General features: G+C 65.0%; 53 protein-coding genes (1 of these 53 running past the window's edge). 32 read left to right on the top strand and 21 right to left on the bottom strand.

Going from position 1 to position 56,279, the window contains the following annotated elements:
• Nucleotides 1-372, top strand: partial view of a PIG-L deacetylase family protein gene (locus M3I53_RS21075; protein WP_254317787.1) — the 3' portion only. 351 nt of this gene lie to the left of the window's left edge; only the last 372 of its 723 coding nucleotides appear in the window; its start codon lies off the left edge, out of view; its stop codon occupies nt 370-372.
• Between the two features lie 14 nt (nt 373-386).
• Here the strand turns inward: M3I53_RS21075 and M3I53_RS21070 are convergent, their stop codons facing one another.
• Genes M3I53_RS21070 through M3I53_RS21030 form a run of 9 tightly spaced genes read right to left on the bottom strand, consistent with a single transcriptional unit; the run spans nt 387 to nt 10,483 of the window.
• Nucleotides 387-1,331 (bottom strand): glycosyltransferase family 2 protein, encoded by a 945-nt coding sequence (locus M3I53_RS21070; protein WP_254317786.1) that lies wholly within the window; start codon nt 1,329-1,331, stop codon nt 387-389.
• Entirely contained in the window at nt 1,310-2,353 is a 1,044-nt protein-coding gene (locus M3I53_RS21065; protein ID WP_254317785.1) for a UDP-glucuronic acid decarboxylase family protein, read from the bottom strand. The genes M3I53_RS21070 and M3I53_RS21065 overlap by 22 nt, the downstream gene beginning before the upstream one ends.
• 37 nt (nt 2,354-2,390) lie before the next feature.
• Nucleotides 2,391-3,347 carry a glycosyltransferase family 4 protein gene (locus M3I53_RS21060; protein ID WP_254317860.1) on the bottom strand — a complete coding sequence of 319 codons (957 nt, stop codon included), beginning with the start codon at nt 3,345-3,347 and terminating at the stop codon, nt 2,391-2,393.
• Nucleotides 3,344-4,480 carry a glycosyltransferase family 9 protein gene (locus M3I53_RS21055; protein ID WP_254317784.1) on the bottom strand — a complete coding sequence of 379 codons (1,137 nt, stop codon included), beginning with the start codon at nt 4,478-4,480 and terminating at the stop codon, nt 3,344-3,346. The genes M3I53_RS21060 and M3I53_RS21055 overlap by 4 nt, the downstream gene beginning before the upstream one ends.
• Before the next feature lie 5 nt (nt 4,481-4,485).
• Nucleotides 4,486-5,544, bottom strand: coding sequence for a glycosyltransferase family 2 protein (locus M3I53_RS21050; protein WP_254317783.1), 1,059 nt, complete (start codon nt 5,542-5,544; stop codon nt 4,486-4,488).
• Nucleotides 5,541-7,298 carry a carbamoyltransferase C-terminal domain-containing protein gene (locus tag M3I53_RS21045; RefSeq protein ID WP_254317782.1) on the bottom strand — a complete coding sequence of 586 codons (1,758 nt, stop codon included), beginning with the start codon at nt 7,296-7,298 and terminating at the stop codon, nt 5,541-5,543. The genes M3I53_RS21050 and M3I53_RS21045 overlap by 4 nt, the downstream gene beginning before the upstream one ends.
• Nucleotides 7,299-7,334: 36 nt before the next feature.
• Complete coding sequence (locus M3I53_RS21040) at nt 7,335-8,528, bottom strand: glycosyltransferase family 9 protein (protein WP_254317781.1); 1,194 nt, start codon at nt 8,526-8,528, stop codon at nt 7,335-7,337.
• The gene (locus M3I53_RS21035; RefSeq protein ID WP_254317780.1) at nt 8,525-9,181 is read right to left on the bottom strand and encodes an HAD-IIIA family hydrolase; all 657 of its coding nucleotides are present in this window, start codon (nt 9,179-9,181) and stop codon (nt 8,525-8,527) included. Before M3I53_RS21035 ends, M3I53_RS21040 begins: the two co-directional genes overlap by 4 nt.
• Nucleotides 9,182-9,193: 12 nt before the next feature.
• Nucleotides 9,194-10,483, bottom strand: a complete 1,290-nt coding sequence (locus tag M3I53_RS21030; protein ID WP_254317779.1) for a glycosyltransferase — start codon at nt 10,481-10,483, stop codon at nt 9,194-9,196.
• A gap of 376 nt (nt 10,484-10,859) precedes the next feature.
• Between M3I53_RS21030 and M3I53_RS21025 the strand changes: the two genes are divergently transcribed.
• On the top strand, nt 10,860-13,550 hold the full coding sequence (locus M3I53_RS21025) for an ATP-binding cassette domain-containing protein (protein ID WP_254317778.1): 2,691 nt from the start codon (nt 10,860-10,862) through the stop codon (nt 13,548-13,550).
• A gap of 14 nt (nt 13,551-13,564) precedes the next feature.
• Here the strand turns inward: M3I53_RS21025 and M3I53_RS21020 are convergent, their stop codons facing one another.
• Both M3I53_RS21020 and M3I53_RS21015 read right to left on the bottom strand, forming a co-directional pair.
• Nucleotides 13,565-14,428: an SDR family oxidoreductase gene (locus M3I53_RS21020; RefSeq protein WP_254317777.1), complete on the bottom strand. Its 864-nt coding sequence runs from the start codon at nt 14,426-14,428 to the stop codon at nt 13,565-13,567.
• Nucleotides 14,429-14,515: 87 nt separating this feature from the next.
• Nucleotides 14,516-15,652 carry a glutathione-independent formaldehyde dehydrogenase gene (locus M3I53_RS21015; protein WP_254317776.1) on the bottom strand — a complete coding sequence of 379 codons (1,137 nt, stop codon included), beginning with the start codon at nt 15,650-15,652 and terminating at the stop codon, nt 14,516-14,518.
• Between the two features lie 426 nt (nt 15,653-16,078).
• Here M3I53_RS21015 and M3I53_RS21010 point away from each other — a divergent pair, with 426 nt between their 5' ends.
• The 3 genes from M3I53_RS21010 to M3I53_RS38670 all read left to right on the top strand — a co-directional run bounded on the left by M3I53_RS21010 (nt 16,079) and on the right by M3I53_RS38670 (nt 17,813).
• Entirely contained in the window at nt 16,079-16,273 is a 195-nt protein-coding gene (locus M3I53_RS21010; RefSeq protein WP_254317775.1) for a hypothetical protein, read from the top strand.
• A gap of 157 nt (nt 16,274-16,430) precedes the next feature.
• Complete coding sequence (locus M3I53_RS21005) at nt 16,431-17,432, top strand: SDR family oxidoreductase (RefSeq protein WP_254317774.1); 1,002 nt, start codon at nt 16,431-16,433, stop codon at nt 17,430-17,432.
• A 174-nt stretch (nt 17,433-17,606) separates the two neighbouring features.
• Nucleotides 17,607-17,813, top strand: coding sequence for a DUF4148 domain-containing protein (locus tag M3I53_RS38670; protein ID WP_254317773.1), 207 nt, complete (start codon nt 17,607-17,609; stop codon nt 17,811-17,813).
• Nucleotides 17,814-17,851: 38 nt separating this feature from the next.
• Here the strand turns inward: M3I53_RS38670 and M3I53_RS20995 are convergent, their stop codons facing one another.
• The 3 genes from M3I53_RS20995 to M3I53_RS20985 form a co-directional block, all read right to left on the bottom strand.
• The gene (locus M3I53_RS20995) at nt 17,852-19,264 is read right to left on the bottom strand and encodes a hypothetical protein (protein ID WP_254317772.1); all 1,413 of its coding nucleotides are present in this window, start codon (nt 19,262-19,264) and stop codon (nt 17,852-17,854) included.
• 15 nt (nt 19,265-19,279) lie between these two features.
• Nucleotides 19,280-20,170, bottom strand: a complete 891-nt coding sequence (locus M3I53_RS20990; RefSeq protein ID WP_254317771.1) for an alpha/beta fold hydrolase — start codon at nt 20,168-20,170, stop codon at nt 19,280-19,282.
• A 79-nt stretch (nt 20,171-20,249) separates the two neighbouring features.
• Nucleotides 20,250-21,080 carry an alpha/beta hydrolase gene (locus tag M3I53_RS20985; protein WP_254317770.1) on the bottom strand — a complete coding sequence of 277 codons (831 nt, stop codon included), beginning with the start codon at nt 21,078-21,080 and terminating at the stop codon, nt 20,250-20,252.
• Nucleotides 21,081-21,345: 265 nt separating this feature from the next.
• Here M3I53_RS20985 and M3I53_RS20980 point away from each other — a divergent pair, with 265 nt between their 5' ends.
• Together M3I53_RS20980 and M3I53_RS20975 are read left to right on the top strand one after the other, a co-directional pair.
• Nucleotides 21,346-21,747 carry a hypothetical protein gene (locus tag M3I53_RS20980; RefSeq protein ID WP_254317769.1) on the top strand — a complete coding sequence of 134 codons (402 nt, stop codon included), beginning with the start codon at nt 21,346-21,348 and terminating at the stop codon, nt 21,745-21,747.
• Nucleotides 21,710-22,042 (top strand): hypothetical protein, encoded by a 333-nt coding sequence (locus M3I53_RS20975; RefSeq protein WP_254317768.1) that lies wholly within the window; start codon nt 21,710-21,712, stop codon nt 22,040-22,042. Before M3I53_RS20980 ends, M3I53_RS20975 begins: the two co-directional genes overlap by 38 nt.
• A gap of 51 nt (nt 22,043-22,093) precedes the next feature.
• Here M3I53_RS20975 and M3I53_RS20970 read toward each other — a convergent pair whose 3' ends face one another.
• Complete coding sequence (locus tag M3I53_RS20970; RefSeq protein ID WP_254317767.1) at nt 22,094-22,360, bottom strand: hypothetical protein; 267 nt, start codon at nt 22,358-22,360, stop codon at nt 22,094-22,096.
• Nucleotides 22,361-22,582: 222 nt separating this feature from the next.
• Between M3I53_RS20970 and M3I53_RS20965 the strand changes: the two genes are divergently transcribed.
• A complete protein-coding gene (locus M3I53_RS20965; RefSeq protein WP_254317766.1) occupies nt 22,583-23,209 on the top strand; it encodes a hypothetical protein in 627 nt (208 codons plus the stop codon).
• Nucleotides 23,210-23,280: 71 nt separating this feature from the next.
• On the opposite strand, the gene M3I53_RS20960 is transcribed toward M3I53_RS20965, so the two are convergent.
• Nucleotides 23,281-23,502, bottom strand: a complete 222-nt coding sequence (locus M3I53_RS20960; RefSeq protein WP_254317765.1) for a dodecin family protein — start codon at nt 23,500-23,502, stop codon at nt 23,281-23,283.
• 273 nt (nt 23,503-23,775) lie between these two features.
• Between M3I53_RS20960 and M3I53_RS20955 the strand changes: the two genes are divergently transcribed.
• The 5 genes from M3I53_RS20955 to M3I53_RS20935 all read left to right on the top strand — a co-directional run bounded on the left by M3I53_RS20955 (nt 23,776) and on the right by M3I53_RS20935 (nt 30,243).
• A complete protein-coding gene (locus tag M3I53_RS20955) occupies nt 23,776-25,290 on the top strand; it encodes an ATPase domain-containing protein (protein WP_254317764.1) in 1,515 nt (504 codons plus the stop codon).
• A complete protein-coding gene (locus tag M3I53_RS20950; protein ID WP_254317763.1) occupies nt 25,277-27,346 on the top strand; it encodes a hybrid sensor histidine kinase/response regulator in 2,070 nt (689 codons plus the stop codon). Before M3I53_RS20955 ends, M3I53_RS20950 begins: the two co-directional genes overlap by 14 nt.
• 161 nt (nt 27,347-27,507) lie before the next feature.
• Nucleotides 27,508-28,803 (top strand): FAD-binding oxidoreductase, encoded by a 1,296-nt coding sequence (locus M3I53_RS20945; protein ID WP_254317762.1) that lies wholly within the window; start codon nt 27,508-27,510, stop codon nt 28,801-28,803.
• A 13-nt stretch (nt 28,804-28,816) separates the two neighbouring features.
• The gene (locus M3I53_RS20940; protein ID WP_254317761.1) at nt 28,817-29,374 is read left to right on the top strand and encodes a helix-turn-helix domain-containing protein; all 558 of its coding nucleotides are present in this window, start codon (nt 28,817-28,819) and stop codon (nt 29,372-29,374) included.
• 590 nt (nt 29,375-29,964) lie between these two features.
• Nucleotides 29,965-30,243, top strand: a complete 279-nt coding sequence (locus M3I53_RS20935; RefSeq protein WP_028207645.1) for an HU family DNA-binding protein — start codon at nt 29,965-29,967, stop codon at nt 30,241-30,243.
• 231 nt (nt 30,244-30,474) lie between these two features.
• On the opposite strand, the gene M3I53_RS20930 is transcribed toward M3I53_RS20935, so the two are convergent.
• Both M3I53_RS20930 and M3I53_RS20925 read right to left on the bottom strand, forming a co-directional pair.
• Nucleotides 30,475-31,977 carry a GGDEF domain-containing protein gene (locus tag M3I53_RS20930; protein WP_254317760.1) on the bottom strand — a complete coding sequence of 501 codons (1,503 nt, stop codon included), beginning with the start codon at nt 31,975-31,977 and terminating at the stop codon, nt 30,475-30,477.
• Between the two features lie 148 nt (nt 31,978-32,125).
• A complete protein-coding gene (locus M3I53_RS20925) occupies nt 32,126-32,503 on the bottom strand; it encodes a DUF427 domain-containing protein (RefSeq protein WP_254317759.1) in 378 nt (125 codons plus the stop codon).
• Between the two features lie 218 nt (nt 32,504-32,721).
• On the opposite strand from M3I53_RS20925, the gene ssuD reads away from it, so the two are divergent.
• The 3 genes from ssuD to M3I53_RS20910 all read left to right on the top strand — a co-directional run bounded on the left by ssuD (nt 32,722) and on the right by M3I53_RS20910 (nt 35,592).
• Entirely contained in the window at nt 32,722-33,867 is a 1,146-nt protein-coding gene (ssuD, locus tag M3I53_RS20920; RefSeq protein ID WP_254317758.1) for an FMNH2-dependent alkanesulfonate monooxygenase, read from the top strand.
• A 151-nt stretch (nt 33,868-34,018) separates the two neighbouring features.
• Nucleotides 34,019-34,264 carry a helix-turn-helix transcriptional regulator gene (locus M3I53_RS20915; RefSeq protein WP_254317757.1) on the top strand — a complete coding sequence of 82 codons (246 nt, stop codon included), beginning with the start codon at nt 34,019-34,021 and terminating at the stop codon, nt 34,262-34,264.
• Nucleotides 34,265-34,266: 2 nt separating this feature from the next.
• On the top strand, nt 34,267-35,592 hold the full coding sequence (locus tag M3I53_RS20910) for a type II toxin-antitoxin system HipA family toxin (RefSeq protein WP_254317756.1): 1,326 nt from the start codon (nt 34,267-34,269) through the stop codon (nt 35,590-35,592).
• Nucleotides 35,593-35,713: 121 nt separating this feature from the next.
• On the opposite strand, the gene M3I53_RS20905 is transcribed toward M3I53_RS20910, so the two are convergent.
• Nucleotides 35,714-36,634, bottom strand: a complete 921-nt coding sequence (locus M3I53_RS20905; protein WP_254317755.1) for a LysR family transcriptional regulator — start codon at nt 36,632-36,634, stop codon at nt 35,714-35,716.
• A gap of 194 nt (nt 36,635-36,828) precedes the next feature.
• Between M3I53_RS20905 and M3I53_RS20900 the strand changes: the two genes are divergently transcribed.
• From M3I53_RS20900 to M3I53_RS20845, 12 genes are all read left to right on the top strand, one after another.
• Entirely contained in the window at nt 36,829-37,965 is a 1,137-nt protein-coding gene (locus M3I53_RS20900; protein WP_254317754.1) for a muconate/chloromuconate family cycloisomerase, read from the top strand.
• 28 nt (nt 37,966-37,993) lie between these two features.
• On the top strand, nt 37,994-38,284 hold the full coding sequence (gene catC / locus M3I53_RS20895) for a muconolactone Delta-isomerase (protein ID WP_254317753.1): 291 nt from the start codon (nt 37,994-37,996) through the stop codon (nt 38,282-38,284).
• A 44-nt stretch (nt 38,285-38,328) separates the two neighbouring features.
• Entirely contained in the window at nt 38,329-39,264 is a 936-nt protein-coding gene (gene catA, locus M3I53_RS20890) for a catechol 1,2-dioxygenase (protein WP_254317752.1), read from the top strand.
• Between the two features lie 114 nt (nt 39,265-39,378).
• Entirely contained in the window at nt 39,379-40,749 is a 1,371-nt protein-coding gene (locus M3I53_RS20885) for a Rieske 2Fe-2S domain-containing protein (RefSeq protein WP_254317751.1), read from the top strand.
• The gene (gene benB, locus M3I53_RS20880; RefSeq protein WP_254317750.1) at nt 40,746-41,234 is read left to right on the top strand and encodes a benzoate 1,2-dioxygenase small subunit; all 489 of its coding nucleotides are present in this window, start codon (nt 40,746-40,748) and stop codon (nt 41,232-41,234) included. The genes M3I53_RS20885 and benB overlap by 4 nt, the downstream gene beginning before the upstream one ends.
• Before the next feature lie 52 nt (nt 41,235-41,286).
• Complete coding sequence (gene benC / locus M3I53_RS20875; RefSeq protein ID WP_254317749.1) at nt 41,287-42,309, top strand: benzoate 1,2-dioxygenase electron transfer component BenC; 1,023 nt, start codon at nt 41,287-41,289, stop codon at nt 42,307-42,309.
• Complete coding sequence (benD, locus tag M3I53_RS20870) at nt 42,306-43,082, top strand: benzoate diol dehydrogenase BenD (RefSeq protein WP_254317748.1); 777 nt, start codon at nt 42,306-42,308, stop codon at nt 43,080-43,082. Before benC ends, benD begins: the two co-directional genes overlap by 4 nt.
• Nucleotides 43,083-43,166: 84 nt before the next feature.
• Entirely contained in the window at nt 43,167-43,901 is a 735-nt protein-coding gene (locus M3I53_RS20865) for an ABC transporter substrate-binding protein (RefSeq protein WP_254317747.1), read from the top strand.
• 493 nt (nt 43,902-44,394) lie between these two features.
• On the top strand, nt 44,395-45,555 hold the full coding sequence (locus tag M3I53_RS20860) for a porin (protein WP_254317746.1): 1,161 nt from the start codon (nt 44,395-44,397) through the stop codon (nt 45,553-45,555).
• 257 nt (nt 45,556-45,812) lie between these two features.
• A complete protein-coding gene (locus tag M3I53_RS20855; protein ID WP_254317745.1) occupies nt 45,813-46,190 on the top strand; it encodes a MarR family winged helix-turn-helix transcriptional regulator in 378 nt (125 codons plus the stop codon).
• Nucleotides 46,191-46,244: 54 nt separating this feature from the next.
• Entirely contained in the window at nt 46,245-47,513 is a 1,269-nt protein-coding gene (locus M3I53_RS20850; protein ID WP_254317744.1) for a M20 family metallopeptidase, read from the top strand.
• The gene (locus M3I53_RS20845) at nt 47,510-48,232 is read left to right on the top strand and encodes a trimeric intracellular cation channel family protein (protein WP_254317743.1); all 723 of its coding nucleotides are present in this window, start codon (nt 47,510-47,512) and stop codon (nt 48,230-48,232) included. Before M3I53_RS20850 ends, M3I53_RS20845 begins: the two co-directional genes overlap by 4 nt.
• A gap of 11 nt (nt 48,233-48,243) precedes the next feature.
• Here the strand turns inward: M3I53_RS20845 and M3I53_RS20840 are convergent, their stop codons facing one another.
• On the bottom strand, nt 48,244-48,417 hold the full coding sequence (locus M3I53_RS20840) for a hypothetical protein (RefSeq protein ID WP_254317742.1): 174 nt from the start codon (nt 48,415-48,417) through the stop codon (nt 48,244-48,246).
• 216 nt (nt 48,418-48,633) lie between these two features.
• Between M3I53_RS20840 and M3I53_RS20835 the strand changes: the two genes are divergently transcribed.
• From M3I53_RS20835 to M3I53_RS20820, 4 genes are all read left to right on the top strand, one after another.
• On the top strand, nt 48,634-49,737 hold the full coding sequence (locus M3I53_RS20835) for a porin (RefSeq protein ID WP_309249539.1): 1,104 nt from the start codon (nt 48,634-48,636) through the stop codon (nt 49,735-49,737).
• A gap of 53 nt (nt 49,738-49,790) precedes the next feature.
• Nucleotides 49,791-52,322, top strand: a complete 2,532-nt coding sequence (locus M3I53_RS20830; protein WP_254317741.1) for a glucose/quinate/shikimate family membrane-bound PQQ-dependent dehydrogenase — start codon at nt 49,791-49,793, stop codon at nt 52,320-52,322.
• A gap of 139 nt (nt 52,323-52,461) precedes the next feature.
• Complete coding sequence (locus M3I53_RS20825; RefSeq protein WP_254317740.1) at nt 52,462-53,499, top strand: porin; 1,038 nt, start codon at nt 52,462-52,464, stop codon at nt 53,497-53,499.
• A 161-nt stretch (nt 53,500-53,660) separates the two neighbouring features.
• Nucleotides 53,661-55,304, top strand: a complete 1,644-nt coding sequence (locus M3I53_RS20820; protein ID WP_254317739.1) for an ATP-binding cassette domain-containing protein — start codon at nt 53,661-53,663, stop codon at nt 55,302-55,304.
• A gap of 189 nt (nt 55,305-55,493) precedes the next feature.
• Here the strand turns inward: M3I53_RS20820 and M3I53_RS20815 are convergent, their stop codons facing one another.
• Complete coding sequence (locus tag M3I53_RS20815; protein WP_254317738.1) at nt 55,494-55,934, bottom strand: OB-fold-containig protein; 441 nt, start codon at nt 55,932-55,934, stop codon at nt 55,494-55,496.
• Nucleotides 55,935-56,279 lie beyond the last annotated feature (345 nt).

The raw sequence follows: 56,279 nt of genomic DNA, 5'->3' as shown, positions 1-56,279 counted from the left end.
CGTTTCGGCGCCTGGCTGCCCGTGTGCCCGTTCGGCCTGTGGCATTCCGATCATCAACTCGTGGGCGCCGCGTGCCGCTTGCTGCTGCAAACGGAGCGTCTTACACGATATATCGCCTACGAGGACGCTATTTACCGCGCAATGCCCGGTGTGCTCGATGAAGGCTTCCAGCGCCTCGAAGCAGAGCGCTTGCGGGTGAGCCCGCTGCGCGCGCAGGCGTTCGGCCGGTATCCGGCTCGGCGGCTCGCGGCGATCAAGCGGCGCGCAGTGGGGGCGTACCCGAGCCAGATGCGTGCATTCGGTCCGTTTCCGCCGGATGTGGAGCGGCCCGAGCGTTACTGGCAGGTGGAGCGGCCTGCATTGCTCACATAGGCATAGCGCCTCCCCTAAAAGTCTGCAGCCGACGTGTCCGCTCGCTGTACGGCCCCACGCGGCGCGCTATCGCCAGGTTTTTTTTCTGCCTCCCGCACGGCCGCGCGCATGCGCAGCACGCGCGCAGAAACGGGCCGTCGGCGGCGCAGGGCCCAGGCGATCCCGCGCCAAAGCTCACGAAGATCCTCGCCTGGCCGCCCGGCACCGCACGCGCCGCCGAGCGCCCGCCACGTCGCCGTCAGCGCTTCGCCACGCGGCAGACGCAGCCACGCCACGAGCGCCGCATTGCGCGCCAGCATTCGGCGGCGCAGCGCGCTGTCACGCGCGAGCGAAGGCCGATGGTGCACTTCGAGCTCGCTCGCATAAGCGATATCGTGGCCGCCCTGCAAGACATCGAGCGAAAGCAATGCTTCCTCGCCGCCGATGAAAAGGCGCGGTTCATATCCGCCCAACGCGTTGAAGAGCGCGGTGCGGAACACGCATGCACCTGCCATGAAGCCGACCAGATTGGGCAGAGGATGAGCCGCATGCGCCAATGGGCTCGCGGCCATCAGCGCGCAGGTGGGATCGAGTGTTTCTTCCTCACCCACGTGCACGGACGCCGTGAGCACACCAATGCGTGCATGACGGTCCAGCAATTCGACAGCGCGCGCAAGCGACCCCGGCTGCCAGTCGGTGTCGTCGTCACTGAAGGCCACGTAGTCCGTCGTCACGCGCGCGGCACCCGCATTGCGCGCGGCTGCGCCGAGGTTGGCTTCGCAGCGCAGCACGCGCAAGCCGGGATACGTCTGGGCGAGCAGGTTGGGCGTGCCGTCGGTCGAACCGTTATCCACCACGATGACTTCGGGCCGCTCCGGCAGGCGCAACAGCGAGGCGACCGTGCGCATGACTTCGGCGCGCCGGTTGTACGTGAGCACGACCACGCTGATGCGGCGGTTCAGGAAGAAGAGACCTTGCATACCTGTGTCTCTGCACGGATCGTCTTCGCCGCTGCTGCGGCGGTGCTCGCAAGCAAGGCTCCTGGATCAGCGCTCGTCATCTCGCGCCGGAAGTACGCAATGGTCGCGCTCAAGCCGGCATCGAGCGACGTGTGCGGCGACCAGCCGAGCAACGCGCGCGCGCGTTCAATGGAAGGGCAACGGCGGCACGGATCGTCCACGGGCAGCGGCGCGAAAGCGATTTCCGAGGTCGACTGCGCGGCGGCGATCACACGGTGGGCCGTGTCGAGCATCGAGATTTCCTGAGGATTGCCGATATTCACGGGGCCGTCCGGGGGTGTTGCGCGACTCATGAGCAGCACGAGAGCGTCGATCAGATCGTCCACGTAGCAGAAACAGCGTGTTTGCGATCCGTCGCCATAGACGGTGAGCGGCTCGCCGGCCAGCGCCTGCATGACGAAGTTCGAGATGACGCGGCCGTCGCGGGGATGCATGCGCGGTCCGTACGTGTTGAAGATCCGCGCAATGCGAATGTCGAGGCCATGCTGGCGCATGTAGTCCATGCACAGCGTTTCGGCGCAGCGCTTGCCTTCGTCGTAGCACGAGCGCGGGCCGATGGGATTCACGTGGCCCCAGTAGTCCTCGGTTTGCGGATGGCGGCGCGCGTCGCCGTAGACTTCGCTGGTGGAGGCCTGCAGCAACTTCGCCCGCACGCGCTTGGCGAGCCCGAGCATGTTGATCGCGCCGTGCACGCTCGTCTTGGTCGTTTGCACCGGGTCGTGCTGGTAGTGCACCGGCGAGGCGGGGCAGGCGAGGTTGTAGATCTCGTCCACTTCCACGTACAGCGGGAAGGTGACGTCGTGGCGCATCAGTTCAAAGTTGGCGTTGTCGAGCAGATGCGCCACGTTGCGCTTGGAGCCGGTATAGAAGTTATCGACGCACAGCACGTCGTGGCCCAGCGCCACTAGCCGCTCGCACAAATGCGAGCCGAGAAAGCCCGCGCCGCCGGTGACGAGAATGCGTTTGCGGGTCAGTTCTTTCACGTTTGCTCTCCTTGGAAAAGCGCTGCAAGCCACACGTTCATGCCGTCACTTCTCGCAACGCGAGATCCCAGTCGTGCGCGAAGCGATCGATGGAAAACCGTTCGAGCGCGTCGCGCCGCGCGCGTTCGCCGAGGCGCCGCGCGAGTGCGGGATCCCGGATGAGCGTGCGCATGCAGTCGACCAGGCGATCGATGCGTGTATCGACGAAGCCGTTCTCGCCGTCGCGAATCACGCTTGCGAGTTCCGTCGTGGCGAGCCCGACAATGGGCAGTCCGACCATCATTGCCTCGACAATGGCCAGACCGAGGCTCGTCCAGCGGATCGGATTGAAGAAGAAGCGGTAGCGCGACACGAACTGGGCGAGCTCGACATTCGAAATCTCGCCGATGCCGCCGAGGCTTTGCGCCTCCATGCCCACGAGATCGAGCGGCACCTTGTGACGAACCTGCTCGAAGACATCCGCACCGAGCCGCCGTCCGCGCTCGCGCAGATGATTGACGACGACGATGCCGCGCGGCGTTGCGCCCGTGTAGCGCACGCCTTCAGGTACGAGTACGCCATGCTCGATCACGCGCGTGGGCGTGGCGCCGCTGTCCCACATCAGCGCGTTGAACGGCGTGACGTGCACGAGCAACGCGCCGCCGTCGTCTACCCAGTGCCGCTGTGAAAACGGCGCCTCCTGCGGCGGGTCGTGCTCGATATACACCCGCGGCAAGCGGCGCTGCGCGTCGCTCAGCAGCTCGAACCGGTCATGCTCCCAATGGCTGCGCTGCTGGTACACGACTACGTCGAACTCATTCGAGGCGACGTCTTCGGCAGCGACCTCACGTACGTTCGCCCCCCATGGAAGCACACCCGCGCGGCCCGCGTAGCCCGCCGGGCGCCCCGGTTTGGTCACGACATGGAAGTCGTGCGGCGCCTGCGTAAGGTAGTAAAGATAGTTACCGTGTACGTGCCAGGTGAGCACACGCAAGGGCCGCGTGTTTCGCATCAGCATGGCGGGGTCCTCCTCATCGGCATGGGGGCAGCGTATCCCCGGGCTGCGAAACCGGGCATGCGGTGGGTGTCGAGCAGGTGCGCTTGCGCAACGGCCGCGACCTGCTCCGCGCTCACGTTGAGCGCGCAAGGGTGGCCGTACGGGCAGGCGTGGAACGAGCAGGGGCGGCAAGCGGGCCAGTCGGCGAGCACGCGGTGCCGGGCGCGGTCCAGCGGCGCCCAGCGCCGCGTGTCGCTGCCCGAGGCGACGACCACGCTCGGCGTGCCCATGGCGGCCGCCACATGCGAGATGCCCGTGTCGTTGCAGAGCACGAGCCGGGCCTGGCGCACGAGCGCCGCCAGCGCACCGAGCGTGGTTTCCCCCGCGAGATGATGAGCCGTCTGCGTCATGCCGCCCAGTACGCTCGCGGTCAACTCGCGTTCGCCTGCGGTGCCGGTCACCGCGATCTGCCAGCCGTCGAAGGCGAGCGCGTCGGCAACGGCGGCAAAGCGCTGGGCCGGCCAGCGCCGCGAGGGCAGCTGCGCACCCGGATGCACGAGCACGAGCCGCCCGGGATCGAGTCCGAAGCGCTCGACGAGGTCGTCGCACGCAGCGTAGTCCGCGTCGTAGAGCGGAAACCAGAGGGTGTCGTCGCGCAGCGCATGGCCTCGCGCGCCCAGCGCGTGCATGAGCGCGAGGTAGCGCTGCGGCTCGGGCAGCGCGTCGGGCCACGGCACGTAACAGCCGGGCGGCGGCGCTTCGCCGGGCTGGCTAAAGCCTCCGAGCGCGCGCGCGCCGAACTCGTCGACCAGCACGTTTGCCACGCCTCCGCTGCCATGAAGCTGGATCGCGAGGTCGAAGCGGCGCATGCGCATCGCGTCGAGAAACGCAGGCAGGCCGCGCTCGTCCTCGGGCTGTTCGGGAAAGCCGCGCGCGCCGGGAAAGACGATGTGCTCATCGACCAGCATGGGGTAGCGCGCCACGAAATCGGCCGACCACGGCAGACCGACGAGGGCGATGCGCGCGTGGGGGCAGGCTGCGCGCAACGCGCGCAACGCGGGCACGCTGCAGAGCATGTCGCCGAGCTGCAGCGCGCGGAAGATCACGATGCGGCGGGGGGCGAGGGCTTCGAGCAGAGTCGGCATGGACACATCCGTTAGAGAAACCACACGCGGTAACTGGCGGCTCCCTGGAGCCGCCAGAAGATCGAAAGAAACGGAATCCACAGCGACGTCCAGATCATTTCGGCTACATGGCGCGCGTCGCGACGCGTGCCGCGCAAGCGGCGTGCGCAGAACACAGCGGTGCAGGCGATCCATGCAGCGAACGCAGCCAGGGCGACCCTGGGGTAGCCCCAAGCGAGAGCGGCTAGCAGCACGAGTACGCTGATCAGCACCGCGTAGTAAAGGAGCGGCGGCCCCGCCCCGATGCGCTCGCGATACAGCACCGGATGCTTGCGAAACAACAGCGCCTCGAAGCGGCTCTTGCGCTGCTGCGCGAGACTCACACCCCAGCGCGCGGGACGCACGGGGTGCACGACCACGGCATCGTCGGCGCGTACTACACTGGCGCCCGCCTGCAGCAGCGCGAACTGCAGGTCAGAATCCTCGCGCCACGCCGCTGTGAAGCGCTCGTCGAAGCCGCCGATCTGCGAGAGCGTCGCGCGCTGCACGAATGCATTGGCCGTAGCGAATTCGGCGTGCGCAAGGCCGCTTGCGTCGCGCTCATAGTCGCTCGGTGCCACGCCCAGCGGTACGACGATGCGGCCCGCGGCCGCTTCGGCGTGCGCGAGCGCGGCGAGCCCCGCGCGCAGCCAGCCGGGGTCGGCAATCGTGTCGTCGTCGGTGAACGCGATGAGCGGCGCGCGCGCCGCGCGCCAGCCCGCGTTGCGCGCCGCGGCCGGGCCTTGCGTGGCGCGTACCGGCACGTAACGGATCGCGAGCCCGCGCGGGGCCTGCATCGCCGCCATGCGTTCCACCGTCGCGCGCGTCGCGTCGTCCGGTCCGTCGTCGCACACGACGATCTCATAGTCGTCGGGCGCGAGGTCTTGCGCGCACAGCGCGGTGAGGCACTGTCCCAGCAGCGTCGCGCGATGGTACGTCGGGACGACCACCGCAATGCGCAGATGTTCGAGCAGCGCGCCCCCATCGCCGTCGAACTGGGGCTGCGCCGCGCCAATGGGCCGCTCGCGCAACTCGACGTCGGCGGGCCTCATGCGCGCGCCTCGCTCTTGCGCACGAGGAAGGGGCCGATCACGAGCGCATCGAGCGGCGAGGTCCAGAACGATTCGAGCGCGTCGCGCGGCGAGTTGACCATCGGCTCGCCGCGGGTGTTGAACGACGTGTTGACGAGGACCGGCACGCCGGTGCGCCGTTCGAACGCCGCGATCAGGTCGTAGTAGAGCGGATGCTGGTCGCGGTTCACGGTCTGGACGCGCGCGGTGCCGTCCACGTGGCGCACGGCGGGAATGCGTTCGGCCTTCTCGGGCTGCACGTCGAAGATGAACAGCATGAACGGCGCGCGCCTCGCGCCCACGAACCATTGCGCGGCGCGCTCTTCCAGCACGACCGGGGCGACCGGCCGAAAGTCCTCCCGGTCCTTGATCTCGTTGAGCTTCGCCTGCATGCCGGGATCGACGGGCGAAGCGAGAATCGAGCGGGCGCCGAGCGCGCGCGGGCCGAACTCCGTGCGGCCCTGATACCAGCCGATCACCTGGCCGTCGGCGAGCAGTTGCGCGGCTTCCTCGGCGATGTTGTCGAGCCGCCGGTAGGGCGTTTTCGACCAGCGCAGGAATTGCTCGATGGTCTCGTCGTCGAACGCCGGCCCGAGGTAGGCGTGGTCCATCTGCCAGCGGCGTTCTGCGCGTTCGCCTGCCGCTTGCGCCGCTTCGCTGCGCAAGCGGTAGTCGGTCCAGAGCGCCGCGCCGAGCGCGGTGCCTGCGTCGCCCGCGGCGGGCTGCACCCAGATATCGTCGAACGGGCCGTTATCTCGCACGTACGAGTTCATCACGCAGTTCAGCGCTACGCCGCCCGCCATGCACAGCTTCGGCAGTCCCGTGCGCGTATGGAGCCAGCGCGCCATCTCCAGCACCGTCTCTTCAAGCACGAGTTGCAGCGAGGCGGCGATATCGAAATGCCGCTGCTCCAGCGGGCCGCCGCGTTCGCGCGGCACGCCGAAGCGGTCCACGAGGTGCGGGTCGGCGACGGTGTAATGGCCATTGCCGTTGTACTGCACGATTTCGCGGAACTGGTCGGCATAGGCCGGTTCGCCGAACGAGGCGAGGGCCATGACCTTGTACTCGTCGGAAGAATGCAGGAAGCCGAGCCAGCCTGTCACGGCTTCGTAGAGGAGCCCGAGCGAATGCGGCAGCTCCACCTGAGTGATGCGCTTGTACTTGCCGTCGCGAAATTCGCCAAGGCTCGTGGTGACGCCTTCGCCGCGGCCGTCCATGGTGAGAACGGCGCATGCGTCGAAGGGGCTCGCGAGAAACGCGCTCGCTTCGTGAGCGAGGTGGTGCTCGACGTTATGCCAGACGAAGCCTTTTTCGCGGTCCACGCCCGCAAAGCGCTTGCGCAGATGATGCGGCGCGCCGTCCAGCAACTGCGCCTTCGCGTTCACGATATAGCTGAGAAAGAGCGGGTCCCATGGCGACGCGTTGGCTTCCGTGCGCGCGCGCGAGGGGTCGAGTGGCAACGCGATGGTCGCGCCGGGCCGGGCCGGCATATCCGGAAAGAGAGCCGGATCGTAGGAGTACGCAACATGATCGACATCGGCTAGCGTGATGCCGGCTTCCTTAAGGCAGGCGTCGATGGCGTCGAACGGCAGTTGCCATGTCGAGAACGGCACGGGCCGCTTGGCGTGCTTGACGTGCGTGAAGCGCTCGTCTTCGGCGGCGGCGATCACCACGCCGTCATGGACCAGCGCCGCGGCGCTGTCGTGATAAACGGCATTGATTCCGAGTGTGTACATGAACGGTCTCCCGTTGCGGGCGTTGGGTTGCAGGGCTCAGGCGGGCTGCGGCACGAGTGCGCCGGCTTCCTCGAGCAGTTCGCGCGCCGCGCGCGCGACGTCGCCGGGCGGCACGCCGCGCAGGCAGGCGTGGTGGCCTTCCGGGCACTCGCCGCGATAGCACCAGCGGCACGCCACGTCGCGATAGAGCAGGCGGTGCGGCGTCATCCACGGTGAGTGCTGCGGATTCGTGAGCGCATACAGATCGACGACGGGTTTGCCGAGCGCGGCGGCCAGATGCGCTGGTCCGCTGTTGTTGGCGATGAGCAGTGAAGTCTGGTCGAGCAATGCGATCAGTTCGCCGAGCGTGAGCGCGCCCGCGAGATCGACCAGGCGCGTGCTGCCCGCGGAGCGCGAGAAACGCATCACCTCGCGCGTCAACGCGCTTTCCCCCAGGCTTCCTGTGAGCAGGAACGGGCAACGCACCGTGGGCGCGAGCAGATCGAGCGCTTCGGCGAAGAGCGCCGGGGGATACCGCCGCGAAGGCGCGCTCGCGCCCGCATGCACGACGATGCAAGGCTCGGCCGGATCGACGCCGAACATGCGCAGCTTCTCGGCGAGCGTGGTGCGCGCGGCGGGGTCCACGCTCATGCGCATGCGTGAATCGGCCATGTCGGCGAAATCGGCGCCCACGCTGCGCACGAGCGAAAGTTGCCGCTCGACTTCGTGGCGCACGTCCGTCTGGGGCTCGCGCTCCGGCAGCCAGTTAGTCAGCAATGCGTAAGGATTCTCGCGGCAATGCGCGAGGCGCCGCTCGATCCCCGCGAAAAAGCACAGCGTTGCGGCCGGCAGCGGATTCTGGCTGTAGACCGTGAAGATCGCCGCGGCGTCGAAGCGTCCGGCGCGCAGGCGCGCGAGCACGGGGTCTTCCTTCCCCGCGCCGCCACCGTGTCCTTTGGCGTGAGTGCCGTTGGCCCATGGCGCGTCGTATTCGATCACGTCGTCCACGTCGGGCAGATAGCGCGCCACGGCCGCGCCCGCGCCGGAAGTGAGCAGCGTGATATGGCGGCGCGGCGCGCTTTCGCGTAACGCGTGCATCGCAGGCGTGGTCATCAGCACGTCGCCTAGTTGATCGAGGCGTACGCAGAGAATGCGCTTGACGTCCGGCCCCCAGGGCTCGCTAGCAGGCTGGCGGCGGGGCGAGCGCGCGTGCGCATCGCGCGGCGCGATGGGGAAGGCGGTTCCGTTCATCGCAGCGCCTCCTCCTGTGCACCGTCGTGCGTTGCCGCCCGCACGCGCCGTTCGTGCTCGTAACGCTCGACGATCACCTGCGCCGCCTCGTGCAGGTCCGCAACGATCGCGTAGGGCAGGCGCTCAGGCGCGCTTTGCCACTCGGTCTCATTGCCGCAATCGGCGAGGATCGCGCGGCAACCCGCGCGATTGCCCGCTTCCACGTCGTCGAGGATGTCGCCGACCATCCAGCTGCGCGCGAGATCGATGCCATGCTCGCGGCTCGCGTGCAGCAGCATGCCGGGCGCAGGCTTGCGACAGGTGCAGTTGCACGCATAGGGCGCCACATGACCGAGCGGGTCGTGCGGGCACCAGTACGCAGCCTGCAGCGTGGCGCCGCAGCCGGCGAACATGCGGCGCAACTGCGCCTCCACGCCGCCGAGCGCCGCGTGCGCGAAGCGCCCCAGCGCAACGCCGCGCTGGTTGCTCACGACGAATAGCGGGAGTGGCGTTCGCGCGAGCAGCGCGAGCGCCTGAGCGGCGCCCGGGGCGAAACGCATACGCGAGGGCTCGACGTTGTACGGCACGTCGTCGAGCAGCGTGCCGTCCTTGTCCAGGAACACCGCTGGGCGCGTCGCGAGCAACCCGCGCGGCCCGGTGGTTCGGTTCAGCATACGGTTCGCTCCTCAACCGACGGCGCGCAGCACGCGGCCCTGGGTGGTTTCCCTCGCGTGCTCGCGCGTGTCGAGGCGCGCTCCGGCAAGTTGCGCATAGACGTCTTCGAGTTCGAGACCGATCTGCCGCCACGTGAAGTACGCCTGGGCGCGCCTGCGTCCCGCTTCGCCCATCGCGCGGGCCTGCGCTGGGTCGCCATGAATGGCGAGCAGGCGCTCGGCGAGCGCCTGGGGGTCGCGCGGCGGTACGTGCCAGCCCGTTTCGCCGTGACGCACCGAATGGCGAATACCACCCACGTCCGCCCCGATCACCGGCGTGGCGCACGCCATTGCTTCCACGGGCGTGATGCCGAACGGCTCGTACCACGGCGTGGTCACGAACACGTCGGCGGCGCTATAGAAGTCTCGCAACTGCGAGCGATCTCGGCGGCCCACGAAGGTCACGCGCGGCTCGATTCCGCAGCGGTGCGCAATGCCGCGCAACCGGGCGATCTCGGGTGTGGCGATCTCATTGGGCGTTTGCGCGTCGCCTCCCACGACGTAGAGCCGGGCTTTCACGCCGTGGCGCGCCTCGAGCGCGGCCACACCGCGCACGACGTTGTCGATGCCCTTGCGCTCCACGAGGCGGCCGAGTTGCAGCACGCAGAATTCGCTGGCGGACCAGCCCAGACGGCGGCGCGCCTGGCGGCGGTCCACGGGCGAGAACTCGTCGGGATCGAAGCCGCAGGCAATGACGGCAATCCGCGCGGGGTCGGCGCGATAGTGCTCGACGAGATCGGCATGGTCGGCCGGACACTCGGCGACGATACAGTCCGCGCGCCGCACCAGCTCGTCTTCGATCGCGAAGCGCTCGTCGGGAAAACCGTCGCTCGCACCCTGATGGAGGCGCCGGACGCGTCCGAGCGCATGGAACGTCATGACGAGCGGCACATGAAGCGCGTCCTTGACCGCGAGCGCCGCCAGGCCCGACATGAAGAAGTTGGCGTGGATGACGTCGTAGGGGCGCCTCTCGGCGCGGCAAAAGTTCACGAGGAACTCGGCGAACCGGGGCATGTGGGGCAGGAGCAGCTCTTTGGGCATCTGCATGGGCGGTCCGGCGGGGACGTGAATCACGCGTACGCCGTCCATGTCCAGAACAGGCGGCAGCAAAGCGCGGTCGCGCCGCGTGAAGACGTCGACCTGATGTCCGGCGCGCTGGAGTTGACGCGCGACATGCGCGACGTAGATGTTTTGTCCGCCGGTATCGACGCCGCCCGCGACGGCGAGCGGCGACGCGTGTTCACTGACGAGTGCGATTTTCATGACGTGTCCTCGCGAGAAGTGGGTGGCGAGCTGTGTCGCGTTCAAATAGGGGCGCGGAAGAACTGCTGGAATGTTGCACCCGGTGCAACGGCGTAAGCGCATTTGCTGTGCCGTTGGTTGGTAGTGCGCAGGGATCGGGGCGGCGCGGCGCGCGAATCCGCCGTGGACTGCTCAAAGCGGGCATCTGCGGACCGTCTGCATCGGCGCCGCCCACCGCGACGAATGCCGAAACGCATCTGCCAAAAAGGCGATGCGCTTTTACACCTGGCGGCAAGACGTTTCGATAACCCCCGGGTAGTGTCCACCGGCTGCGCGCCGCGGGAGCGTCGATTGCGCACCGGTCCGCTCCACTAGCACTTTTGGGGACAGCTACGCGATGAATGGAGCAACGCCCAGCCGGCGCGCCGTGCGCTCGCGCATCCTGCGCACGCTCGGCGAGGCGCTGTGGCGGCATCGCAGCGCGAGCGCAGCGGCGGCGTCGTTGATGATCCTGGCGCGCCTCGGCGCCGTTTCGGTGCCGATCGCACTCAAGCATCTGATCGACGATCTCGGCCACATTCACTCGCTGGCGACGCTGCCGGCGCTGCTCGCCATCGTCTATGCGCTGCTGCGCTTCCTGTCGGACGCGCTCGGCGAGGCGCGCGATGTGGCGTTCAGCATCGTCGTGCAGCGCGCGGTGGCCACGCTGCGCGAACGCACGTTCGCTCAGCTGCACCGGCTTGGCGCGCGCTTTCATGCGCAACGCGAAACGGGTGCGATCGTGCGCGACGTCCAGAAGGGCGCGGACGGTCTCGGCTTTCTGCTTGGCACCGCACTCGTTTCAGTGCTCCCTACGGTGTTCGAAATCGGTGTGGTCGTGGCGATCGTCGCGTCGCGCTACGACAACGCCTTTGTGCTCGCCATCGCCGGGACATTTGCATGCTATGGGACATGGACCGCGATTTACACGCGCCGCCGGCTCGCGTTCCAGCGCGCGGTGAACACGCTGGAGGCGCAGGCGGACGGCCGGCTCGTCGACAGCCTGCTCAATCACGACACGGTCAAGTACTTTTCGACGGAGCAGCACGAAGTCGCTCGGCTGCGCAGCGTGCTCGACGACTGGGTAGTCGCGCGCACGGCGAACCAGCGCGCGCTGACCGTGCTGCACGTGGGCCAGAGCGGCGTGGTGGCGGCAGGTATTGCGGCGGTGATGGTGATCGCCGTGCAGAACGTGCTGACTCGCGCGATGACGGTGGGCGACCTCATCCTCATCAACGCGTACATCATTCAGGTGTGCGCACCGCTCAATACACTCGGCTTCGTGTTTCGCGAGGCCAACGATGCGTTCGTCGATGTCGAGCGGCTCTTCGCTATCCTCTGTGCGCGCGGCACGCCGGGCGAGGATGAGGACATGCCCGGAGCGCGCGAGCTAGTCGTGCGCGAAGGCGAGGTGGCGTTCCGGCACGTCGATTTCGGCTACGAGGCGGGGCGGCCCGTGCTGCACGATGTGGGGTTCCTGGCCGAGCCAGGCCGCACCGTTGCCGTGGTGGGCGGCAGCGGCTCAGGTAAATCCACGCTGATCCGGCTGCTGTTCCGCTTCTATCAGCCTCAGCGCGGGACCATCTCAATCGACGGCCACGATATTGCGCACGCCACGCAGTCGAGCCTGCGCGAAGCGATCGGCATCGTGCCGCAAGATACGGTGCTGTTCAACGAGACCATCGCGTACAACATCGCCTACGGCCAGCCCGACGCCACGCGGGCAGATGTGGTGCGCGCCGCGCGCGCGGCCCAGCTCGACGAGTTGATCGAGCGTCTGCCCGACCACTACGAGACGCGTGTGGGAGAGCGCGGCGTGCGCCTGTCGGGCGGAGAGCGGCAGCGCATCGCAATCGCACGCGCGATTCTCAAGAACCCGCGCATCATGGTGTTCGACGAAGCGACCTCGGCGCTCGACACGCGCTCGGAGCGAGCGATCCAGATCGAGCTGCAGCGCCTCGCGCACGGGCGCACGACGATCGTGATCGCGCATCGTCTTTCGACGATCGTCGACGCGGATCTGATACTCGTGATGGAGCAGGGCCGAATCGTCGAGCAGGGACGGCACGACGCGCTGCTCGCCCGCCAGGGCGTCTACGCGAAGATGTGGGCGATGCAATGGCAGCAGGACGATCTCGAGCACGCTGAGCGGCGGCTCGTGACGACGTCCGTGAACGTGGCGAACCTGCTTGCACGGGTGGCCGAGCGTGTTCGTGAATCGTTGGGCGAAGCGGCGGCGCGGCTCGTCACGCAACCCGACGACGGGCTCTATGCCACTGTCGCGAACGGCGACGCGTTACTGGTGGCCCTCACGCTGCTGGTGGCGAATGAAGTGCAAAACGCGGCGTCGATCGCGGCTTCCGTTACCTCGGCAGGGGCCACGCGAGAAACGCGCGGCGTGCAACTGGCCGCCCGGCGCAGCGCCAATACGGTTTTGCTCGGCGTGGCGGGCGGCGCGCGGCCCGCACCGCTCGACGACAGCGCCCTCGCGCGTATCGAAGCGCTGCTGCGCAAGGCAGGCGCGAGTCTCACGCTAGATCCGCAGGACCGCCGCGTGCGCTACGCCGTGGCGCTGCCGCTGCATGCGCTGCTGCCCGAGCGCACCGCGGAGCGCGGCGGCGAACTCGCCGAACTGCGCATAGTCGTGCTCGACGACGAAGAGCAAACGCGCGATGCGCTGGAAGCTGCGCTCACGTTGCATGGGGCGACCGTGCAGCTCGAAAGCAGCGGTGCGCGATGGCTCGCTGGGTTGCGCGAGACGCCGCGCGCCAGTTGGGCAGATGTGCTGCTGTGCGACTTGCAGCTGGACGGCGAGGACGGAACGCAGATCGTCGCGGCGCTACGTGACATGGAAGCGCGCGGCGACTATGCGGGCAAAGCGCTTCCTGCCATCGCCATGACGGGGCAGGTTGCGCGCGCCGATTCCAGCGGCGAAGAACGCAGACTGTTCGCCGCGCGGCTCACCAAGCCAGTTGCGGTGCCGGCGCTGCTCGCCGCGATCGTCGCGGCAACGCAAGGCGGTAACGAAAGCGCCGGCGCCAGCGATTGATTCTGGTCCGCCGTCTAGATGAGCGGCGTGCCGCCCGTCACGGCAACGGTGGCGCCCGAGATGTAACTGCCCTCGTGCGACGCGAGCAGCACATACGCACCGGCTAGCTCCGCAGGTTGCCCTGGCCGCCCCATTGGCGTCGCCTTGCCGAAATCGCGCACGTCTTCGGCCGGCATGGTCGACGGAATGAGCGGTGTCCAGATCGGCCCCGGCGCGACGCAATTCACACGTATGCCGCGCTCGGCCACGAGTTGGGCGAGACCGCCGGTGAAGTTCTGGATCGCGCCCTTCGTGGCGGCATAGGCGAGCAGTGTGGGCTTGGGCTTGTCCGCGTTGATCGACGCGGTATTGATGATGGCGGCGCCCGGCTGCATGAGAGCGACCGCCTCGCGTGAAATGCGGAACATGGCGCCGATATTGGTATCGAAGGTGCGATCCCATTCCTCGTCGCTGATCGATTCGATCGACTCGTGCGTCATCTGGTACGCGGCGTTGTTCACGAGTATGTCGAGCTTGCCCAGCTCGCGCGCGGTCTTGCTCACGAGCTCGCGGCACCACGCACGGTCGCGGATGTCGCCGGGGAGAAGGAGCGCGCGGCGTCCGGCGTCTTCCACCCAGCGCGCCGTTTCCTTCGCATCGTCGTGCTCGTCGTAGTACGCGATGGCCACGTCGGCGCCCTCGCGCGCAAAAGCAATGCATACCGCGCGGCCAATGCCGCTGTCGCCGCCCGTGACGAGGGCGACCTTGCCGGCAAGCCGTCCCGACCCGCGATAACTCTTTTCGCCGTGATCGGGTTGCGGGTCCATAGGTGCGGTGCGCCCAGGCGTGCGGTCCTGCTGCTGTTCGGGCATGGGCGGGGCGGGGCGATGTTCGTTCATGGTCCTTACCTCTTCGAATGACGTTGCGTGTTTTCTGCGTACCGCGCGAAGCGCAAGACATATGCCGCACGCCCCGCGAGGCTGTGGTTAGCCGGCGGGCTTGAGCACGACCTTGGTCCAGCCCTCATTGCGCGCGTCGAACTGCTGGTAAGCGTCTGGCGCTTGATCGAGCGGTAAGGTATGCGAAATGATTTGCGAGGGCCGCGCCTTGCCTGCCGCGATGAGATCGCGCAGCTTGCGGTTATATGCCTTCACGTTGGCCTGACCCGTGGCGATGTGCTGTCCCTTCATCCACAACTGGCCGAAGTCGAAGGCCAACTGGCCCTTCTTCGCCAGCTCGTCCTGCGCGCCGGGATCCTTCGGCACGAATACGCCCACCACGCCGATGCCGCCCGTTGGCCGCACGGCTTTCACGAGATTGTTCATCGTCAGGTTCGGCACTTCGCGGCCGTGACAGGTGCATTGATACCCCACGCACTCGCAGCCGCGGTCGGCGCCTTCACCGCCGGTCAATTCGACGATGCGCTGTGCGGAATTGCCGTCGCTGTCGTCGATGGGAATCGCGCCGAGCTTTTCCGCCAGTTGCAAACGGTCCGGGTGGGTATCGACGACCATGATTTTGCTTGCTCCCTGGACCTGGGCCGAGAGCGCCGCCATGAGACCCACGGGTCCCGCACCATAAATGGCGACACTGTCGCCGGGCTGCACGCCCGCGAGCACGGTCGCGTGCCAGCCGGTCGGGAAGATGTCGGACAGGAGCACGTAGTCGTTCTCCTTTTCCTCGGCATCGGGCGGCAGGCGCAGGCAGTTGAAGTCGCCGAACGGCACGCGCAGCAGTTCGGCCTGACCGCCGCTGTACGGACCCATGTCGGCGAAGCCGTACGCCGCGCCCGCCATGCCCGGATTCGCCGTCAGGCAAAAGCCGGTGAGCCCGCGCTCGCAGTTCTTGCAGAATCCGCAGCCGATATTGAATGGCAGGCATACGCGGTCGCCCACCTTCACGCGCACGACCGCGGAACCCACCTCGATCACCACGCCCAGATTCTCGTGGCCGAGAATGCGGCCGGTTTCCATGCTGGTGCGTCCCTCGTACATATGGAGATCGGAACCGCAGATGTTGGTGCTGGTGATCTTGACGAGCACGTCGGTAGGGCGCTCGATTTTCGCGTCCGGCATTGCTTTGACGGTGACTTTACGCGGACCTTCGTAGACGACAGCTTTCACTTGACTCTCCCTCGGAAGCGCGCGAGACATGCTGCGCGCGGTTGGCCTGGCGCACGCAGTGGCTCGCCTCATGGCGAATGCGTGTGCGCCCGTTGCAAGCGCATTGACCGTTCCCATGAGCCGGCGGCAAGGGATGTCAAGCGGCAGCGCGACTGCTCCGAACGCCGCCGCCCCCGCGCCCCGTGCGAAGCGGGGGCCAGGCACAGCCGGTGCGCACAAGCGGTAGCTCTTTGCGACGAAAAGAATGACGTCGCCACGGCGAGCCTGATCGAAAGCTTGATCGATGAGAACGAAGCGCGCGTCTGTTTCCTGTTAGAGACAACGCGCCATACGCACATACGCTGAAGACATCCAATTGACAGCATCCCCGCCGAGCCGGTGCTTCGCAAAGGCGCTGGCGCACGCCTGCAGACCAGGAGGTCGACAATGGAAGACGAATCCGGTACGCGCCCCGCGCAATCGCCTGAAGGCGATCGGCGCAACACTGCACCGCCTGAACACACGAGACAGGAGAAGCGCGACGAGAGCGAGAAGAGCAAGCACGAAGCGTCTGAAAACGAGTTGCCGTCCACACAGGAAAAGAATCCCATCCCACCTGGAACGACGCAGAAGACGTCCTGAAATTGCGTGCCCCGGGCAGCCGCGCGCAGCCGGGGGGGCATTTGACGTCCGGCGGGGCCGACTGAGGTGTACCAGCGGGCCTTGGGTATGGTGAATGCGGAGAAGGCGAGGCGGAAATCCTTTCCCCTCTCGTTCCCAGTCCGTATTGGAGTTCATCATGCCTTCCCGCGAAATATCCGCGTCCCGTCGCAACTGGATGCAAGCCGCCTCGGCAGGTGTCCTCGCCGCAGTTGCGCCCGCCTCGATGGCCCAGGAGCCTGCCTCAGCGAGCGTCACGACGTCGCCGCGGGATCCGCGCGCCGTTTATCCACATCCGCCATTTCCCGCCCAGCAGCAACCCTGGCCGGGGCTCGCTGGTCGCATGACGCCACGGCCCGACCACGGGGAAACGAGCTATCGCGGTACGGGACGTCTGAACGGCCGCAAGGCGCTGGTGACTGGCGGCGACTCGGGCATTGGGCGCGCAGCCGCCATCGCGTTTGCGAGAGAAGGTGCCGACGTCGCGATCGTCTATCTGCCACCGGAGGAACCGGACGCGCGCGAGGTCGTGCAGTGGATCCAGTCAGCGGGACGCAAGGCGGTTCCCCTGGCGGTGGACATCCGCAGCGAAGCAGCGTGTCAGTCGCTGGTCGAGCGCGCCGTAACCGAACTGGGCGGCCTTGACATCCTGGTGAACAACGCGGGCCGCCAGCAAAGCCACGACTCGATCCTCGACATCAGCACCGAAGAGTTCGACTGGACCCTCAAGACCAACCTCTACGCGCTGTTCTGGATCACGAAAGCGGCCATTCCGCGCATGCCGGCCGGCGGGGCGATCATCAACACTACATCGGTGAACGCATACGACCCGTCAGCCAATTTGCTCGACTACGCCATGACGAAAGCGGCGATCGCTAACTTCACAAAGGGGCTTGCGAAACAACTCATTAAACGGGGAATCCGCGTGAATGGCGTTGCGCCCGGACCTTTCTGGACGGCACTTCAGGTGAGCGGTGGCCAGACCATGGAGAACGTGCAGAAGTTCGGTGAACAGGTACCCATGGGGCGACCCGGCCAGCCTGCAGAGATCGCCCCCCTGTATGTCGAGCTCGCTTCCGCGCAGGCGACCTACGTGACAGGACAAATTTACGGCGCCTCGGGTGGCGCCGGAAATCCGTAAGCGTGGGGGTAATTGGGTCGGCTGGGTGCGATGCTTGCGCCTCGCAGACGTCCGCCTGACGGATGCATCCTTTTCAGGGAGATTGAGATGGCAAAGCCGTATTCCATATTGGTCACCGCAGTGGCGGTGCTTTGTGTCGCGTTAGCGCCCGGCGTAGCGGCCGCGCAGACGAGCGTGCCCGACGACGCGTCAGCGAATGCGAGCACATCGAAGGCGCAACGCAAGGAAGCCCGCAAGGAGGCGCGAGCGCAAAGAAACGCGGAACTGAACAAGCTCGAAAAAAACGGATATAACCCGTCTGCGGGAGACGATCCAAACTATCCGAACGATATTCAGAATGCCGAAAGAAAGGCGGCGACGCCGGGTAGCGCGAGCCAGTAGAGGGCGCTCGTAGCCTGATACGTAGTCCTCCACCTGAGTCATATTTCCGCGCTCACGGGACGCGTGGGCGCTTCGCACTGCACACCAAAAGGTGCGCCATATTCGGCGAGCAACGCCTCGAAGTGCGCGGGTTCGAGCGGCGAGGGCGGCCCGAGCCGGGGCTTTAGCTGCGCGAGTGCCCGCCCGTATCGCTCGAATGTGGCGAAGTCGCGTGGGTAACGCTCGCTATCCACGCCCGCGAAGCGCCCCTCGCGCGCAGCGTGAGCCAGCAGCGCTCGCCAGCGCGAGATCGGCGCCAGCCCGATGCTTTGCGTGCCGTGTGAGAACAGCATCATGTCGATGTCCTCGAATGCGGGCGTGCTGTCAAGGAAGCGCTGCAGGGCGTCGGCCGAGGGCTCGACGCCGAACAGCAGCCAGAACGGTATGGCGTGAATCTCGAGCGTCGTGAGGGGATCCATCAGCATGAAAGAGTCGACGAGGAGGCGGCGCGTCTCGATCACGCTTTCCTGATACCAGCGCCGATAAACAGCCGCGGTCGCGAAGCTCAGCGCTTCGGGTTCCTCGAAACGGATCTCGACGATACGCCACTGCATTGGCCCGGCCAGCTCGACGAGATCGTCGCGCAAGGCGGCGTCGAAGCCCCACTCGGCTTCAGGGGCGCGCGCGTCGGGAGCCGGGGGATCCCAGCGCGTGCGCACACTGCCGTAGTGCGCGAGAAACGCCCGCACGCGCTCGCCGCCGTGCAGATATTCGTCTTCGCTCGCGCCGCCTGTGGCGCCGAACTGAAACACCGAACGCTCGCTCGTACGCGTGACTGCCCAATCGCGCGTGCAGTTCACCACGTAGAGGGTCCCGCCGCGCTCGAGATTGCCGAGCAGGAACTCGCGAAAGGCGAGCGGCAGGCGTTGAAACTTGAGCCGGAAATAGCGCATGCCATGCAACATCAGGCGATCCTGGTTGGGATCGTGCATATGATGAACGGCAATGCGATCGTCGGCGGCGAGCAGGGCTTCCACGATGCGCCGGCTCGTGTCGAAGCCACGCTGGGCATCGTCGGGATCGCTGAACGGCGCGCGTACCGGGCATAGAAACGTCTGCGGCAGCCAGGGCGCGCGCAGCGCGGCCGCGAGATGGATCATCGCGCCGTTCGACGACCCGATAAACGCGCAGCGGCGGGGGACTTGCGGATAAAGGTCCGTCATCCACTGCGCAATGCGTTCGACGTCGAGGCTCTTCGCCCGGCGAGGATCGATGCCCTCGCTCATGCCGCCCACAATATAGGCCCATTCGCGCTGACGTTTCGGCAGCGCATTGATCGCGGGCATCAAGCGGTCGAGCAGGGGCGACTGACTCGGGCTCGAAAAACGTCTCCCGTGCAACATGCTCGCCAGCGCCTGGGCCATGGCGGCGGCGGAATCGAAACGGGCGATGCCCGGCGGCGGCTTGTTCATCGAAGTGCTCCCTTGCTATACGCCGACGGCACCGGCCTTGAGAAACGGTGTGATCGCGAACGCGAACGCGTTGGGCGCGGCGTAGTTGAGTGTGTGCGTGCCGCCTTCGATCGTCATCAGGCTGCCGTGCTGCAGTTTGCGTGCGGCCTCGGCGCCCCAGCCGAGCGGCGCAACGGGGTCGCGCGTGCCCACGACGACGAGGGCGGGCGCAGCGATGCGCGGAAGCCGCTCGTCGACGGGGTCGCGCACCAGCATGCGCATGGTGGCAAACGCGCGCCTCAATCCCGCCTTCGCGTAGTCGATACGGCCGGCCCTGGCTGGGGTGTGGGGACGCTCACGCAGTCCGTTGATCCAGTCGCGCCACGCCTGGCGCGGCAGCGAGCGCGCACAAGGGTCCGGTGTCGGCGCTTGCAGAACGAGACGATCCACCGCCTGCGGGTAGCGCACCGCGAAATCCGCGAGGACCTGGCAGCCAAACGAGTTGCCCACGAACATCGCTCGTTTCATGCCGCATGCCTTCAGCCAAAGATGCAGCGCATCGGCGAGTTGCGCGAGGCTCAGGGCGTCGCGGCTTCGCGCGAGCGGGCTTTCGCCGAAGCCGGGCAGGTCGGGCGCAAATACGTCAAAGTCGCGCTTGAGCGCGTACGCGAGCGGTTCCATGTAACGGCTCGAGACGACGAGGCCGTGGACCAGCACGACGGGCAATCGGCCCGGCGCGCGCGCGCGACAGCGGGCGACTCGATAGAACATGCGGTATGGGCCGGCCTGCACGAAAGCGCCTTCGATGCCGAGACGGCGGCTGCCTTTGTCGATGGCTGCGGTTTGCTTGAGCCGGCGCCAGGCCAACGTCAACCACACGAGGGCGACGGCGCAAACGCACGACAGGCAGATGAGAAAAATGAGCACGGCAGAACGCTCCTGCGCTCGCGGCATGCGGCCGCCGGGCGCTATCGCAGTGACAACAGCAAATCGTGTTCCACCAGGATCAGGACTGGGCGCCCAGCACGTCGTCGAGAAAACGCAACACGCAGGCATGACCTCCGCGCTCCCATGCATCGACGTGCGTGGCGCCTGCGATGATCGCGAAGCGCCGGGGGGCCCGGATCGCCGTGAAGAGCCGCGAGAATTGCGCCGGGGGAACGACGCGGTCGGCGTCGCCGCCATAAATGAGGATAGGGGCGCGCACGCCGCCGATTTTGGCGAGATTGTCATAGCGGTCGCGCACGAGCCACCGCAAGGGAACGATGCACGGCAGCCAGCGCATGCGCACGGCGGCGACATCGGCGACGCTGGTGAACGGCGCTTCGAGCAACACGGCGGCGAGCGAGCGTTCGGTCGCGATCTGCACTGCGACGCCCGAGCCGAGCGAATAACCATGCAGGACCACGTCGCGCGAGTGCTGCGCGGCGAATGCGATGGCAGCGCGGCCGTCGGCGTAGAGCCCTGCTTCGCAGGGACGCCCGGGCGCGCCGCCGTAACCGCGATAGCCCGCAAGCAGGACGCCGTAGCCTGCGTCGAGCAGCGCATGCGCGATATGAGTTCGCTGGCTGAGGTCCTCTCCGTTGCCATGGAAGAGTACGATCGTGGCGCGGGCGGGACCCGCGGGCGCCGCGTGGCCGCAAATCAGTTCGTTGCCCTCGGCAGTATGCACACGCACGTAGCGGATGCGCCCTTGCGCATCCGGGCGTAGCGGCCCGCGCTGCAGCCGCTCCCACGGGTAGATCAGCCGGCCTTGCAGCCAGTACAGCAATGCAATGGCGCAGCCATAGATCAGCAAAGCGGTGACAGCGAGCGCGATGAATAACGGTGCCGTCATGATCTCGTTCTTCGCGCACCGAACATTCCCGTCTCCTCAGCCCGACGCCGTGCAATCAGATCGCGAAAGCAAACCCTGACGTCGCGGGAGACATCATCGGTCGGCGACCCTGGAGGCAGCAAGAACCTGGCATTCCCTCGGCCGGCACCGGTTGCCCATAAAGATTGATTTCCGGACACGTGGCCATTGTGTACTTGCCAGCCACCGCTGGCATATGCTCATGCAAGCCATACGCGAGCTTTTCTCCGCCAGGATGAGTGACACCATGAGTACTGAAATGGTCATACAAAGGCTCACAATTCGGGCTGCCACGGGCAAGCTCAGAATCATCCCGGTGTGGCGATGCCTGGCGCAGAGCGGTGCCAAGGTCGTTCGCTGGAATGTCCATGCCGATCGCAACGATGGCATGGACTCTATGACTGTCGACATTATCGAAGCCGATCCATTGCGTACGGAAGAGATCGCGATTGCGCTCGGAAAAGGACCTCTGGAAATGACGGTTACTGCTCTCAATTTGACAGTGCTGTCCACTCCCAACTCCGCCCCTGACGTAGGGGCCGAGAGCGAACGAACCGCGGCGGACGCGCGCCGAATCGATCGTCCGCCTGCGAGGCCGACCATACTGAGGAATGTCACCAGCCAGATCCCACCTGTCGCGAAAGATTGATCGCACGCGACGCGCAGAGCCAGATATGTATCGAAGTTACGAATACAACGGATTCACGCTCGATGTCGCAGTCGATGTCGACGTTGTCAGGATAGAGCCGAGCCAAAAAGCGCAAGCCGCCGCGAGGTATGTCGCGGTCGTCGAGATCTTCAAGGAAGGCAAGGCAATGGCGGTTTTCTCGCCGTTGAGGTTCGGCGACATCCACGGCTACCCGTTCACAACCGAAATCGATGCGCTGATGGGCGGCTTCAGCGCAGGCCGAAAAATTGTCGATGATCTTTTCTCGACAACTTGACCCTGTGTTGCGCAACCCTGCAAAACAACCTCGGTAAAGGGCGAGGGCGTCTCATAGACACTCGCAGGTACTTGCTCCGCTCGCGAGCGCAGAACCGGAATCGATACTTCCAGGCGATGCGGATCTGGGCGGCCGGTCGGGCTGCACGCCGTTCAGCCGGAGAAAATACTCTTCGCGGCGTGCCTTCATCAGAGCCAGGTCGGTTCGCAGGGCGGTGCGAGTCTCGGTCAACCACGCTGCCGCGCGGTGGTCCGTGCTGCGTTCGACCTCGGCGATGCGCTCCATGCACGCCTTGATCTCCGCATCGATGTTCAGCATGGCTACCAGCAGGTCTTCGGCCGTGCAAACCATCCTCTGTGTCCTCTCATCATGAGCAACTCGATGTTACGTTGCGCCAATGTTAAATCGAGGAGGTCAAAATGATGCCTGGGGAATACACCAAATCGCGCGCCGCTGTGGCTGTGCGAGCGTGAATGGCGAATCGCAATATTTACTAGAATTACGTCCACCACTCACGAAGGAAGGATCGCGGGAGATGACATGGCCAGTTCCCAGCCTGAAGGCAGTTCTCTCGAGCGAGAATATGATCTTGCCCTGGAATTGCTCGAAGCGAGGTCTGCTGCACTCGAACGCGCCATACGCCGCCATTCGGCCGAGTCGGCTCAGGCCCACGAAGCCCGCAAAGCCTACGATCTCGCCAGGGTAGTTTTGCTCTCGTGCGAACTTCGCCTACGAAGCCGAGGGATAGTCAGGCAAATGACGCGTCGTCGTCCGATCACGGTCATCGTTTTCAGCGAGTCGGAGCTGTTCAGGAAATCGTTGACGGTATTGCTTCGCGCGGAGGGCTACCAGGCGATTTCGGCGACCACGCTCCGCGAGCTGAGAAGCGTGATGGCGGCCCGGCAAGCCCGCGCGATTGTCATGTACCCGGAGCGCGGGGCGTCGCACGCTGCGCCCACCATTGACGGCATGGTCGCCGCCGCGCCATTGGTGCCCACCTTCATGCTGCTGTGTGGCAAGCGAATGTCGATCGCAGGGACATTCGCCGACTCACGCGTCCATCAAGTTGGCTCGATTCGCGAATTGGTCTCCGGCCTCGACGCAACCCTTGCGAGCGGTGGCGGCACTGAGAGGCCGTGCGTCAGTGCAGCCGGCGGCTCGAGATAGCGGCGCTCCGCAATGTCGATCGACGCATCGGCCAGCGCCCGGTGTTTCGCGAATGTGCTGCCGGCAACTTCTCAGGTCTCGTACTTGAACGACACGGACACCCGGGTTCGATATTCAACGACCTTGCCGTTTTCGATCTTGATGTCGAGCTTGCAGACCTCGGCGATTCGCAAGTCACGCAGCGACTCGGCTGCGGTTTCCACTGCATTTTTTGCGGCGTCCTCCCAGGAAGTCGTACTCGTGCCGATGATTTCCGTCACCTTATAGACGCTGGAATCCGTGCTTTGGGTCATGGTCTTTCTCCGTGTTGAGATGTGCGATGCACCGCGCGCGCATTCCGCGTGCCGCGCAGACAGGCTGGCGCACACGCTCCACGGCCGCCGCGCGGAAATCTGGCGCGCGCTTCGAGATACCTACCGCCAGCTCCCACCGGGCGGCACAGGGAGGGTGGGCATGCGTTTTGCGCACCGCACGCTCCGCCGTCAGTGCATCGACACGGATACAATGAGCCAGGCCCCCGCGATCTGGGAATTTCGCATCAAATACCGAGCAGTCAGGAGCGCCTGATGGACGATGAGACCAAAGCCATGCCGATCGTGCGCACTGGCGTTCCCGGGCTGGACGATGTCCTGGCGGGAGGGCTGACTCCGGGAAACCTGTTCCTTCTCGAAGGCAGCCCAGGCACCGGGAAAACGACCATCGCGCTGCGGTTTCTGCTTGAAGGCGCCGAGGCGGGCGATCAAGGTCTTTACATCACGCTGTCCGAAACGGAGCGGGAATTGCGCGAGGGCGCCGCGTCCCACGGTTGGCAACTGGGTGATCGCATCGCCGTATTTGAAGTGGTGCCTCCGGAGAGCCTGCTCGACGCGAATCAGCAACAGAGCCTGCTGTATTCGTCCGATCTCGAACTCGGCGAGACGACCCGCTTGATCTTTGACGCCTTCGAACGAGTCCGGCCCAAGCGGGTCGTCCTCGACAGCCTCTCGGAAATCCGTCTGCTCGCGCAAAGCTCGCTGCGTTACCGCCGCCAGGTGCTCGCCATCAAGCATTATTTCTCGCGACAAGGAGCGACCGTCCTGCTGCTCGACGACCTGACTGCAGATGCCGCGGACAAAACCGTACACAGCGTCGCCCACGGCGTTATCAAGCTCGAGGAACTTGCCCCTGACTACGGAGCCGAGCGGCGCAGGTTGAGGATTTCCAAGTACCGGGGACAGGCGTTCCGTGGCGGGTATCACGACTTCACCATCAAACGCGGAGGTGTTTCCGTGTTTCCCCGGCTCGTTGCTGCGGAACATCGCACCAGGTTTGCACGCGAGCCAATGACGAGCGGCGTGGCGGAACTCGATGCGCTTCTCGGCGGCGGCATCGAACAGGGATCGAGCACGCTGGTGCTAGGACCAGCAGGGACCGGCAAAAGCATTTTTGTGCTTCAGTTCATTTCGGCAACGGTCGCTCGGGGCGAGAAGGCAGCGCTGTTCGCCTTCGACGAAGAGCTTGGACTGCTCTTTGACCGGACCCGCGCGTTGGGATTCGACCTTGAAGCGATGCGCGACACCGGCCGTCTGCATATAGAGCAGGTCGATGCCGCGGAACTCTCGCCTGGCGAGTTCGCCCAGCGCGTACGCGCTTGCGTTGTCCACTCCAACGCCAAAACGGTGGCCATTGACAGTCTCAACGGTTACCAGGCCGCCATGCCGCAGGAAAACGCGCTCGTCCTTCATATCCACGAATTGCTGCAATACCTCAACAGGCAAGGCGCGACGACCTTCCTGACGGTAGCGCAGCATGGGCTGTTTGGCGACATGAAGGCGCCCGTCGACGTCACGTACCTTGCCGACACGGTCATCCTGCTGCGGTATTTCGAGGCGCTGGGAAGCGTGAGGCGGGCGGTGTCGATCATCAAGAAACGCACCGGTCGTCACGAAGAGACAATCCGGGAATTTCGCATTGGGCGATTCGGTCTTCATGTCGGGGCACCGCTCGACAGTTTCCAGGGCATCCTGCGCGGTGTACCCACGTTTGTGGGTAACACAGGGCCGCTCATGCCGACGGGCTCCGCTGGTAATGAAAGCACCTGATTTCAATCGCTGTCCCACGCTGGTTTTTACACCTATTGGGCGAGACGCTGTCGTTGCCACGGCCCTCCTGCAAGAGGCCGGCGCTCTTGCGTACGTATGTCGCGATTTCGAGCAATTCGTCGCAAAGCTGAGTGAGGGAATATGTTGCGCGATCGTGACCGACGAGGGGCTGCGAGACGCCGACCTCAAGCCACTCGAAAACTGGGTGTCAGCGCAGCCCACATGGTCCGACTTTCCATTCATCATCCTTACGCAGCGTGGGGGCGCGCGGGATCGGGACCCCGAACTGGCCCGACTCGCGGCGACGTTGGGAAACGCGACGTTCATCGAGCGCCCGTTTCATCCGCGCACGTTCATCAGTGCGGTTGGCACCGCACTGCGCGGCCGGGCGCGGCAATTTGAAGCCCGCCTGCGTATCGACGAACTGCGCGAAAGCGAGGCGCGCCTGCATACTGCACTGACGGCAGGGAAACTGGGCTCATGGGAGCTGGACCTGTCGACATTCGCACTCATGGCCTCGCCCGCGTGTCACGCGATTTTCGGGCATGCGTCAGGCGAGCCTTTCACGTACACGGATCTCATCGCCGGCATCAGCCAGGGCGACAGGCCCCGGATAACCGACGCAATCAACCGCAGCCTGGCAACCGGCTGCGATTTCGCACTCGAACTCTGTACGATCTGGCCTGACGGGACGGTGCATTGGGCGGACATGCGCGCGCGGGTGGTTCGAGACGGCACTCGAAAGAACGCACGGCTCGTCGGGGTGACATCCGATATCACCATGCGCAAGGCGGCGGAAGACAGCCTGCAGCGGGCCAACGACATGCTCGAGGCAAGGGTTGCCCAGCGCACTGCGGAGCTTGAGCGTACCCACCAGCTCGTGCTGGACGAGATCCGGCAGCGCGAGCGCGCAGAAGAGTTGCTGCGCCAGGTTCAGAAGATGGAAATGATCGGGCAATTGACGGGCGGCGTCGCCCACGATTTCAACAACCTGCTGATGGCCATCATGGCCAATCTCGAACTGCTGCGCAAGCAGCCGCAGGACGCCGTTCGAGCAACGCGACTGATCGACGGCGCGCTTCGGGGAGCGCAGCGTGGCGCCGCTCTTACGCAGCGCCTTCTGGCTTTCGCGCGGCAGCAGGATCTCAAGGTCGAGCCGATCCACCTCCCCACCGTGGTTCGGGGAATGACCGATCTCCTCGAGCGATCGATAGGGCCGCGAGTGGCGCTGGAGCTGAATTTGCCGGAGGGCATTCCGCTTACCCTTGCCGATGGGAATCAACTCGAACTCGCGCTGCTGAACCTGGTGGTCAACGCCCGCGACGCGATGCCTGAGGGAGGGGCGTTGTCGATAGCGGTCGATGACGTACCCACGTGTGGCGACAACGGGCTGCCTGCGGGCGAATATGTGCGCATCATCGTCACTGATACCGGAAAAGGCATGGATCCGGACACCCTTGCCAAAGCAACCGAGCCGTTCTTTACAACCAAAGAGATCGGCAAGGGGACGGGGTTGGGTCTCTCAATGATTCACGGACTCGCGCTGCAGCTCAACGGCGCCCTGCGCCTCGCGAGCGAAGCAGGACGAGGCACGCGGGCAGAGTTATGGCTGCCCGTTACCTCGCAAAGTGTCACGCCCCATGACGTACAGAACGATGCGCAGCCAGAGGGCATCGCAATCGATCCGATCCAGGCGAGCATTCTTCTCGTCGATGACGACGCCCTGATCGCAACGAGCACCGCGTACCTCCTTCAGGATATGGGACATGAGGTGATAGAAGCTGACTCGGGCGCACGCGCACTCGAGATCCTGAAGGCGGGGCGGAAGATCGATCTCCTGCTCACCGACTATTCGATGCCACGGATGACGGGCCTGGAGCTCGCGCGGGCCGCGCGCGAGTTGCGTCCGGCACTCCCTGTGATCCTGGCGACCGGCTACGCAGAGCTTCCGCAGGGAAACGACGTCGAAATCCAGAGGCTTCGCAAACCGTATCAGCAACACCAGCTCGTCGCGGAAATAGCGAAGGCCCTCACGAAGGCCAGGGCCATCGGGTAGTCGCCCGGCGACGGTTGGCCCATCCGGGCCACGGGTTTGCTCGCAGTTCGCCGGACTACCGCTGCATGGAATATCGCCACCGGGAATATGCCGGTTTGCGCGCGTGAAATTGTCGTGCTAGTTTTTCATGAAATCAACATGAAAAATTTCACGGACACGCCATGTTCGCCGAATCGACTCGTCATATCGAAAGCTATTACGCATGTCGCAACGCCCAGAGTGGCGCGCTGCCCGAGCGCCCCGCGCTGACGGGCGACTACCACGCAGATGTGCTGGTCGTGGGCGCGGGGTTCAGCGGCCTGCACACGGCGTTGCGGCTCGCGCTGGCCGGCCGCCGCGTCGCGGTCGTCGAGGCGAGCCGCGTGGCGTGGGCCGCCTCTGGGCGCAATGGTGGTCAGGCGCTGCTCGGCTGGTCGTGCGACATGCCGCCCCTCGAGCAGGCGCTGGGTGTGGCGGGCGCGCGGCAGCTGTGGGACAGCATGCGCTGGGCCGCCGCCGAAGTGCGCGAGTTGCCCACGCGGCACGGCTTCGACATCGACTATCGGCCTGGCAGCCTGTGGGCGGCGGTGAGGCGTTCGCGTGTCGCCATGCTCGAAACCGCGCGCGACGAGGCCGCGCAGAAGTGGGGCTACGAACGCCTGCGCGTCATTGCCGAGCCGGAGATGCCGGAGTGGATCGGCAGCCGCCGTTATCGCGCCGCGCTCTACGATCCCGAGGCGGGGCATCTCGATCCGCTCAAGCTGGCGCTCGGCCTCGCCGACGCCATCGAGCGCGCGGGCGGCGCCATCTTCGAGCAAAGCCGCGTCCTCGCCTATCGCGAAACGCCGGGCGGCTACGTGGCGAACACGCGGGGAGGCACGGTGCGCGCCGGCGCGCTGGTGCTCGCCTGCAATGCCTACATCGATCGTCTCGATAGCGATCTGGCGAGCCGCCTGCTGCCCGTGGGCACCTGGCAGATCGCCACGCACAGGCTCGACCCTGCGCTCGCCGGCTCGCTTTTGCCGCGCAACAGTTGCGTGATCGACAATCAGTTCGTGCCGGACTACTTTCGCCTGAGCCCGGACGATCGCCTGCTCTTTGGCGGCGCGTGTACGTATCTCGGCGGCATACCGAAGGACATCGGTGCCGCGATCCGGCCGAGTCTCGAACGCGCATTTCCGCAATTGCGCGGCATAGAATTCGAATACGCGTGGGGCGGCCATATCGACATCAGCATTCGCCGCACGCCCGACGTCGGTCACGAACGCGATCGCTACTGGCTGCAGGGCTTTTCCGGGCACGGCATTCTGCCGACACTCGCGGCGGCGCGTGCCGTAGCCGACGCCATCCTCGGCGAACCGCACTTGCTCTCGCTCTACGAGCGCATTCATAATCCGCGCTTTCCGGGCGGCGAGCGCTTCGCCGCGCCGCTCGAGGCGCTCGGCAAGCTGTGGTATCGCCTGCGCGACGTCGTGTGACAGAGAGAACTGCATGGACCAGCAGGACGAAATCGAAGGCCTCGCGATCCTCATTCGCGATCTGCGCAAGCACAAGAAGGTGACGCTGGCCGAACTCGCGCAAAAGATCGGCCGCTCGGTCGGCTTTCTTTCGCAGGTCGAGCGGGGACTTTCGCGGCCGACTGTGGCGGATCTCACGGCTATCGGCGAGGCGCTGCAGACGCCCACTACGTACTTCTATAGTGTCAGCATGCCGCGCGAGCTGCCGTGGGTCACGCGGCCGGGCGAGCGGCGCACGCTTTACTATGGCGGCGGCATTACAGACGTGCTCGTTTCGCCCAGCATGTCGTCGGGTTTCTCGATGCTGGAGAGCCGGCTCGAACCCGGCGCGACGAGCGGCGAGCGCCCCGTAGACGACAGCGACGAGCAGGGCGGCTTCGTGCTCGAAGGCGAGTTGACGATCTGGGTGGAGGATAGCGACGAGCCCGTGACGCTGCGGGCCAACGACAGCTTCCAGTTGCCGGCGCGTCGCCCCTTTCGCTACGCCAATCTCGCCGATGCGCCCGCGCGCGTGCTATGGGTTTTCACCTGAGTCCCGGTAATCAGCATCACTGATCAATCCAGTGGCTGACGACGCGATTTCGTTTTGCGCAGACGACAGCATAGGCGGAAGGCGTTCATGCGGCCTTGCGTTGCGCAACTGAAAGACAGGATGCGATTCGGCTCGCCTCGATCCCTGCTCCGGAAGACGGCCCCGAAGTTGCGCGACGACCCGCTCGACCCGCGCGGCCGATTTGCCGGATGCCGCAACCGGCGGAATCCCCGACGGTGACAGCAAGCCGGCGACGGTCCCGGCGAGACATTTTTTCTGGTTTGCCGATTACCGGAAATATCGCTGATTTTCGTTGCGCAGCAGAGGTCATCTGCACGAATCGTTCCTGTATAAGCCCGCTTTAAACCACGGCAATGTCGTTTTTGTGCATTTTTGCCAATATTTAACGTGTTTTTGTCTACACACTGACTCCGTGTTGTGCTATTGATTCGCCTTTCGCCGTCATGCACGTAGGAGGCAAAACACGTGCCGGGCGGGCGATCGGCGCGTTTCCATATGCAACGCGATTTGCCTGTTTCGCCCGCGTGAGGTAGGGTATGCAGGTTTTCTCAACTCAACACAGGTAGCAGATGAACAAACAGGAACTCATTGACGCAGTCGCCGCTAGCACGGGCGAGACCAAGGCAGCGACGGGCGCAGCCATCGACGCGATCCTTGACGTCGTCACGCGTGCGGTCACCTCGGGTGACTCCGTGCAACTGGTCGGCTTCGGCTCGTTCTCGACTGGCCAGCGTGCTGCCCGCGTGGGCCGCAATCCTGCCACGGGCGCGGAGATCCAGATTGCCGCAGCCAAGACGGTGAAGTTCACCGCTGGCAAGGCATTCAAGGACGCCGTCAACGCGTCGTGATGCCAGCTCCGCCGCTATGGCGGGCGCGCGCGTGGCCGGCTCGCTTGCTGGCGCGCGGCGCAGCATCACGCCAGTGCGGTGGTCCGCACTCGGGCAGGCGGCGTCACGCTGCTGGCCCGAGTGTGTGAAACGGGGCGCCAGGCCCTCGGCAAGCCGGCATGCTTACATGCCGGCCGCTTTTTCTTCCCTGCTTTTCTTATGGTATCCGAAGCGTTTCACGCGCTTCGAGCGTTAGCCATTGCGCGCGGCGTCGGCTTCCAGCGATGAGCGGCTCGTTTCGTTGCGGCGGCGCTTGGCCTCGTACATCGCCGCATCCGCTTCGCGCAACATCGCCTCCACGCTTTCGCCTTCCTCGCAGCTCGCAAAGCCCATTGAAAAGCTCAGCTTAGGTCCACCGTAAAACTGGTTGTTCAGCTCCACCAGTTTGGTGATGCTCTCCACCACGGTTTCCGCATCGCGCAGGTCGGCGCCGGGCATCAGCACGGCGAATTCGTCGCCGCCGATGCGCGCGGCCTGCCAGGGCTTCTGGATCGCTTTCGTGAGCACTTCACCGGCCCGGCGCAGCAACGCGTCGCCGGCCGCGTGGCCGAGCTGGTCGTTCACCGTCTTCAGATTGTCCATATCGACGACGATGGCGCTCACCGGGAACGGCCCCTTGCGATGCAGACGATTGAGTTCGTCCACATAGAACGAGCGGTTCTTGAGCTTCGTGAGCACGTCGTGTTTGCCGAGAAATTCGAGGTAGGCCTCGGCTTTCTTGCGCGCCGTGATGTCGGTGAGCGCGAGCAGCACGAGGTCCCATTGCGCTTCGTGGCCCGGGAACACGGAAAATTGCAGGTGTACGTTGACCTCGCTGCCGTCGAGCGTGTAGTTGACCACCTCGCGCTGCTGAAAGAGTCGGCCTTCCCAGAGATCGAGCAACTGCTCGCGGAAGTGCGGGCGCATTTCGTCGCGGAATACCTCGGGCAGGCGCGCGAGCAGCGTGGCCTTGTCCGGTGCGCGAAACATGCCCAGCGTGTAGTGATTCACGTCGAGCACCTGGATTTCGCTCATGCAGCGCTCGACGAATTCGGGGTGCACGTCGGTGAAGGTGCGAAAGTCGACGATGCCCTGCTCGCGGACCTCGTTTAACAGCTCACGAATGGCGGAGAAGTTTTCGACCCACAGCGAAACCGGCGAGTGTTCGAAAACACCGAGCGCGTATTGCTCGCTCACGGTCGCCCGATGGCGCGCTTCTTCGAGCGCCGAGACGTCTTCGATCGCCACGAGCACGCGGCTCCAGTCGGCTTCGTGGCCCGGCAGGATCACCCCGCGCAACAGGATGTCCATGCGCCGCCCGCGCAGCGTGTAGTTCACGCTCTTGCTCTCGAACGTGGTGCGGCCGGCCCACATTTGCTCGAGTTCGCCCACGTGCGCCTGGAACATGTCGTCGCGCAGCACCTGCGGGAGATGCGCGGCGAGTTCTTCATAGTCGCGCGCGCCGTAAAGATCGAGCGTATGGCGGTTGACCTTCAGCACGCGGATGCAGGCCGAGCATTCGGCCACGCGGCGCGGATCGTCTTCGAGGAACTGGCGCAGGCTGGTCACGCCTTGTGCACGCCAGCTGTCGAACAGCGCGCGCAGCTGGCTATAGTCTTCGAGCCACAGCGAAGTGGGCGTCACGTCGAAGAAGTCGAGCAGATCGACGCCCATGTTGGCAAAACTGGCCGCGGTGGCCGGGGTGCCTTGTTGCATGTCGGTTGGATGTAAGGGGGCGGGGTGCGGCGGGCTGCGCCGCACGAATTACCGAATCCTGGCACACCTTGGGGCCCGAGTGGGCATCGACGATGCCATGTGACGTTGCGCGGCGATACGTTACGCATCGAAGGGCGGCGCAGGGCGCTCAGTCGGACGTTTCGATCGAATCGACGCGATCCGGGTAGAACGCAAGGTGGTCCTTGATTGCCGACACCGCTTCATGCGGCGTTTCATAGCTCCATATTGCGTTCACGGCTCGCGCGCCGCCTGGCGCGATCGAGTAGTACGAAGCCTCGCCCTTGTAGGGGCACCAGCTCTTGTGTTCCGTGCGTGAGAGCAGCGACATGTCGGCGTCCTCGCGCGGTATGTAGAACACCGCGGGATAGCTCGCCTCGCGCAGCGTGAGCGCGCCGCGCGTGTCGGCGACCACGCGCCCGCCTGCTTTCACCACCACGCGCGTGTGCGCCGGTTCGACCGTGATCGGATGATCGGGGCCGGGAATCTTGACGGTCCGTGTGTCCATGGCTGGGTTCCTCGCGAAAGGGGTTGGAAATGCGCACGTTTAGCCGAATACATCATATGCAATTGCAGATTAACTGGTAGGGGAAAACGCTGCAGGCTGTTTCAATGAGGGCGCGACTGAGTTCGACGCACGGGCGGCGATAGTCATGCGATTGCGCCGCGCGAATTCGCGCCGCCAGTCTTCGCCCACGCCTTCATTTACCCGCAGCAGGATCACTGATGAGCCTCGATATCTTCTGGTTCTTGCCGACCTCCGGCGACACCCGCTACCTCGGCAAATCCGATTTCGGCCGCGCGCCGACCAACGCCTATATGCGCCAGATCGCCGTGACCGCCGAAGAACTCGGCTACGACGGTCTCCTTATTCCCACCGGCAGCAGTTGCCTCGACCCGTGGGTGACGGCGGCGAGCCTCGCGCCCGTTACGCAGCGCATCAAGCTGCTCGTCGCGCTGCGTACGTCGCTCGGCGGTCCCACCGCTTCCGCGCGCCAGGCGGCCACGCTCGACCAGGCGTTGAACGGCCGTTTGCTGCTCAACGTCGTGCCGGGCGGCGACGCCACCGAACTCGCAGCCGACGGCGTGTTCCTCGCGCACGACGAGCGCTACGAAGCCGCCGACGAATTCCTGACCATCTGGCGCAGCCTGCTTCGCGGCGAGAGGGTGAACTTCGAGGGCAAGCATTTGCACGTGCAGGGCGCGCAGAACTTTCACGCGCCGGTTCAGACGCCGCATCCGCCGCTGTATTTTGGCGGCTCGTCGCCGGCGGCGCACGAGCTAGCGGCCAAGCATGTGGATGCCTATCTCACGTGGGGCGAGCCGCCCGAAGCCGTCGCGCAGAAGTTCAGCGATATCCGCGCGCGGGCGGCGCGCCATGGACGCACACTCAAGCTCGGCGTGCGCCTGCACGTGATCGTGCGCGAGACCAACGACGAAGCGTGGGCCGCCGCCGGGCGTCTCATTAGCAAGCTCGACGATGACGATATCCGCCGCGCCCAGGAAAATTACGCGCGCATGGATTCGGTGGGCCAGCGCCGCATGGCCGAACTGCACGGCGGCAGCCGCGACAAGCTCGAGATCAGCCCGAACCTATGGGCCGGTGTGGGCCTCGTGCGCGGCGGCGCGGGCACGGCGCTCGTGGGCGACCCGCAAACCGTGGCGGCCCGCATCAAGGAATACGTGGACGCCGGCGCGGACAGCTTCGTGCTCTCCGGTTATCCTCACCTGGAAGAGGCGATTCGCTTCGCCGAACTGGTGTTCCCGCTGCTGCCGGGCAAGAAACCGGTGACGCTGCGCGACCAAGCCCTGACGGGCGGCGCGTTCGACGTGCGTGCGCGTGAGCGGGCACAGGAGTCCGCTCGCGCGTGAGCACCGCCCTGCGCGGCAACCGGGCCGTATCGAGGAGGGCTCGCCGGATGACTATTCGTGGGAGCGATATTCCCGGTTTATTTGTATGAATGATATTGGCAAAATATTCCCCACAGGCATATAATCGGTTTATGCCTCACAGGAATATGTCATGAAGATCATCGTCCAGACGCCAGGCGGGCTTGGCGAGATTCTGCAATCGGCCCGCAAGGCGCGCGGCATGACCCAGGCGCAGGCCGCGGCGCATCTGGGCATCGGCCAGCCGCGCCTTTCCGCACTCGAAACCACGGGCGCCGCCAGCCTCTCGCTCGAGCAGATGCTCGCGCTTTTCGCGCTCTACGGGCTGGAACTCTGCGTGCAGTCGCGCGAGGTGGCGGCCGGTGCGCCGGAGTGGTGAGCATGGGCCGCAAATCGCATTCGCGCGCGCTATCGATCTGGGCCAACGGCGAGCGCGTGGGCACGTGGGTCATGACGTCCTCCGGCGACACCGAGTTGCGTTATGACGACGCCTGGAAGCGCTCGGCCGTGGGCCGGCCGCTTTCGCTCTCGCTGCCGTTCGGCATCGGCGACGTGCCGTTGCGCGGCGAGCGCGTGCAGCACTATTTCGACAATCTTCTGCCCGACAGCGAGCCCATCCGCCGTCGCATCGCCACGCGCTTTCGCACCGATACGCTCGAGGCCTTCGACCTGCTCAAGGCCATCGGGCGCGATTGCGTGGGCGCGGTGCAACTGCTGGACGAGGACGAAACGCCGGGGCGCGTCGACCGCATCGAAGGCACCGCGCTGAGCGATGCCGTCATCGAGCGCCTGCTGCTCGAAACGGCCGGTGCGCTGCCCGGTGGCGCACTCGAGACCGACGATCTGCGCATTTCGCTGGCGGGCGCGCAGGAGAAGACCGCGCTCCTGCGCCACCGCGGCAAATGGCTGCTGCCGCGCGGCGCCACGCCCACTACCCACATTCTCAAGCTGCCACTGGGGCTGATCGGCCATCGCAAGGTGGACTTCAATACCTCGGTGGAAAACGAATGGCTTTGCCTGGCACTGCTGAGGGCCTACGGTTTGCCCGCTTCACAGGCGCAGATCGTCCGCTTCGGCGCGCAAAAGGTGCTCAGCGTGGAGCGCTTCGATCGTACGCGTTCGCGCGCCGGCGGCTTGCTGCGTCTGCCGCAGGAGGACTTCTGCCAGGCGCTCGGCGTGCCGCCGCATCGCAAGTACGAAGCGCATGGCGGCCCCGGCGTGCGTGAAATTGCGGGTCTCCTGCGCCAGTCGCTGCAGGCGCGCGAGGACCTCGAAACGTTTCTCACTGCGCAAATCGTCTTCTGGATGCTCGCGGCGCCGGACGGCCACGCGAAGAATTTCAGCATCCGCCTCTTGCCGGCAGGGCGCTTTCAGCTCGCGCCGCTCTATGACGTCATGTCGATCTGGCCCGTGGAGGGCGACGGCGGCAATCAATGGTCGTGGCACAAGGCGTCGCTCGCCATGGCGGTGTGGGGCAAGGCGCGCCACTATCGCATGCGCGACGTGAAGCGCACGCATTTCGACGCCACCGCGCGGCTGTGCCACTATGGGCCGGATGCGGGCCCGCTGATCGAGCGCGTGCTGGCGCGTACGCCCGCTGCGATAGAAGAAGTCGCAGCGGCGCTGCCCGAAGGCTTTCCCGAGCGGGTGGCCGAGCGGCTCTTCGACGGCTTGCGTTTTTCGGCAGAGCGGCTGGCGGCGCAGTGAGGGTGTGCCCACCGGGAAACCGTGGTGGCCGGCATCCATGACGTTCAGGAGGATTCGCCGCACAAGATCGGTGCCGCCGTGCGCGCATTCGTCAACGAACCGGGGTAGGCGGTTTATCGCTTCACGACTTTTTCTTCTTCGAAGGCAGCCACGTTTGAGGCTCGGCGTACATTTCCTTGACCAGTTGCTTCACGAGATCGACGTAGACGGAGTTGTCGTTCACGCGGTGATTCAGGATGATGGGGGAAGTCGCGTGGTCGCTGTCGATCAGCCGATAGTGCACGTCCTGGCGCAATTGCCGCGCTGAAGCAGGGATCACGCATACGCCGAACTCTGCTGCGACGAGACCCAGCGCCGTCTGGATTTCCCGCACTTCCAGCACCTCGCCCGGTTGCACGCCGTCGCCGTGCAACACGTTCAATACCTGGTCGGCGAAACTGGGGCGCGGCTCCTTGGGGTAGACAATCAGTTTCTGTCCGGCCAGTTGCTCGATGGGGATGGGCGTCGATTCCTGCGCCATCTCGCTGCCGATCGGCACCACCACCGCCAGCGGCTCTTCGCGCAGGACGATGCCGGCCACGTTGGGGTCGCTGTGGCGCACGCGTCCGAAGCCGATGTCGATGCGGCCTTCCTTCAACGCCTCGATCTGCTGCACCGACATCAGTTCGACCATCTGGATGTCGAGTTCCGGCGCATGCTGGCGCAGCTTGCGCATCAACGGCGGCAGACCCGAATACAGAACGGAAGCGACGAAGCCGATCGACAACACGGTGCGGTGATGGAGTCCCACGTGTTTGGCGGTCGCCTGCAGTTGTTCGACGCGCCCAAGAATCTGCATGGCCTGCTCGTAGACGAGACGTCCCGCATCGGTCGTGCGCACCGGGCGCGTATTGCGAATCAGAAGGGGCACGCCGATCTCTTGTTCGAGCAACTGAATCTGCCGGCTCAGCGGCGGTTGAGCGATGCAAAGCTGTTCGGCTGCGCGCGTGAAATTGCGCTCGCGCACGACGGCAACGAAGTAACGAAGCTGGCGGAGATCCATGGTTCCTTCCCAAATGAGGCATCAAATTATCAATACTCTGAGAATATGATGCGCCGCAATATCCGCCTGTTCATGGGCGATTGAGGCGTTTCCATATTATAAAGGTATGGAATTGGACGCAAATAGTATTGGATGCTGCTCAGGCGCGGCGTGTATAAATCCACCATACCTTCTCCACTTACGCAGCCTGCGACATGACCTCCGCCACGATCGAACGTATCGAAACCCGCCTCGTCGATCTGCCGACGATTCGCCCTCACAAGCTATCCGTTGCCACGATGTACGGGCAAACCCTGATGCTGGTGAATGTGTATTGCAGCGACGGCGTAACCGGCATGGGTGAAGGTACGACGATTGCCGGCATGGCCTACGGTCCGGAAAGCCCGGAAGCGATGAAGCTCGCGATCGACGCCTACTTCGCCCCGGCGATGATCGGCCAGGACGCCACGCGTATACAGGCGCTCATGGCGCATCTGGGCAAGCTCGTGAAGCTCAATCACTTCGCCAAGTGCGCGCTGGAAACGGCGCTGCTCGACGCGCAGGGCAAGCGTCTCTCCGTGCCGGTGAGCGAACTGCTGGGCGGCCGCCGCCGCGAACGCCTGCCAGTGGCATGGACGCTCGCTTCGGGCGATACCTCCAGGGACATTGCCGAAGCCGAGGCGATGCTGGAAGTGCGCCGTCACAAGATCTTCAAGCTGAAGATCGGCGCGAAAGACCTCAAGACCGACATCAAGCACGTTGCCGACATCAAGAAGGCGGTGGGCGATCGCGCCGCCGTGCGCGTGGACGTCAACATGGCCTGGAGCGAGACGCAGGCGGCATGGGCAATTCCGGCGCTGGCGGAAGCCGGCTGCGAGCTGGTCGAGCAGCCGGTCGCTTCGCCCGCGGCGCTGTCGCGCCTCATGCGCCGCTTCCCGGTGGCATTGATGGCCGACGAAATCCTGCAGGGACCGGAAAGCGCGTTCGAGATCGCGAAGAACGAGGGCGCCGATGTCTTCGCCATCAAGATCGAACAAAGCGGCGGACTGTTCGCGGCGCAGCGCGTGGCCACGATTGCGGACGCCGCGGGTATCGAGTTGTACGGCGGCACGATGCTCGAAGGCGCGTTCAGCACGGTGGCGTCGGCGCACCTGTTCGCAAGCTTCGCCAACCTGCAGTGGGGCACCGAACTGTTCGGCCCCTTGCTGATCACCGAAGAAATTCTGACTACGCCGCTCGACTACAGCGACTTCGAGCTGACGGTGCCGAACGGCCCGGGCCTGGGCATCGAACTGGACGAGGCGAAGGTCAAGCGCTTCACCCGCGACGGCCTGATGAAAGTCACGAAGTAATCCGGACACCTGATAAACGGACAAGACGATGCTTTTCCACGTACGCATGGATGTGAACATCCCGGCCGACATGCCGGCCAATGTCGCCAACGAAATCAAGGCGCGCGAAAAGGAGTACTCGCAGGAGCTGCAGCGCAGCGGCAAGTGGCGTCATATCTGGCGACTGGTGGGCGAGTACGCGAATTACAGCATCTTCGACGTAGAGAGTAATGCAGAGCTGCACGACATTCTCACCGCCTTGCCGCTTTTTCCGTACATGAAGATAACGGTCACGCCGTTGTGTCGCCACCCGTCCTCCGTCAGGGACAACGACGCTTGAGCTGATTCCCCCTCAATACCAGCAAGCACCAGGAGACAAAGACCATGAGCGCAAAAGTATTCGAATCGAAGGAAGTGCAGGACCTGCTGAAGGCCGCTGCGAATCTCAACGGCGGCAGCGGCAACGCGCGTTTCCAGCAGGTCGTTTATCGACTGCTGGGCGACCTCTTCAAGGCCATCGACGATCTCGACATCACGCCCGATGAAGTCTGGGCCGGCGTGAACTATCTGAACAAGCTCGGCCAGGACGGCGAAGCGGCGCTGCTCGCCGCCGGCCTCGGCCTCGAGAAGTACCTCGACATCCGCATGGACGCCGCAGACCAGGCGGTGGGTCTCGAAGGCGGCACGCCGCGCACGATCGAAGGGCCGCTGTATGTGGCAGGCGCGCCGGTGCGCGAGAGCGTTTCGCGCATCGACCTCAACGCCGACGCCGATGCCGGTCCGCTCGTCATTCACGGCACGGTTACCGGCCTCGATGGCAAGCCGCTCGCCGGCGCCCTGGTCGAATGCTGGCACGCCAATTCGAAGGGCTTCTATTCGCACTTCGACCCGACCGGCGCGCAGGCCGACTTCAACCTGCGCGGCGCGGTCAAGACCGGCGCAGACGGCAAGTACGAGTTCCGCACGCTCATGCCGGTGGGCTACGGCTGCCCGCCGCAGGGCTCGACCCAGCGGCTGCTGGACGGCCTTGGCCGCCACGGCAACCGCCCGGCGCACGTGCACTTCTTCGTCACGGCCGATAACAGCCGCAAGCTCACCACGCAGTTCAATATCGAAGGCGATCCGCTGATCTGGGATGACTTCGCCTACGCGACGCGTGAAGAACTCATTCCGCCGGTGGTCGAGAAGACCGGCGGCAACGCGCTCGGCCTGAAAGCCGACACGTACAAGGACATCGAGTTCAACTTCACGCTCACGCCGCTGGTCCAGGGCAAGGACAACCAGCTCGTTCACCGCCTGCGCGCCGCAGCTGCGGCGTAACCGACCCGCCTGGCGGCGGCATGTTGCCGCCGCCCCCCGTTTCACCTCGAATCTTCATTCGACACCGATGCAGGAACTCCGTACCGCGTGTGGAGTATGCATAGGAGAGCTAATATGTCAGCCATCATCGACAAAGCCAGTGACCTGGATCATCTGCTGTCCACCGCCGTGCAGGACGACAAGCAAAACGGTGTGTTCCGTTGCCGACGCGACATCTTCACCAATGCAGACCTGTTCGAACTGGAAATGAAATACATCTTCGAGAAGAACTGGGTGTACCTCGCGCACGAAAGCCAGATTCCCGAAAACAACGACTACTACACCACGTGGCTGGGTCGTCAGCCGGTCGTCATCACGCGCGACAAGACCGGCACGCTGAACGCCGTGATCAACGCCTGCGCGCACAAAGGCGCCATGCTGTGCCGGCGCAAGCACGGCAACAAGGGCAGCTTCACCTGTCCGTTCCACGGCTGGACGTTCTCCAACACCGGCAAGCTGCTCAAGGTGAAGGACGAAAAGACCACCGAATATCCCGTGCAATTCAACAAGCAGGGCTCGCACGACCTGAAGAAGGTCGCTCGCTTCGAGAACTATCGGGGCTTTCTGTTCGGCAGCCTCAATGTCGACGTGCAGCCGCTCGAAGACTACCTCGGCGAAGCGAAGATCATCATCGACCAGATCGTCGACCAGTCGCCGAACGGCCTCGAAGTGCTGCGCGGCAACTCCTCGTATGTCTACGACGGCAACTGGAAGATGCAGATGGAAAACGGCTGCGACGGCTACCACGTCAGCACCGTGCACTGGAATTACGCTGCCACCATGGGCCGCCGCAAGGAAGACGGCACCCAAGCGGTGGATGCCAATAGCTGGAGCAAGTCGGTGGCGGGTGTCTACGGCTTCGACCACGGCCACATCCTGCTGTGGACCAACACGATGAACCCCGAAGTGCGACCGGTCTATAAGCATCGCGACGAAATCAGAGCGCGCGTGGGCGAAGTGCAGGCCGATTTCATCGTCAACCAGACGAGAAACCTGTGCCTCTATCCGAACGTGTTCCTGATGGACCAGTTCAGCACGCAGATTCGCGTGGTGCGCCCGATCAGCGTGGACAAGACCGAGGTGAACATCTTCTGCTTCGGGCCGAAGGGCGAGAGCGCGGAAGATCGTGCGACCCGTATTCGCCAGTACGAGGACTTCTTCAACGTCACGGGCATGGGCACCGCCGACGACCTGGAAGAGTTCCGCGCCTGCCAGGCGGGTTACGCCGGCACGACGGCAATGTGGAACGATCTCTCGCGCGGCGCGCCGCTGTGGGTCGAAGGCGCGGACGACAACGCGAAGAAGATGGGGCTCAAGCCGGTCATTTCCGGCGAACGCAGCGAAGACGAAGGGTTGTTCGTGGTTCAGCACGAGTACTGGGTGCACGCCATGCGCGACGCCCTCAAGCAGGAACTGAACCACGAACAAGCGGGAGCGCAGGCATGAGCAACGATTACCAGAGAATCTGCGCCGCGCTGTATCGCGAAGCGCGCCTGCTCGACGATCGCCAGTGGGAAGAATGGCTCGCGTGCTACGCAGAAGACGTTACGTACTGGATGCCCGCGTGGGACGACGATGACCAGCTCACCGACGACCACGAATCGCAGATCTCGCTGATGTACTACCCGGATCGCGGCGGCCTCGAAGACCGCGTGTTTCGCATCAAGACCGAGCGAAGCGGCGCTTCGATGCCCGAGCCGCGCACGAGCCACAACGTCACGAACGTGGAAGTGCTGGCGGATCGCGGTGATGAAGTGGAAGTGCGCTACAACTTCCACACGCTCAATCATCGTTATCGGGCCACGGATCATTTTTTCGGCACGATGTTCGTCACCTTGCGCAAGGCCGGCGACGGCTTCCTGATCGCCTACAAAAAGATCGTGCTGAAGAACGACTACATCCGGCAGGTGCTCGACGTCTACCACGTGTGAAGTCACATTTGACACCGAGCCTCAGTTTCAACATGGGATAGAAGGAGACACCATGTCCAGCTACAAGATTGCACTCAATTTCGAAGACGGCGTCACTCGTTTCATCGACTGCAAGGCGGGCGAGAAAGTGCTCGATGCGGCCTTTCGCGCGCGCATCAACCTGCCGATGGACTGCTCAGACGGCGTGTGCGGCACCTGCAAGTGCCGCGCCGAAAGCGGCAGCTACGACCTCGGCGAAGACTATATCGAGGACGCGCTGACCGAAGACGAAAAGGACAGCGGTCTCGTGCTCACCTGCCAGATGGTGCCGGAAAGCGATTGCGTAATCGCGATTCCCGCGTCTTCCACAGTGTGCAAGACAGCGCATGGCAAGTTTGCGGCCACGGTCGCGAAGGTCGAACAGCACAACGATGCCGCGGTCGTGCTCGAACTGGACGTCGACGCAGCGGGTCCCGTGTTCCTGCCGGGCCAGTACGTCAACATCGACGTGCCGGGCAGCGGTCAGCATCGTTCGTATTCCTTCTCTTGCGCGCCGGGCGAATCGAAAATCAGCTTCCTGATCAAGAAGATTCCGGGCGGCGTGATGAGCACGTGGCTCGAAGCCGCGCAAGCGGGCACGAAGCTCGAATTGACGGGGCCGCTCGGCAGCTTCTATCTGCGTGACGTGCAGCGGCCGCTGCTGTTCCTCGCGGGCGGCACGGGCCTCGCGCCGTTCCTCTCGATGCTGGACGTGCTCGCGCGCACCAACGCGCAGCACAAGGTGCACCTGATCTACGGCGTCACGCGCGACCTCGACCTCGTGCTCGTTGAAGCCATCGAAGCCTACGCGGCGAAGCTGCCGAATTTCAGCTTCGCTACCGTGATCGCCGACGCGGATTCGAATCATCCCCGTAAAGGATGGGTCACGCAGCATATTCCCGCCGACGCCTTGAACGATGGCGACGTCGACGTGTATCTGTGCGGGCCGCCGCCGATGGTAGACGCCGTGCGCAAATATTTCGATGACGAAGGCGTGAAGCCCCACAGCTTCCATTACGAGAAGTTCACCCCCAACGCAGTCCCGAAGGCGGCATGATCATGCAACGATTCGCAGGCAAGGTCGTCGTCGTCACGGGGGCGGCACAAGGAATCGGCCGCGGCGTGGCGCTGCGCGCGGCGGCCGAAGGCGGCAAGGTGGTATTTGTCGATCGAGCGGATTTCGTAGCCGAAGTCGCGGCCGAGGCGCAGGGCGCGCAAACGGCGGGATTCGTCGCCGACCTCGAAACGTATGAGGGCGCGAAAGCGGCAATGGATTTCGCCGCGCAAAAGTACGGCGGCATCGACATCCTCATCAACGGCGTGGGCGGTGCCATCCGCATGCGTCCGTTCGCGGAATTCGAGCCTGCGCAGATCGATGCGGAAATCCGCCGCTCGCTCATGCCCACGCTATATACGTGCCATGCCGTGCTGCCGCATTTGCTCGAGCGCGGGCGCGGAACCATCGTCAACGTGTCGTCGAATGCCACGCGCGGCATTCGCCGCGTGCCGTATTCGGCAGCGAAGGGCGGCGTGAATGCGGTGACGCAATCGCTGGCAATGGAATACGCGGAACACAATATCCGCGTGGTCGCCACGGCGCCAGGCGGCACCGAAGCGCCGCCGCGCCGCATTCCACGCAATGCCGCGGGCGACAGCGAGCAGGAAAAGACCTGGATGGGCGAGGCGGTGCGCCAGGTCACCGAATCGACCTTCTTCAAGCGCTACGGCAGCCTCGACGAACAGGTCGCGCCGATCCTCTTTCTCGCTTCGGACGAGGCGAGTTATATCACCGGCTCGATCTTGCCGGTCGCCGGTGGTGACCTGGGCTGAGCCATGAACGCACGATGACGGTGGGCGCGCACAAGCGGGCGGGATGATATGCTCGAACGAGCCTGATTTTCGCCTCGCGCTCCCATGAACATCGATCCCGCTGTCGTCAAAGCCTTCGCGCCAACGGGCACGTTGCGCGCCTCCATCAATCTCGGCAATCCGATACTCGCGAATCGCGATGCGGCGTCGGGCGAACCGTTCGGCGTCTGCGTCGATCTCGCGCGCGCCTTCGCACAGCATCTGGGCGTGCCGCTCGAACTTGTCGTATTCGACGCAGCGGGCAAGTCCGTCGAAGCCGTGAGCGACGAACGCGCGGACTTCGGCTTCTTTGCCGTCGATCCGAAGCGAGGTGAAACGATCGCGTTCACCGCGCCTTATGTGTTGATCGAAGGTTTCTATCTCGTTCGCAACGATTCGCCGGTGCGCACTAATGCCGAAGTCGATCGACCGCATAACCGCGTGGCCGTGGGCAATGGCAGTGCGTACGATCTTTTTCTCACGCGGGAATTGAAGCAGGCGCAGATCGTGCGCGCGCCGACTTCGCCCACCGTCGTGCAAACCTTCCTCGAACAAGGGCTCGAAGTGGCCGCGGGCGTGAAGCAGCAACTGGAAGCCGACGCCGCGAAGACCGGCGGCTTGCGTCTGCTCGACGAGCGCTTCATGGTGATTCGCCAGGCGATGGGCGTCGCGAAGCGTCGCGGTCCGCAGGCCGCCGAAGCGCTTGGTGCGTTTGTCGAAACGATGAAGGCATCGGGATTCGTCGCAGAGGCATTGGCGCGCCACGCAATAGTGGGCGCCTCGGTCGCGCCGGCCGCTTGAACGAATCACCGCAAGTCAGAAGAGAGCGCGCATTAAAAGAACAATCAACACGCTCTGGCAGGGCCGATTAGCTCCACGATTTTTTTCGATGCGGATAATCGTCCTTTCTCGCCGACTTTAATGCCTCGCTCCGAAAGCATTATGTAATTTGCCCGGCGATATTCACGCCCCGCACATTCCTCGACGCGCGTCGAGCCTTGCCCGGCGCGGTTGTGCCATCGACGCCACGTCGCCCGAATTTCGACACCATTTTTATTTTCGACACCCTATGATGCGGGTGTTCGATTCGCGCCGCGCTCGCTGCACGATTTCCATTCTGCCATTGCATTTTCAACATCGATGAATTGCGCAATTCACAATAATCGTCGACGGATCGCTTTTTGCTCTTGAATCTGCACCGAAATGGAATGCGCGCATATGAGATTGCACGTCGATGGTGCCGGCTGCCTGAATTCGTTGCATTAACCCACCGCCCAATCCGGAGCTTCAAAATATGAAAAAATCGCTACTCGCCGCGGCACTCCTGAGCGCCTTTGCGATTTCGGCGCACGCGCAAAGCAGCGTGACCCTCTACGGCCTGATCGATACCGGCCTCGTCTACACGAACAACCAGTTCGGCCATAGCAACTGGCAGCTGAATAGCAGTTCCACGCAGAACACGGTGTTCGGCCTCAAGGGTTCGGAAGATCTGGGCGGCGGTCTGCACGCCATCTTCAAGCTCGAACAAGGCTTCCTGCTCAACAACGGCGCACAGGCGTTCTCGGGCCTCGGCTTCGGTTCGCAAGCGTGGGTGGGCTTGCAAAGCGATCCGTACGGCACGCTGACGTTCGGGCGCCAGTTCGACGTGATGAACGACCTCGTGGGCCCACTCACGGCTGGATCCAACACGTGGGGCGGCAACCTCGCGGCGCACCCGTTCGAGAACGACAACCTCGCGGCGAACTCGGTGGTCGTCAACAACTCCGTCAAGTACGCGAGCCCGACGTTGTACGGCGTGACGTTCGAGACAATGTACTCGTTCAGCAACAAGGCCGGCGACTTCGCGAACAACCGCTCGTACGGCTTCGCTGTTTCGTACACCCAGGGCCCGCTGAACCTCGCGGCCGGCTACCTGCAGTTCAACAACGCGGGCAACAGCAGCGGGGCGGTCACCACCAGCGACACGAGCGCGAACTTCCTTGCGGAGCGTCAGCGTGTCTGGTCGCTCGGCGGCAACTACACGTACGGCCCGGCCACGGTGGGTCTCGTCTGGAGCCATACGCAGATCGACAACGCCGCAGGGGTGTACTCGTTCGGCACGGGCACCTATCTCGGCTCGAACGACGACTCCGCCGGCTCGCTCGCCGGTTCGCTGCGCCTCGACAACTTCGAAGCGAACGTGAAATACGCGCTCACGCCGGCATGGAGCGTTTCGGGTGCGTACACGTACACGCACGGCGCCTACAACGGGACGAACCCGGGCTGGAACACGGGGATGCTGCAAACGGACTACGCCCTCAGCAAGCGCACCGACTTCTACCTCGAAGGCGTGTATCAGAACGTGCATGGCGCACCGGAAGGCTCCGTGCTTTCGCACGCCATGATCAACACGCTCTCGCCTTCGTCGACCAATACGCAGGTCGCCGTGACGGTGGGTATGCGTCACGCGTTCTAAGTCGATTCGGCGATGACTTCGGCGGGGCACCTGTCCCCGCCGGACGTTTCCTCCTGCGCGGCGGGCTCCCTCTAGAACGGGGCTCCGCCGCGTTGTCACATCTGCATCCCTGCACCCGCTCATCGTGTTTCCCTGATCCAGATAGTTGAAATTTTCAACTACTTGACTATACTGCGTCCAGCTAGCGCACGGATGGGAGCACGCATTTGTATTCGGATTTCCTGACCTTCAGGCTCGATCAAACGAGCGCGCTGCTGATGGATCGCGCCAACGCGGTCTACCGCGAGCGCTGGGATCTCGACGTGCGTGCCATGCGCGTGCTGCGCATCATCCGCGCCGAGCCGGGCATTACGCCCAAGGCGGTATCGCAGCGCGCGCTCATCGAAAAAACGTTGCTTTCCAAAACGCTCGGCGAACTCGAATCGCGTGGCCTTATTGGCCGCGGCACGCATGCGCAGGACCGGCGCAGCGTCGTGCTGCGCGTCACGCCCGAGGGCGCAAAGGTGGCGAATGCCTCGGAGAAAGCCGGCTCGAAGCTCGAAGCCGAACTCGCGGCCGTCCTCACCGAACACGAGCGCAAGACGCTCGACCAGTTGCTCGCCAAGCTTGCGCAGAGCCTGCTCGACGGTGTTTGAGATCGCGGCGCGCAGGCCGCACATTGCACAATGAAACGCATGAAGGAGTCGTCCATGCCGAATCTGGTAGAAACCGCGGCCCCCGCCATCGGCGCGCTGCTGCCCGAACTCGAAGCGCTCTACAAGGATCTGCATCAGCATCCTGAACTCTCGATGCAGGAGTTCCGTACGGCGGCGCTCGTGGCTCAGCGCATGGAAAAGCTCGGTTACGAAGTCTCAAGCGAAGTGGGCGTGACGGGCGTCGTGGCCCTGCTGCGCAACGGCGAGGGTCCGGTCGTGATGCTGCGCGCCGACATGGACGCGCTGCCCATGGCCGAGGCCACGGGCCTGCCGTATGCGAGCACCGTGACCGCCGAAGACGAGGAGGGCGTGCAGGTGGGCGTGGCCCACTCGTGCGGGCACGACCTGCACGTCACATGGCTCCTTGGCGTGGCGCAGTTGATGGCGGCGCATCGCGACGCATGGAGCGGCACGCTGCTTGCCGTGTTCCAGCCCGGCGAGGAAGTGGGACGCGGCGCGCGCAGCATGATGGACGACGGCATGATCGAGCGCTTTCCGAAGCCCGACGTGATTCTCGGCCAGCACGTGATGGTGGGCCCGGCTGGCACCGTGGGCTATCGCAGCGGCACGATCCTCTCGGCCGGTGACAGCCTCAAGGTGAAGCTGTTCGGCCGCGGTTCGCACGGCTCGCAGCCGCAGACCTCGATCGACCCGGTGATCATGGCGGCTTCCACCACGCTGCGCCTGCAGACGATCGTCTCGCGCGAAATCTCGCCGCGCGAGTCCGCCGTGCTCACGGTGGGCTCGCTGCAGGCGGGCACGAAGGAAAACATCATCCCCGACGACGCCACGCTCAAGCTCAACATGCGCACCTTCGACGACGACGTGCGCGAGTACATGCTGGGCGCGATCCGCCGCATCTGTTGCGCCGAATGTGCCGCCTCCAATGCGCCGCGCGAGCCGGAATTCACGACGCTGTCGAGCTACCCGCTCACGGTCAACGACGACGCCACCACGGCGCGGCTGCGCAAGGCCTTCGAAGCATGGTTCGGCGCGCGAGCCTACGAAACGCAGCCGGCCGCCGCCAGCGAGGACTTCAGCGTATTCGGCCGCGAATGGGGCGTGCCGTACGCGTTCTGGTTCGTGGGCGGCACGGACCCCGAGATCTACGCGCAAGCCGAAGCGGCGAAGAAGCTCAACGAAATCCCGAGCAACCACTCGCCGAAGTTCGCGCCCGTGCTCGACCCCACATTGCGCACCGGCCTCGAAGCGATGCTGTGCGCGGCCGCCGCGTGGCTCGGCCACGAAAGCGAGGCGGCGTGAGCGTGGCACTCGGCGCGCACGTGGGCGCGCATCTCAACGCTCACACGGCCTATACGGCACTCGACCTGATCGGCACGTTCGCCTTCGCGATATCCGGCGCCGTGGCCGCGCGGCAACGGCGGCTCGATCTGTTCGGCATCGTCGTCGTGAGCTTCATGGTGGCATGCGGCGGCGGCATCATCCGCGATCTTTGCATCGGCGCGGTGCCGCCCGCGGGGCTCGCGAACTGGGCCTACCTCGCGGTCACGCTGCTGGCTACGGGGCTGACCATTGCCGCGTATCCGCAGGTGCGGCGGCTGCGTCACCCCGTGCTGTTGTTCGATGCGATCGGGCTAGGGCTCTTTGCGGTAGCGGGCGCGCAGAAGGCGCTTGCGTACAGCCAGAGTGCCGAGCCGGCCATCATCCTCGGCATCGTGAGCGCGGTGGGCGGCGGCGTGATGCGCGACGTGCTGCTCTCGCGCGTGCCCGCCATTCTTGAGCGCGAGATCTATGCGTCGGCGGCGCTGCTAGGGGCCGCCGTGCAGGTGGGGCTCACGTACGCGGGCTGGTCGACGTTCTGGACCCCCTGGGTGGCCGTGATTTCCTGCGTGGCGCTGCGGCTGGCCGCGCTCTACTTCGGCTGGCGTTTGCCGGTTTTTCACGCTGTGCGCTCGGCTCAGCCGCAACCTGCCCAGCGTGGCGACGCCGCAAGGGCCGATCCGCGGCACGACGCGCGCTAACGTCAGTCACCTTACGCCGCTGGCTCGAACGCGATTTCGCCGGTACGCCCCGCGCTGATCTTCGGGCCGAAGCTGCCGAGGGTCGAAAGCGTCGCGTTGTGATGCGCGCGGATCAACGCGGCGTTCGCGTGCGGCCTGGCAGCGCTTTCGCCCCCCGATGCGCCGTGCGTGGTGCGGCGCGGCATGCAAAATGCTAATCGCGAACGGCGCCGTCGCGCGCGTGCAACTGTACGTCATTCGCCGTCCAGCCAAAATACGGCTTTCTTCACCACGCGGTATGCTTTTTGGTGCGCGATGTGGCCGGCATGAGAGCAGGCGCGCTGGCCGGTCCGCACGTTCAACCACGTTATCCGCCCCGGCATGGACCGGATCAAGCAAGAAGACTCCACGAGGGAGCCAACGTGAAAACGACTCTGGGCGCAGTGGTGCTGCTCGCCGTCAGTTCGGCCGCGAGCGCACAATCGAGCGTCACGATGTATGGCCGCGTGGATGGCGGCATCGAATACCTCAATCACATCGCGAACGGCAACGGCGGCAGTTCGAGCCGCTGGAGCGCCGAAGGCGGCGACTGGGGCACCAGCATGTTCGGCCTCAAGGGCACTGAGGACCTGGGCGGCGGCAGCGCCGCGATCTTCAACCTCGAGACCGCCGTGCAGATCATGAACGGCACCACGGGCGGCGGCCGGCTCTGGTCGCGGCGCGCGTATGTGGGTTTGAAGAACGACACATGGGGGCAACTGCAAGCCGGCCGTAATCTCTTCATCGACAGCGACGGCGTGTGGGCATTCGATCCGTTCGTGCAGCAGGCGGTGTCGTCGGCTTCCCTCGTGCGTGGGCGCAACTGGCAGCAGACGAGCAACAACGTCGAATATCACAGCCCGGTGTGGAACGGCCTCGACGTGCAGGGCCAGTATTCGTTCGGCAACCAGCCAGGCAACTTCAACGCCGGCGCCGAAGGCGAGTTCGGCCGCTCGGACGGCATCATGCTCTCGTATCACTCGCCGCTGTTCGACCTGCGCGGCATCTACGACGAACTGCGCGATTCGAGCGGGCGCTTTTCCAACATCTTCACGGCCTCGCGCGAATACTTCGTGGGCGGCAATCTGCGCGTGCAGAAGTTCAAGATCCAGGCTGCGTACACGCATTACTCGGCACCCGATTCGCCACCGGGCGTTTCCGATACCGCCGACCACTACTGGCTGGGCGCGACCTGGCAGGCCACCCCGAAGTGGGCGGTGACCGCAGCGGGTTTCTATATTCATGTAGGCGAGGGCGGCGGCGACGCCTCGCACGACCCCGCGAGCCACGCCATGCTCTACGCGCTCGGCGCGACGTACAACCTCAGTGCGCGCACATTCCTGTATGGCACGGTCGCGTATGTCGACAACAGCAAGAACGGCACGTTCTCGGTCTTCGCGACGCCGCGCGACTCGAGCACGCCGACCAGCCCCCTGGCCGGCCAATCGCAAACGGGCGCCTACGTCGGGATGATGCACGTGTTCTGACGCCACGCTTTTTCCGCCATTGCAGACGACATTCTTCGAGGAAGGTTGAGATCATGGCCAGACTATCGAAACCGCTGGGCTTCATCGGAGTCATCTCCGTGCTGTTCACCTTGCTCACGGCGGTGTATCTGCTGGCTGGCGGCGCGTGGCTCATTTCGCTCGGCGGTTCGCCGTATTACGTCGTGACGGGCGTGCTGCTGCTCGTCTTCGCGTGGCTGCTGTGGCGCGCGAGCCCCTCGGCGTTCGTGCTCTATGCGATCGTGCTGATCGGTACGGCGATCTGGGGCCTGTGGGAGTCGGGGCCGGACTTCTGGGCGCTCGTGCCGCGCTCGGGCGTGCTGGTGGTGTTCGGCATCTGGCTGCTCCTGCTCATGACCTGGCGCCTGGAGCGCCCGCGCCAGTTCGGCGTGCTTGCGCTCGTGGTCGGTCTGCTCGTATGGGGCGGTGTGCTCGTGTATGCGCATTTCAACGACCCGCAGCAGATCAACGGCTCGCTCGCGGCGGTGAGGGCCACGCCTGCGCCGAACGTCGACGGCATCGAGCCATCCGAGTGGCCCGCTTATGGACGCGACCAGCAAGGCACGCGCTATTCGCCGCTGCAGCAGATCACGCCCGATAACGTGCATAACCTGCAGGTGGCCTGGACCTTCCGCACCGGCGACACGAAAGGCCCGAACGATCCGGTGGAGATCACCAACGAAGTCACGCCGATCAAGATCGGCGATCTGCTTTACCTGTGCTCGCCGCACCAGATCCTGTTCGCGCTCGACGCGCAAACGGGTGAGCTCAAATGGAAGTTCGATCCGAAGCTTCAGGCCGATCCCTCGTTCCAGCACGTGACCTGCCGGGGCGTGTCGTTCGTGGATCTTTCGGCGGCGTCCGTGAACGCCGCGGCGGCGGACCTGGGAGCGACGGCGACGACGCCCGCGGCCGCATCGGACGCTGCGGCGGCTTCCGGAACCGAAGCGGCGGCGCCTGCCAGTAATCCCCCGTCGGCAACGCAAGCCGCCGCGCCCGCGAGCGCACCGGCGGCCGCAGCAACGCCTGCCGCCGCTAACGGCACCTGCATGCGCCGCATCCTGCTGCCCGTGAACGACGGCCACCTCTATGCACTCGATGCGCTGACGGGCGAGCGCTGCGCGGGCTTCGGCAACAACGGCGACCTCGACCTGCAGCACGCCATGCCGGTCACGACGCCGGGCATGTACGAGCCCACCTCGCCGCCGATCGTCACGAACAAGGTGATCGTCGTGGCAGGCGCCGTGGAAGACAACTTCTCGACGCGCGAGCCCTCGGGCGTGATTCGCGGCTTCGACGTGCGCACGGGCAAACTGCTATGGGCGTTCGACCCGGGCGCGGCAGATCCGAACAAGATTCCGGGCCCAGGCGAGCACTACGTTTGGAATTCGCCGAACTCGTGGGCGCCGGCCGCCTACGATGCGAAGCTCGACATCGTCTATTTGCCGATGGGCGTGAAAACGCCGGACATCTGGGGCGGCGACCGCACGCCCGACCTCGAACGTTACGCAACGGGCCTGCTCGCGCTGCACGCGTCGACCGGCAAGCTCGCCTGGTTCTACCAGACGGTGCACCACGACCTGTGGGACATGGATCAGCCCTCGCAGCCCACGCTCGCCGACATCACCGACAAGGACGGCAAGACCGTGCCGGTGGTCTACGCACCTGCGAAGACGGGCAACCTGTTCGTGTTCGACCGCCGCACGGGCGAACTCGTCGTGCCCGCGCCCGAAATGCCGGTGCCGCAGGGCGCGGCGCCCGGCGACCACGTCTCGGCTACGCAGCCGTTTTCGGCACTCACGTTCCGCCCGTCGAAGAATCTCACCGACGCCGACATGTGGGGCGCCACGATGTACGACCAGCTCATCTGCCGCGTGATGTTCCATCAGTTGCGCTATGAAGGCACCTTCACGCCGCCTTCGCTGCAAGGCTCGCTCATTTTCCCGGGCAACCTCGGCATGTTCGAGTGGGGCGGCCTCGCCATCGACACCGACCGGCAGATCGCCGTGGCGAACCCCATCGCGCTGCCGTTCGTCTCGCGGCTCATTCCACGCGGGCCGGGCAATCCGCTCGAGCCGCAGCCGGGCGCGAAGGGCAGCGGCACGGAGGCGGGCATCCAGCCGCAATACGGCGTGCCTTACGGCGTGACGCTCAACCCGTTCATGTCGCCGATCGGGCTGCCCTGCAAGCAGCCGGCGTGGGGTTATATCTCCGTCGTCGACCTGAAGACCAACCAGATCGTCTGGAAAAAGCGCATCGGCACGACGCGCGACAGCTCGCCGATTCCGGTGGCCTTCCGCACGGGCATGCCGATGCTGGGCGGCCCGATGGTGACGGCGGGCGGGGTGATCTTCATCGGCGCGACGGCAGACAACTACCTGCGCGCCTTCGACGTGAACAACGGCAACCGGCTTTGGCAAGCGCGGCTGCCCGCGGGCGGCCAGGCCACGCCGATGACCTACGCGGTGAACGGCCGCCAGTTCGTCGTGATCGCGGCAGGCGGACACGGCTCGTTCGGCACGAAGCTCGGCGACTACGTGATTGCCTACGCGCTGCCGAAGCAATAAGCAACGCGCCGCCGCCCGGGTGCACCGGGCGGCCGCTGCTTGCGGATTTTCCACGCGGGGGCAGGCGACAAGCACGGCGCCCGCCGCCCCTCATGCAGCATGCGACGCACCTATCGTGCGCCTCACCCGCTTTTCCCACATGAGTCGAACATTGCGCGCGGCGCGCGCCTGGGCGGTGTTGTCTGCGGCAACCTTCGCCACGTTGCACACGATAAGCGCGCACGCGCAAAGCTCGGTCACGCTGTACGGGGCGCTCGATACGAGCATCGAGGTGACGAATCCGGGCGCCGGATGGGTCGCGCGCATGGACTCGGGCGCGTATCGCGGCTCGCGCTTCGGGTTGCGCGGCGTGGAGGATATCGGCGACGGCATCAAGATATTGTTCGAGCTGGAAAACGGCTTCGGCTCCAACGACGGCACCTTTGCCGTCGCGAACACGATCTTCAACCGCCAGGCTTGGATAGGACTCGGCACGCAGTGGGGCACGGTGCGCGTGGGGCGGCAATACTCGCCGATCTATATTCCGTTCAAGGGACAGCTCGACGCGTTCGGCGCGGGCACCATCGCTTCGGGCCTCAACAATCTTTCGAAGATCACGCCATACGAAAGCAATGCCATCACGTATCTGTCACCCGACATCTACGGCTTCTCGACCACGCTGATGGCCTCGCTGCGCGATCCGTCCACGGGCAGCAACGGGCTGGCCGGCAACATCGAAACCGTCGAGTGGCGGCGCGGACCGTTTCGCATTGCCTATGCGCATCAACAGCAAAACGGCGATGGCGCGCTGCGAGCCAACCTGGGCGGCATGTCGTACGTGCTCGGGCCGGTGAGCGGATATCTCGCGTACTTCAACGGCGATGGCGGCACGCCGCGCAACCACAACAACGGCGTGTCGGTCTCGGCGCGCTATGCGATCACCTCGCGGTTTCGCGCTTCGCTCGGTTACGCGTGGGTGCACGACCTCTCGGGCGCCGACAACGACGCCGACCAGTTCAGCGCCGCGTGCGAGTACGACCTCTCGAAGCACGTGCTGCTCTACGCGAGCGCAGGGTGGCTGCGCAATCGTGCTGAGGCGACCTTTACGCTGCGCGGCGTGAACGTCACCGGCCTGCCGCCGTCCTGGCCAGGCGCGCCCGTGCGCGGCGTGCAGTTCGGCATGATCGACCGCTTTTAGAGCGTACGGCTTGTGCCGGCCATCGCTCGTTGTTATGATGCGCCTTCCATACCTGCATACCGGACTCCAGCCAAAGTGGACAACTAAGCTTTCCCCAAAAATGTTTTCGCGCCAGCGACATAGTCGCCGCGCGAGTGGTTTCATACATTCGGGAGAAGCTTATGGCTCGAGTCACGCCAGCCGCGACGCTTGTCGCCCTCCATCACGTTTTCTTCCGGTTCGATAGCGGAGTCACGCTATTCGACTCGCTGGACCTCGTTCTCGATCGCGTGCCCACGGGTATTGTCGGCCGCAACGGCGTCGGTAAAAGCCTGCTCGCGCAACTTGTCGCCGGGCGAATCGCGCCGACGTCCGGCTCGATCGACCGGCACGTCAAGGTGGCGTTCGCGGCCCAGCAGCCCCTCGACGCGTCGCACGACAGCCAGACCGTTGCTCAAGTCGCGGGGCTCGACGCGCCGCTCGCGGCCCTGGCACGGCTTGCAAACGGCGTGGCCGACACCGGCGATTTCGACATGATCGGCGAGCGCTGGGACCTCGCTGAGCGCCTGCGCTCGGCGCTCGATACAGCGGGGCTCGATCATCTGGAGTCCGATACATTGGCGCAAACGCTCAGTGGTGGCGAACTTGCGCGCGTTACCTTGATCGGCGCGCTGCTGGCGGACGCCGGCTTGCTCGTACTCGACGAGCCGACCAATCACCTCGACGCCGATGGTCGTGCGTGGTTGGGCGGCGCGCTGGCGGGTTTCCGCGGCGGCCTCGTCGTCGTGAGCCATGACCGTGCGCTGCTGGCGCGAATGCAGCGTATCGTCGAGGTGACGCCCAAGGGACTGCGAACCTATGGCGGCGACTATGCCAGTTACCGCACCCAGCGCGAAACGGAACACGAAGCGGCAAAAAGCGCGCTCGGCCATGCGCGTACCGAACGCGAGCGCGCCGCGCGCAGGCTCCAACGCGAACACGACACGATCCAGCGACATGCCGCCGGAACGTTGCGTTACGCGAAGACGGCCAATCTGTCGTCGATGGCGAAAGAGGGAATCAAGGGCGGGGCGCGCAATGTGACGGGGCAGGTCAGGGCCGAGCAACGCGAGCACAAGGCGGTGCTCGATGAACGCGTTGCCGATGCTGCCGCGCGCGTCCAGCCCGACGCGCCCGTGCTGGCGGCGCTGCCAGGCGCAGAGATGAGCGCGCGCCGCCAGGTCTTCACGCTCGAAGAGGCGAGGCTGCCTTGGCTTGCACACGACGATCCCGCCGCCACGCTCACCTGGTCGTGCAGCGGTCCTGTGCGTGTGGCGCTGACGGGGCCGAACGGATGCGGGAAGTCGACGCTGCTGCGCCTCCTCGCGGGACGGCTCGCGCCGAAAGCGGGGCACAGCTTGACGCATGTCCGCAGCGCGTACCTCGACCAGAAGCTCGCGCAGCTCGATCCCGACCGCTCGATCGTCGAACAACTTGGGTTGCTCGACACACCACTAGCAGAAGGGCAACTGCGCAGCCGCCTCGCGCTGCTGCAACTCGATGCCGGGCGCGTGACCCAACCATCGCGCCACCTGAGCGGCGGCGAGCGGTTGAAGGCCGCGCTCGCCTGCGCGCTCTGGCGCGGCGCGCCGGCGCAGTTGCTGCTGCTCGACGAGCCGACCAACCACCTCGACCTGGAATCCGTGCGTGCGATCGAAGGGGCGCTAGCGGACTTCCCGGGCGCGCTGATCGTCGCCTCGCACGACGCCGATTTCATCGCCGCGCTGGCGCCGACGCATACGATGCAGTGGAGCCGCGAGGGATGGCGCTACGATCCCGTCATCTAATCCTCAGACTACGTTGTGTTAAATACGGCTGGACTTCCGACATGCGACGGCGGTGGATTTCGCGCTTCGGCGGGTGTGTCGAGCAATGGTTGGCTTGAAGTTATCGTCTGCAGCCCAAAACGAAAGCGTCGTGCTATGCCGGCGCATTCCGGCTGTTTGGTGGCGTTTGCAACGCGGAGATCGCGATGCCTAGTCGAAGGCCGTGCAGAGGCGCTCGATCGGTACCGCGATCAGTATGCAGATCGAAAAAGCGAGACCGAAGGTGAAGGCCACGGAAGCCGTCGCGCCGCACCATGCGACGAAGCGCATGGCGTCGTGCTTGTCGTGCGCGACGTAGGCAATCTTGCGCCAGGCGCGGCCGGCCGCGTAGGTAATGGCGAGCGCGAGCACGAGCGCGCAGACCGAGGCGATGCCGAGGATCCACTGGGTGCCGTGCCAGCCTGGCATCGGGTCCTGCGTGACGGCGTCGGCGCAGGCCGTGGAAACGAGCGTGACGCCTAGCGCCAGATGCAGCAGCCAGATGAGCGGCACCGCGCACAGACCGAGCCAGCCGGCGACGCGCTGCGCGCGCGTCGGCTCGGGGTGCGAGCCGGCGCCGGTGGGTTGCCCGGATGTGGGGGCGGACGTCATGGGTTCCTCCTGTGAGCCGGCACGGGCTGGGAGCGCAGGAGGTGTGCCCGGATGGTTATTTAATTTTACATAACATAAATTATCGCACTTTTTCCATGTACGGGCTAAGTTGTAGTGTCCGCTTTTAGCCAAGTTCAGATGTCCGCTTTTTGGACGATCGTAAGCTAACAGATCGCTGGGAATCCAGTGTTTGGGAGCTTTAATGGCGGCAACAGAACGGATAACAATGACGATGCGCGAGCTGGACAGATTGAAGCTCATTCAGGACGTGGTGGACGCACGGCTCAAGCCGCTGCGCGCAGCGCAGCGGCTCGGGCTGACGACCCGGCAGATTCGCCGGCTGGT

It is taken from the genome of Paraburkholderia sp. CNPSo 3272 (assembly GCF_024206495.1).
In the GTDB taxonomy this organism is placed as follows: domain Bacteria; phylum Pseudomonadota; class Gammaproteobacteria; order Burkholderiales; family Burkholderiaceae; genus Paraburkholderia.
This window is presented reverse-complemented; position numbering and strand designations above follow the sequence as displayed.

What these genes read in the sequence shown, in the direction of transcription:
- M3I53_RS21070 (WP_254317786.1), bottom strand. Translation starts at nt 1,331, where the DNA reads ATGCAAGGTCTCTTCTTCCTGAACCGCCGCATCAGCGTGGTCGTGCTC.
- M3I53_RS21050 (WP_254317783.1), bottom strand. Translation starts at nt 5,544, where the DNA reads ATGAGGCCCGCCGACGTCGAGTTGCGCGAGCGGCCCATTGGCGCGGCG.
- M3I53_RS21045 (WP_254317782.1), bottom strand. Translation starts at nt 7,298, where the DNA reads ATGTACACACTCGGAATCAATGCCGTTTATCACGACAGCGCCGCGGCG.
- M3I53_RS21040 (WP_254317781.1), bottom strand. Translation starts at nt 8,528, where the DNA reads ATGAACGGAACCGCCTTCCCCATCGCGCCGCGCGATGCGCACGCGCGC.
- M3I53_RS21035 (WP_254317780.1), bottom strand. Translation starts at nt 9,181, where the DNA reads ATGCTGAACCGAACCACCGGGCCGCGCGGGTTGCTCGCGACGCGCCCA.
- M3I53_RS21030 (WP_254317779.1), bottom strand. Translation starts at nt 10,483, where the DNA reads ATGAAAATCGCACTCGTCAGTGAACACGCGTCGCCGCTCGCCGTCGCG.
- M3I53_RS21025 (WP_254317778.1), top strand. Translation starts at nt 10,860, where the DNA reads ATGAATGGAGCAACGCCCAGCCGGCGCGCCGTGCGCTCGCGCATCCTG.
- M3I53_RS21020 (WP_254317777.1), bottom strand. Translation starts at nt 14,428, where the DNA reads ATGAACGAACATCGCCCCGCCCCGCCCATGCCCGAACAGCAGCAGGAC.
- M3I53_RS21010 (WP_254317775.1), top strand. Translation starts at nt 16,079, where the DNA reads ATGGAAGACGAATCCGGTACGCGCCCCGCGCAATCGCCTGAAGGCGAT.
- M3I53_RS21005 (WP_254317774.1), top strand. Translation starts at nt 16,431, where the DNA reads ATGCCTTCCCGCGAAATATCCGCGTCCCGTCGCAACTGGATGCAAGCC.
- M3I53_RS20995 (WP_254317772.1), bottom strand. Translation starts at nt 19,264, where the DNA reads ATGAACAAGCCGCCGCCGGGCATCGCCCGTTTCGATTCCGCCGCCGCC.
- M3I53_RS20985 (WP_254317770.1), bottom strand. Translation starts at nt 21,080, where the DNA reads ATGACGGCACCGTTATTCATCGCGCTCGCTGTCACCGCTTTGCTGATC.
- M3I53_RS20980 (WP_254317769.1), top strand. Translation starts at nt 21,346, where the DNA reads ATGAGTACTGAAATGGTCATACAAAGGCTCACAATTCGGGCTGCCACG.
- M3I53_RS20975 (WP_254317768.1), top strand. Translation starts at nt 21,710, where the DNA reads ATGTCACCAGCCAGATCCCACCTGTCGCGAAAGATTGATCGCACGCGA.
- M3I53_RS20970 (WP_254317767.1), bottom strand. Translation starts at nt 22,360, where the DNA reads ATGCTGAACATCGATGCGGAGATCAAGGCGTGCATGGAGCGCATCGCC.
- M3I53_RS20965 (WP_254317766.1), top strand. Translation starts at nt 22,583, where the DNA reads ATGGCCAGTTCCCAGCCTGAAGGCAGTTCTCTCGAGCGAGAATATGAT.
- M3I53_RS20960 (WP_254317765.1), bottom strand. Translation starts at nt 23,502, where the DNA reads ATGACCCAAAGCACGGATTCCAGCGTCTATAAGGTGACGGAAATCATC.
- M3I53_RS20955 (WP_254317764.1), top strand. Translation starts at nt 23,776, where the DNA reads ATGGACGATGAGACCAAAGCCATGCCGATCGTGCGCACTGGCGTTCCC.
- M3I53_RS20950 (WP_254317763.1), top strand. Translation starts at nt 25,277, where the DNA reads ATGAAAGCACCTGATTTCAATCGCTGTCCCACGCTGGTTTTTACACCT.
- M3I53_RS20945 (WP_254317762.1), top strand. Translation starts at nt 27,508, where the DNA reads ATGTTCGCCGAATCGACTCGTCATATCGAAAGCTATTACGCATGTCGC.
- M3I53_RS20940 (WP_254317761.1), top strand. Translation starts at nt 28,817, where the DNA reads ATGGACCAGCAGGACGAAATCGAAGGCCTCGCGATCCTCATTCGCGAT.
- M3I53_RS20935 (WP_028207645.1), top strand. Translation starts at nt 29,965, where the DNA reads ATGAACAAACAGGAACTCATTGACGCAGTCGCCGCTAGCACGGGCGAG.
- M3I53_RS20930 (WP_254317760.1), bottom strand. Translation starts at nt 31,977, where the DNA reads ATGCAACAAGGCACCCCGGCCACCGCGGCCAGTTTTGCCAACATGGGC.
- M3I53_RS20925 (WP_254317759.1), bottom strand. Translation starts at nt 32,503, where the DNA reads ATGGACACACGGACCGTCAAGATTCCCGGCCCCGATCATCCGATCACG.
- ssuD (WP_254317758.1), top strand. Translation starts at nt 32,722, where the DNA reads ATGAGCCTCGATATCTTCTGGTTCTTGCCGACCTCCGGCGACACCCGC.
- M3I53_RS20915 (WP_254317757.1), top strand. Translation starts at nt 34,019, where the DNA reads ATGAAGATCATCGTCCAGACGCCAGGCGGGCTTGGCGAGATTCTGCAA.
- M3I53_RS20910 (WP_254317756.1), top strand. Translation starts at nt 34,267, where the DNA reads ATGGGCCGCAAATCGCATTCGCGCGCGCTATCGATCTGGGCCAACGGC.
- M3I53_RS20905 (WP_254317755.1), bottom strand. Translation starts at nt 36,634, where the DNA reads ATGGATCTCCGCCAGCTTCGTTACTTCGTTGCCGTCGTGCGCGAGCGC.
- M3I53_RS20900 (WP_254317754.1), top strand. Translation starts at nt 36,829, where the DNA reads ATGACCTCCGCCACGATCGAACGTATCGAAACCCGCCTCGTCGATCTG.
- catC (WP_254317753.1), top strand. Translation starts at nt 37,994, where the DNA reads ATGCTTTTCCACGTACGCATGGATGTGAACATCCCGGCCGACATGCCG.
- catA (WP_254317752.1), top strand. Translation starts at nt 38,329, where the DNA reads ATGAGCGCAAAAGTATTCGAATCGAAGGAAGTGCAGGACCTGCTGAAG.
- M3I53_RS20885 (WP_254317751.1), top strand. Translation starts at nt 39,379, where the DNA reads ATGTCAGCCATCATCGACAAAGCCAGTGACCTGGATCATCTGCTGTCC.
- benB (WP_254317750.1), top strand. Translation starts at nt 40,746, where the DNA reads ATGAGCAACGATTACCAGAGAATCTGCGCCGCGCTGTATCGCGAAGCG.
- benC (WP_254317749.1), top strand. Translation starts at nt 41,287, where the DNA reads ATGTCCAGCTACAAGATTGCACTCAATTTCGAAGACGGCGTCACTCGT.
- benD (WP_254317748.1), top strand. Translation starts at nt 42,306, where the DNA reads ATGATCATGCAACGATTCGCAGGCAAGGTCGTCGTCGTCACGGGGGCG.
- M3I53_RS20865 (WP_254317747.1), top strand. Translation starts at nt 43,167, where the DNA reads ATGAACATCGATCCCGCTGTCGTCAAAGCCTTCGCGCCAACGGGCACG.
- M3I53_RS20860 (WP_254317746.1), top strand. Translation starts at nt 44,395, where the DNA reads ATGAAAAAATCGCTACTCGCCGCGGCACTCCTGAGCGCCTTTGCGATT.
- M3I53_RS20855 (WP_254317745.1), top strand. Translation starts at nt 45,813, where the DNA reads ATGGATCGCGCCAACGCGGTCTACCGCGAGCGCTGGGATCTCGACGTG.
- M3I53_RS20850 (WP_254317744.1), top strand. Translation starts at nt 46,245, where the DNA reads ATGCCGAATCTGGTAGAAACCGCGGCCCCCGCCATCGGCGCGCTGCTG.
- M3I53_RS20840 (WP_254317742.1), bottom strand. Translation starts at nt 48,417, where the DNA reads ATGCCGCGCCGCACCACGCACGGCGCATCGGGGGGCGAAAGCGCTGCC.
- M3I53_RS20830 (WP_254317741.1), top strand. Translation starts at nt 49,791, where the DNA reads ATGGCCAGACTATCGAAACCGCTGGGCTTCATCGGAGTCATCTCCGTG.
- M3I53_RS20825 (WP_254317740.1), top strand. Translation starts at nt 52,462, where the DNA reads ATGAGTCGAACATTGCGCGCGGCGCGCGCCTGGGCGGTGTTGTCTGCG.
- M3I53_RS20820 (WP_254317739.1), top strand. Translation starts at nt 53,661, where the DNA reads ATGGCTCGAGTCACGCCAGCCGCGACGCTTGTCGCCCTCCATCACGTT.
- M3I53_RS20815 (WP_254317738.1), bottom strand. Translation starts at nt 55,934, where the DNA reads ATGACGTCCGCCCCCACATCCGGGCAACCCACCGGCGCCGGCTCGCAC.